Source organism: Streptomyces sp. NPDC101227, from assembly GCF_044767545.1.
Classification (GTDB): Bacteria; Actinomycetota; Actinomycetes; order Streptomycetales; family Streptomycetaceae; genus Streptomyces.
This window is the reverse complement of record NZ_JBIWOD010000031.1, coordinates 1-57,671: the sequence shown is the minus strand read 5'-3', so window position 1 is coordinate 57,671 and position 57,671 is coordinate 1. Positions and strand designations below refer to the sequence as shown.

The 57,671-nt window shown below is 66.5% G+C and carries 30 protein-coding genes and 7 pseudogenes (1 of these 37 running past the window's edge); 16 read left to right on the top strand and 21 right to left on the bottom strand.

Annotated elements, in window-relative coordinates; all coding sequences use genetic code 11:
- The 3 genes from ACIRPT_RS39525 to ACIRPT_RS39515 all read right to left on the bottom strand — a co-directional run.
- Nucleotides 1–530, bottom strand: the 5' end (the start) of a protein-coding gene (locus tag ACIRPT_RS39525; protein ID WP_403836509.1) for a MinD/ParA family protein. The gene continues 712 nt to the left of window position 1, outside the view; 530 of the gene's 1,242 nt are visible here — the first part of the coding sequence; its start codon is at nt 528–530; its stop codon lies off the left edge, out of view.
- Nucleotides 531–589: 59 nt separating this feature from the next.
- Nucleotides 590–1,945 (bottom strand): type VII secretion integral membrane protein EccD, encoded by a 1,356-nt coding sequence (gene eccD / locus ACIRPT_RS39520; RefSeq protein ID WP_403836507.1) that lies wholly within the window; start codon nt 1,943–1,945, stop codon nt 590–592.
- Between the two features lie 162 nt (nt 1,946–2,107).
- The gene (locus tag ACIRPT_RS39515) at nt 2,108–2,386 is read right to left on the bottom strand and encodes a hypothetical protein (RefSeq protein ID WP_381065768.1); all 279 of its coding nucleotides are present in this window, start codon (nt 2,384–2,386) and stop codon (nt 2,108–2,110) included.
- A 204-nt stretch (nt 2,387–2,590) separates the two neighbouring features.
- Here ACIRPT_RS39515 and ACIRPT_RS39510 point away from each other — a divergent pair, with 204 nt between their 5' ends.
- Nucleotides 2,591–2,713, top strand: coding sequence for a hypothetical protein (locus tag ACIRPT_RS39510; RefSeq protein ID WP_403836505.1), 123 nt, complete (start codon nt 2,591–2,593; stop codon nt 2,711–2,713).
- 365 nt (nt 2,714–3,078) lie between these two features.
- On the opposite strand, the gene ACIRPT_RS39505 is transcribed toward ACIRPT_RS39510, so the two are convergent.
- The 5 genes from ACIRPT_RS39505 to ACIRPT_RS39485 form a co-directional block, all read right to left on the bottom strand.
- A complete protein-coding gene (locus ACIRPT_RS39505; protein WP_403836503.1) occupies nt 3,079–6,063 on the bottom strand; it encodes an RNaseH domain-containing protein in 2,985 nt (994 codons plus the stop codon).
- Between the two features lie 92 nt (nt 6,064–6,155).
- Nucleotides 6,156–9,455, bottom strand: a complete 3,300-nt coding sequence (locus ACIRPT_RS39500) for a hypothetical protein (RefSeq protein WP_403836501.1) — start codon at nt 9,453–9,455, stop codon at nt 6,156–6,158.
- Nucleotides 9,452–10,702 carry a hypothetical protein gene (locus ACIRPT_RS39495; protein ID WP_403836521.1) on the bottom strand — a complete coding sequence of 417 codons (1,251 nt, stop codon included), beginning with the start codon at nt 10,700–10,702 and terminating at the stop codon, nt 9,452–9,454. The genes ACIRPT_RS39500 and ACIRPT_RS39495 overlap by 4 nt, the downstream gene beginning before the upstream one ends.
- 61 nt (nt 10,703–10,763) lie before the next feature.
- Nucleotides 10,764–11,936 carry a helix-turn-helix domain-containing protein gene (locus ACIRPT_RS39490; protein ID WP_403836499.1) on the bottom strand — a complete coding sequence of 391 codons (1,173 nt, stop codon included), beginning with the start codon at nt 11,934–11,936 and terminating at the stop codon, nt 10,764–10,766.
- A gap of 497 nt (nt 11,937–12,433) precedes the next feature.
- Nucleotides 12,434–13,516, bottom strand: coding sequence for a hypothetical protein (locus tag ACIRPT_RS39485; protein ID WP_403836497.1), 1,083 nt, complete (start codon nt 13,514–13,516; stop codon nt 12,434–12,436).
- A 549-nt stretch (nt 13,517–14,065) separates the two neighbouring features.
- Here ACIRPT_RS39485 and ACIRPT_RS39480 point away from each other — a divergent pair.
- Nucleotides 14,066–14,953, top strand: a complete 888-nt coding sequence (locus tag ACIRPT_RS39480; RefSeq protein ID WP_403836495.1) for a hypothetical protein — start codon at nt 14,066–14,068, stop codon at nt 14,951–14,953.
- A 791-nt stretch (nt 14,954–15,744) separates the two neighbouring features.
- On the opposite strand, the gene ACIRPT_RS39475 is transcribed toward ACIRPT_RS39480, so the two are convergent.
- Entirely contained in the window at nt 15,745–16,020 is a 276-nt protein-coding gene (locus ACIRPT_RS39475; RefSeq protein WP_403836519.1) for an endonuclease domain-containing protein, read from the bottom strand.
- 2,099 nt (nt 16,021–18,119) lie between these two features.
- Here ACIRPT_RS39475 and ACIRPT_RS39470 point away from each other — a divergent pair.
- The 5 genes and pseudogenes from ACIRPT_RS39470 to ACIRPT_RS39450 all read left to right on the top strand — a co-directional run.
- Nucleotides 18,120–21,332, top strand: a complete 3,213-nt coding sequence (locus ACIRPT_RS39470; RefSeq protein WP_403836493.1) for an ATP-binding protein — start codon at nt 18,120–18,122, stop codon at nt 21,330–21,332.
- Nucleotides 21,333–21,409: 77 nt separating this feature from the next.
- The gene (locus ACIRPT_RS39465) at nt 21,410–21,808 is read left to right on the top strand and encodes a hypothetical protein (protein WP_403836491.1); all 399 of its coding nucleotides are present in this window, start codon (nt 21,410–21,412) and stop codon (nt 21,806–21,808) included.
- A gap of 12 nt (nt 21,809–21,820) precedes the next feature.
- Complete coding sequence (locus tag ACIRPT_RS39460; RefSeq protein ID WP_403836489.1) at nt 21,821–24,730, top strand: DUF1156 domain-containing protein; 2,910 nt, start codon at nt 21,821–21,823, stop codon at nt 24,728–24,730.
- Between the two features lie 131 nt (nt 24,731–24,861).
- Nucleotides 24,862–28,038, top strand: coding sequence for a DEAD/DEAH box helicase (locus ACIRPT_RS39455; RefSeq protein ID WP_403836487.1), 3,177 nt, complete (start codon nt 24,862–24,864; stop codon nt 28,036–28,038).
- Between the two features lie 180 nt (nt 28,039–28,218).
- Nucleotides 28,219–28,464 (top strand): annotated as a pseudogene (locus tag ACIRPT_RS39450) (transposase); the annotation flags it as partial.
- 190 nt (nt 28,465–28,654) lie between these two features.
- Here the strand turns inward: ACIRPT_RS39450 and ACIRPT_RS39445 are convergent.
- On the bottom strand, nt 28,655–30,985 hold the full coding sequence (locus tag ACIRPT_RS39445) for an LPXTG cell wall anchor domain-containing protein (RefSeq protein ID WP_403836485.1): 2,331 nt from the start codon (nt 30,983–30,985) through the stop codon (nt 28,655–28,657).
- Nucleotides 30,986–31,179: 194 nt separating this feature from the next.
- On the opposite strand from ACIRPT_RS39445, the gene ACIRPT_RS39440 reads away from it, so the two are divergent.
- Entirely contained in the window at nt 31,180–31,767 is a 588-nt protein-coding gene (locus ACIRPT_RS39440) for a hypothetical protein (protein ID WP_403836483.1), read from the top strand.
- A gap of 49 nt (nt 31,768–31,816) precedes the next feature.
- Here the strand turns inward: ACIRPT_RS39440 and ACIRPT_RS39435 are convergent, their stop codons facing one another.
- Nucleotides 31,817–31,978: a DUF6333 family protein gene (locus ACIRPT_RS39435; RefSeq protein WP_403836481.1), complete on the bottom strand. Its 162-nt coding sequence runs from the start codon at nt 31,976–31,978 to the stop codon at nt 31,817–31,819.
- A gap of 344 nt (nt 31,979–32,322) precedes the next feature.
- Between ACIRPT_RS39435 and ACIRPT_RS39430 the strand changes: the two genes are divergently transcribed.
- Both ACIRPT_RS39430 and ACIRPT_RS39425 read left to right on the top strand, forming a co-directional pair.
- Nucleotides 32,323–33,612 (top strand): erythromycin esterase family protein, encoded by a 1,290-nt coding sequence (locus ACIRPT_RS39430; protein ID WP_403836479.1) that lies wholly within the window; start codon nt 32,323–32,325, stop codon nt 33,610–33,612.
- Between the two features lie 109 nt (nt 33,613–33,721).
- Nucleotides 33,722–34,613 (top strand): IS5 family transposase gene (locus ACIRPT_RS39425; RefSeq protein WP_403836477.1). Its coding sequence is split into 2 segments (ribosomal slippage): nt 33,722–33,918 and nt 33,917–34,613, totalling 894 coding nucleotides; the frame shifts between segments, so codons are not numbered across the junction.
- A 521-nt stretch (nt 34,614–35,134) separates the two neighbouring features.
- On the opposite strand, the gene ACIRPT_RS39420 is transcribed toward ACIRPT_RS39425, so the two are convergent.
- Nucleotides 35,135–35,320 carry a helix-turn-helix domain-containing protein gene (locus ACIRPT_RS39420; protein WP_403836475.1) on the bottom strand — a complete coding sequence of 62 codons (186 nt, stop codon included), beginning with the start codon at nt 35,318–35,320 and terminating at the stop codon, nt 35,135–35,137.
- Between the two features lie 145 nt (nt 35,321–35,465).
- Here ACIRPT_RS39420 and ACIRPT_RS39415 point away from each other — a divergent pair.
- The 4 genes and pseudogenes from ACIRPT_RS39415 to ACIRPT_RS39400 form a co-directional block, all read left to right on the top strand.
- Nucleotides 35,466–35,989, top strand: a pseudogene (locus tag ACIRPT_RS39415) (mobilization protein); the annotation flags it as partial.
- A 256-nt stretch (nt 35,990–36,245) separates the two neighbouring features.
- Nucleotides 36,246–37,785 (top strand): annotated as a pseudogene (locus ACIRPT_RS39410) (UvrD-helicase domain-containing protein).
- A gap of 98 nt (nt 37,786–37,883) precedes the next feature.
- A complete protein-coding gene (locus ACIRPT_RS39405) occupies nt 37,884–39,161 on the top strand; it encodes a competence protein CoiA (RefSeq protein WP_403836517.1) in 1,278 nt (425 codons plus the stop codon).
- A gap of 117 nt (nt 39,162–39,278) precedes the next feature.
- Nucleotides 39,279–39,615: pseudogene (locus tag ACIRPT_RS39400) on the top strand (hypothetical protein); the annotation flags it as partial.
- A gap of 124 nt (nt 39,616–39,739) precedes the next feature.
- Here ACIRPT_RS39400 and ACIRPT_RS39395 read toward each other — a convergent pair.
- The 4 genes and pseudogenes from ACIRPT_RS39395 to ACIRPT_RS39380 all read right to left on the bottom strand — a co-directional run.
- Nucleotides 39,740–40,192 (bottom strand): annotated as a pseudogene (locus ACIRPT_RS39395) (hypothetical protein); the annotation flags it as partial.
- Between the two features lie 209 nt (nt 40,193–40,401).
- Nucleotides 40,402–45,696, bottom strand: coding sequence for a sacsin N-terminal ATP-binding-like domain-containing protein (locus tag ACIRPT_RS39390; protein ID WP_403836473.1), 5,295 nt, complete (start codon nt 45,694–45,696; stop codon nt 40,402–40,404).
- Between the two features lie 311 nt (nt 45,697–46,007).
- The gene (locus ACIRPT_RS39385) at nt 46,008–46,325 is read right to left on the bottom strand and encodes a restriction endonuclease (RefSeq protein ID WP_403836515.1); all 318 of its coding nucleotides are present in this window, start codon (nt 46,323–46,325) and stop codon (nt 46,008–46,010) included.
- Entirely contained in the window at nt 46,210–46,509 is a 300-nt protein-coding gene (locus ACIRPT_RS39380; protein ID WP_403836523.1) for a hypothetical protein, read from the bottom strand. Before ACIRPT_RS39380 ends, ACIRPT_RS39385 begins: the two co-directional genes overlap by 116 nt.
- Nucleotides 46,510–46,702: 193 nt before the next feature.
- On the opposite strand from ACIRPT_RS39380, the gene ACIRPT_RS39375 reads away from it, so the two are divergent.
- Both ACIRPT_RS39375 and ACIRPT_RS39370 read left to right on the top strand, forming a co-directional pair.
- A complete protein-coding gene (locus tag ACIRPT_RS39375) occupies nt 46,703–51,754 on the top strand; it encodes a DUF3320 domain-containing protein (protein ID WP_403836471.1) in 5,052 nt (1,683 codons plus the stop codon).
- Nucleotides 51,755–52,387: 633 nt separating this feature from the next.
- Nucleotides 52,388–52,534, top strand: a pseudogene (locus tag ACIRPT_RS39370) (peptidase C39 family protein); the annotation flags it as partial.
- Here the strand turns inward: ACIRPT_RS39370 and ACIRPT_RS39365 are convergent.
- The 5 genes and pseudogenes from ACIRPT_RS39365 to ACIRPT_RS39345 all read right to left on the bottom strand — a co-directional run.
- The gene (locus tag ACIRPT_RS39365) at nt 52,494–52,742 is read right to left on the bottom strand and encodes a tyrosine-type recombinase/integrase (protein ID WP_403836513.1); all 249 of its coding nucleotides are present in this window, start codon (nt 52,740–52,742) and stop codon (nt 52,494–52,496) included. The pseudogene ACIRPT_RS39370 and the gene ACIRPT_RS39365 overlap by 41 nt on opposite strands.
- 154 nt (nt 52,743–52,896) lie before the next feature.
- The gene (locus ACIRPT_RS39360; RefSeq protein WP_403836469.1) at nt 52,897–53,175 is read right to left on the bottom strand and encodes a hypothetical protein; all 279 of its coding nucleotides are present in this window, start codon (nt 53,173–53,175) and stop codon (nt 52,897–52,899) included.
- 11 nt (nt 53,176–53,186) lie between these two features.
- A complete protein-coding gene (locus ACIRPT_RS39355; RefSeq protein ID WP_403836467.1) occupies nt 53,187–53,933 on the bottom strand; it encodes an immunity 49 family protein in 747 nt (248 codons plus the stop codon).
- Between the two features lie 1,228 nt (nt 53,934–55,161).
- Entirely contained in the window at nt 55,162–55,920 is a 759-nt protein-coding gene (locus tag ACIRPT_RS39350; protein WP_403836465.1) for a hypothetical protein, read from the bottom strand.
- Nucleotides 55,917–57,671 (bottom strand): annotated as a pseudogene (locus ACIRPT_RS39345) (hypothetical protein); the annotation flags it as partial. The gene ACIRPT_RS39350 and the pseudogene ACIRPT_RS39345, both read right to left, overlap by 4 nt.

Below are 57,671 nucleotides of genomic sequence, written 5' to 3'. Positions count from 1 at the left end.
CCCCGGATGGAGGTGACGGCGATCTGCCGGCCGGTTGTTACGGGCTGCTGCAGCACCGTAGCGGTGCGGGTGATCGCGGCGACCTCGCGCGCGGCCGACGAGGACAGCGTCCGCCGCAGGGCACGCGCAGCACGCGCTGCGAAAGGCTCGCCGTGCCGTGGCTTGCTGATTAGCGTGCTGGCCAGGTCCTCGTCCACCACGGGCCGTGAGCCGGGACCGCTCTGGGGCTGGGGGCTAGGGGCGTACGCGGCCGGGGCCTGCTGCTTCTGCTGTTGTTCCTGGTACTGGGCCGGCTGCGGCCGGCTTACCGGATGACCCGCGCGCTGCTCCGGCCCCTCGTACGGGTAGCCGTCTTGCCGTGGCGCACCACCGCCATGGGCGGCGTTTGCCGCCTGGATGCCCTGCGCGGGCTGGGCAGGGCCTGGAGCGGAAGCGCGGTACGCCTGCCCCCCGGGGCCTTGTGCACCCTGCTCGGCGCCGCCCCTCAGGTCGCGCAGCACATCACCCTGCCAGCCGTCTCCGCTCGGCATGCCTGTTCACCCCCACTCTGCTGCCCCGCCCCCAGCGCCGGCACATCGACTCAGAACTGTCAGAACTGGTTGAGCAATTGCCCATACACACCGAACACACCAAAGGCGAGTGGGAAGAGCCCCACCATGCCGATGGACTCGACCAGATCGCCCATCCGTCGCAGCCGCACCTGCACATGCTCGGGCACCTGCACCGCCAAAACGACCAACGGCAGCACCGCGGCCGCACACAGCGCAGCCAGCGGCCCGACACCCTCCGCATGCTCCATCCACCACGTCACCAGGCGTACCACCAGGCACGACGCAGCAGCCAAGAGCGCAACAACCTCAACGACCAGCGGGAACGCTCGCGCCCTCGACACCAGCACCACGACAACGAGCGCGGCCAGCACCACGGTCCATACGGTCGGCTTCTCGGCCAGCGTCAGCAGCCACCCGGCAGAGGCCGCCGAAATCGCAGTGACGATGGTCGAGAGGGCAAGGCCGCGATGCGTCGCCGCAAGCGCGGTGCCCACCTGGTGACGGCTGACAGAGACACCGCCCGAGCGGCGGTCATCGAGCGCCGTAAGCCCCGATGCCATCAGCGCAAGCCGCGGCAGCACACCGAGAGCCACCAAAGAGAAGACAGCCATCACGGCACCGAGCCGGGCCGGATCACCCTGAACAGCGGCCACCGCCTCCCACGCAACGGCGATCGCGGCAGTGGTCACCGCACCGACGAGCCCGCCCTTGCCCAGCGGAGAGAAGTATCCAAGGAACACAAGCGTCACGACCAGCGCACCCGCCACGGCAGCGAGTCGCGCGGTGCCCGGCCAGCCGAACGCATCGGCAGCCGTCCACGCCGTGAGAACACCGAGCCCGCCGGCGGCGAGCAGGAGCGCGGTCGCCAGTCCCCGGTTCCCCCGTCCGATCTTGGCGACGAGCGCACCGGCAGCCAGGAGCACAGGCGATACAGCTGACAGAGCACCGACCAGGGCGCCGAGCGGGAACTCACGGCGGGCGAGCAGCGCGGCGATCACGGCGAAGGCGACGGTCGCCACACCCGCACTGGCCCGGCGCGCAGCAGGACGCCAGCGCCAAGACCGCAGATCGAGGTCGTCAGCCACCTGATCGGTGACGTCGTGCACCACGGGAGCCGGCGGCGCAGAATGCGTCGTCACCAGCCGCAGCACGGCGCCGTCGGCTACCCCGGCCGACGCCAGCGTGCTGTCGTACGGCAGGACAGAGCCGTCGGACGCAGTCAACTGCCGAGCTACCGGCCGCGATCCGGGCCGATCGCCCAGCAACGGCAGGACTTCCGGAATCAGCTGCCCTATCGGTGTATCGGAGAGCAGGACGACATCGGCCCGGCGTCGCTCGCCGACCAATGTCACTCGGCTCAGTTGCGTCCGGGAACTCGCTGCTCTGCTCACCACTTACCGGAACCTATCATCGCGGGGTTGACGAACTCTCTGGCCAAACGGGGCATGCTTCCACTCTGGCTCTGCGTCAGCGAATCCTTCTCCCGGCACGGGAACTCTTCGCGCATTCGTCGGGAATGCCGCAAACTCTGTCCGGATACGATCTGTTGGCTATTTCTAGGGGTTGGCCGACCTTGTCGGCTGCCCGTACTGCTGCATCTGACGCTGCTGCTTCTCCTGCTCAGCCTTCTGCGTGGCCAGCGTGTGCTGAAGGAACGACCACCCCACGCACCCCGCGCACAGGACAGCCGTGATCGCGATCCCCGCGAAGACCTTCCCCAGCCGCTCGTCCGCCGTGCGCCGACCCCGCTGCGCACCGAACAACAAGGCATCGCGCATCCTGCGCCGACGTACGGCCACTGACTCCAGCAGCTGACTGTCGTAATCCCGTGCCATTTCGCCGTCCGTCGTCTCAGTCGTCCGTCGCTTCAGTCACGGTCTGGCCCCTCAGCCGTCGACGGTCACGCGCAGTCTGTCACCCCGAGGCGCTCCCGCGTCACTTCCTCATCTGCCGCCGCGCAATCGGCTCCTCGGACACCATCACTGCGTGGCGATATTAGATGCTAGGTAGGAACGGCAACGGCCTTTGGATCGGGCCCTTTGACGAGCAAGGACACCACCGGACTGATGACAGTGACCCAGCAGGAGATCGAGAGCCGGTTGCGGGATGCCGCCGACGAGCTGCGCGTGGCGATGCCCGAAGAGCAATACCTCGTTGACTGACGAATGCAGGGAGGCCCGGCAATCTGTGACGGTTGCCGGGACTCGTCGCGCTGCTCGGCGCCAGGGCCGATTCCCAAAACGACGGGCGTGCCGGTGAGCCGGTCCAGGGACCGGGCGTGCGCAGCGGACTCGAGGCCGTTCCGCAGCGGCATGAGGGCCAGGCTCGTGCTGAACGGCGCCTCAGTCCGGCGCCCGCGAGGCCTCCCTGTCGGTGACCGGGGGAACGGGACTCCACGCGGATTGCGGCTGACACTACGAGGTCGGGTTGGCCCGGTGCCGAGCACTCACTGTCGCCCTCCGTGGCAGCCTCGAAAGCGAGGCTGCCACGGAGGCCGGCTCGGAGCTACCGAGTGGCGTTCCTGTGCCTACAGGTCGGTACCGCTGGCTTCCTTCAAGATTTCCACGCTTTCTGCGTCCTTTGGGGCGGAGCGGCGGTACTGGGGATGCCCGAGGTCCATCTGGAGCGCGGCGTGCAGAGGGGCGGGGTACCGGGTTCGGTCGGACCAGGACAGAGCCTGGTGGCTGAGACGAGCCGCGGCAACCGCGAGAGTCTCTCGGTCGTAGCCGTCCCGTGTGTGCATGGGGGTGATTTCCCTCGTCGTCATGCTGTACCACGGCGAGTTGAGTTCGTTCTCCTTGCGTTCGTCGGCATTCTTCGATGCCTTTCCAGGGTCGGCACGCCAGCGGGTCTTCCACTGCCCGTGGCGCTTCTTGCCGTAGTTGCGGGGTTCGGTGAACAGGAACCACGGGTGGCCTTCGGGCTGGTCCTCCGGGAAGTACAGGTCGCTGGAGGTCTTGACCGTGATGGTCTTGCCGTTCTTCTGCTTCTCGGTCACGGCGACCAAGCGGGGCATCTCCGCCTGCGCGCAGTTCATGCGGATGACGCTGGCCGGGTTCCAGGACGGGGGCAGCCCGCTTGCGGGAAGCCAGAGGCGGGGGTCGTCCGGATCTTTTCCGAGGCCTTGCTTGTTGTTGTGGAGGCCGGGCCATACACGGCGGCTCGCGTGACCGTCGATCATCAACGCGTAGGGCAGGCCGTCGAGTTCGTCGTGGAGGTCTTGGAGGGCGGTGCGGACGTCGTGGCCGGCCTGTGCCCAGCGCTGGATTTCGCCGTCCCCGTTTTCAATGTGAAGAGGGTAGTTAGCTGCGTGGAAGTTACTCTGTGCGAGGGCATAGTGCTCCCACTGCGGGTGGATGTTGCTCCAGCCGATCATGCGCCATGGGCCGCCGGGTTCAGGCGAGGGGATGATCGCACTGGCGCAGATGATTCTTTTGGGTTGCCCCTTGTACTTGCGGTCCGTGGCCTGCTTGCGGATGTGGATGCCGCAGAACGCCATGCGGGGCAGCGGGTAGGCGTCGTCGTCGGGGTAGAGAGCACGTTCGAATCGGTCGTCCACGACGCCGCATGAACGGTAGAGGTCGAGTAGACCCATGTAGACGCGGTGGTCTTCGAAGGCTTTCGCGGGCTTCTTGACGACGGTGAAGGTCTTGGTGAACGGGTCGTACTCGCGGCCGACGAGGAATTGGGACGGCACTGCGGTCTTGGCGAGCTCCCGTACGACTTGGTGCTTGGCGTCGTTCTCCTCGAGGGCGGTCTTCACTTCAGCGGGCTTCATGCCCTCGTGTTCCTCGCCACGCACTGGGATCTCAGTTTCGCACCAGGCGGCGAGGAGAACGCCGGGTTCTGCGAACGTGCTGGTGATCCTTTGGGCGTCGGTGGCGCGCTGAGTGCCGGGGCCGTGCTCCAAAAGGGCTTCGGCGTTGCAGAAGACAGCTTCGATGCCGTCCGCGAGCGGGAAGGGCTCCTTTCCGCCGGGGTCAGGATCGATGCGATCCGGGTCGAGGCCGTAGGGGTGGGCGAGGCCGTGGATCATCCGTGTGAGGGTCGCGTCGCGGTACCACAGGCACAGGATGCGGAGCTTCGTGTATCCGGCAGCTTCGATGGAACTGCGGATACCGTCCGGGGAGGGTTTGCCGATGAGATCGACGTACTCGCCATCCTGCTTCTTCTGCTTCTTCTCTTTCTCCTGGGCGGCGGTGGCGGGCTCGTGGGAACGCTTGCCGAAGACATTCCCCTTCGACTTCAGGTCGAGCAGGGAGACCGCGTCGCCGAAGGCTCGCTGGACGTGTTCCCGCAGCAGCGAGAGATGGTAGATGCCGGCGCCGGTACCGACAGCGAAGGAGTCTGTCTTGGGCATGGTCGGCCTGATCGCACCAGGTGGAGGAGTCAGGATGTCGATCCTCTTGCCGTTTTCGTCCTTGGCGTTCAGGCGGCTGCGCTCATCGGCGACGCGTTCCTCGATGGCGTTGAGCGATGATCGGTCGGCGTCCATCTTCGCCAGGATTTCCAGCGCGTGCTTGTTCGTCTGCCGTAGACCGCGCCCGTCCAGGGACACAGACATGAGCGGCCTGTCCGTTCCCTGGTCCACGAGGACGGTGCTGGCGTGGATCACCGTGTTGTTGATGCGTCGAATGTGGGCGTCAAGATTCAGGACGGGGTTCGGCTCGGCAGTGTAGGTGGCCATCTTCACCGACAGGCGGGACAGCGCGTACTGGGCTTGGCTGCGGATGTGGATCTCGGGACGGGCCTTGGCCGCTTCGCCGAGGTCGACCGGGTGGGCGAGGTTGGCGAAGATCGGACCGATGGGCTGTTCCCAGGCGATCAGGTCACCGTTGCTGATGGGCCGGTACTGCACGGAAGCGACGTTGTCGGAGGGCTGCCAGCCGACGGTCCTGTGCTTCACCTGGCCGTCCGCCGCCTCATACGCCTCACGGACCGGTTCGACTTCCCGGTCGAGGAAGGGCTTTGCGGCCAGCTTCTTGGCGATGTGCCATTTCACCGCCTCATAGGCCCAGCTGTCCGGGCTGGCGGGCTTGCCGTCTTCCTCTTGGAGGATGTTCTTCGCAAGGCTGTGGCGCTGAGGAGCGGCGTCGGCGACCAGTCGGGCCAAGGTGGGCTGGTCCATGAACGGGATCTCGTCCAGAGGAACCCGTCGGACGATGCCTTCCAAGTAGGTGAAGACCGTCCTGAGGGTGTCAGGCTCCACGGGGTTGAGCGTCACCATGAAGGCCAGGTACTTGTCCAGGTAGACGTAGCCGTCGGTGATCTGCTGGAGCACGGTGACAGCGATGGAATAGGGGACCAGGAAGGGGTCGGCGTCCTGGACACCCTTGATCCATTTTCCATTCTGTGCGGCCGTGTTCCCCAATTCCCGCCAGGCCCTGCGGATCGGCGCGTGGTAGTCGCCGAAGTCCCAGACCAGCGCGGTCATGCCGTCCAGGAGCTCGGTGGTGCATCGGATCGATGTGGTGTGCGCGGTGAGATCCCGCTGCGTGCTGCTTCGCCCCATGAGCGGGGGTACCTCGTCTCTCGGTATCTCCGTTTGGGAGAGGGATGCGGGTCCGTCTCCGCCACGGCAAGGCGGTGACAGGCATGGGCAGTTCAGAGCGTCTCGCGGTCGAGCCCCGCATAGGTCAGGAATGCCTGAAGCGCTTGACCGTAGAGCTCATTCATGATCTCGCGCTGCTCCGGAGTCCAGTCGCGGTAGATCTGTTCGATGATCGTGGCCAGGTCGGAGCTGAACTTCTTGTCGTGGATGGAGTGGTCCACGATGTGGAGGGTCATGTCGGTCTCGCCCCGCCGGGCACGGCCGGCGAGCTGGATGAGCAGGACGAGCATGCCTGCCACGAGTTCCTTGCGCAGGTCGTGGTCCATGTTGGAGAACCGGGCCGGGGAGCGCAGGATCTTGGTGAGTTGCTTCCAGGAGGCTTCGCTTGCTGTGCGCAGGACGGCCAGGGGCTCGTCGCTGCCGTCGGCGGGAAGGGTGTTGAAGCCGGCGGCGTTGACGCTGGCGTGCAGCCAGTCGGTGTCCTCGATGCTCAGGACGGGCCGGACGCACAGATAGATGTCGCGGACCGCCGAGCGCGTTCCGACGACGATGTTCAGGCCCCGGCCGATGACGGCGAGGGGAGCGATCAGGATCTCTCCGCGGTCGGGGAATTCCTTGAGCTCTTCGCGGACCATTCGGTCCACATGGGCGGGCAGGTACTCCTCGTAGTTCTGTTTCTCCGGCTTCTTCACCAGCAGGCAGACCCGGTGGTTCAGCCCGTCGGCCTGTGCCACCCCGGAGGCGAGGTAGGCGGCTTGCTCGTAGGAGTTGACGGCAAGGATGACGCGGGCCCGTTCCGGTTCGTTCTTCTCCAGGCGAGCCAGGCGTTTGGCAAGCTGCTGCTCGTACAGGCCCCTGCCAAGATCGCGCAGTGCGTTGGGTTTCAGCTCCGGCGGGAGGCCCCCGATCCTCATGGCATCCCCGTTACTGCCCCGCACAGGTGTTGCGAGCGTGACGATGGACTCCGGACGGGTGTCGGGAAGCCACCAGCGGACCGGGGCGTGGATGTGTTCCTGTACGGCCTGCGGTAGGTAGGCGGTGGCGGACAGGCCCATGACTGGGCGCTGCACGCCGGCCGTCAGCAGGGCGGTGAGGCCGCCGAGTTCGCTGACGAAGGTGTGGGGGTCGCCGCCGAAGGAACGTGACAGGAGTTCCCCTTCCTGCTCCTTTTTGTCCAGGCCCTTGACCTGGTAGCCGTGGATGGAGCGGCCCAGCATGGCCAGGGGGTAGAGGGTGGCGACTGTGCGGCTGCGCATGGTTTCGAGGATCTTGCGGACCGATCCCAGGTCGAGATAGCGCAGGGTCTGGGCCTGCATGCGCAGCTCGTCCAGCGCACTGTCGAGTTCCCGTAGAACGGTTCGGGTGACCAACAGGTTCACCACAGCAGCTTGCTGATGCGCATCGGGCACGAGCTCGCGCAGGAGAGTGCGCATTGCGTCGCGGGTGTCGGTGAGGTGGTCCTGGCCGCGCTGTGCGGTGAGGATCGTCAGGGCCGTTTGGAGGGCCTCCCAGTCGGCTCCTTCGGGAAGCTCGGCCTCTTCATCCGGTTCGGCCGTGTACCAGCGGGCGGGCATGATCTGGTCGAGGAAGGCGAACAGCTCGGCCGGAACATCCTCGGCCGCGGTCTGGTCGGGGAACAGGAGCTGGAGGATTTCGCGGTCCCTGGAGCGGGCCAGGCGCCAGCCGGTGTTGTCGCGGCTGGCCCCGTCGGGGCTGTCGGCCTCGTTGCCCGGGTTCAGCTTGAGCCCGCTGCCTGAGCAGAGCCACAGCAGCAGCATCTCGGCCATGAGCCGGGCGTGGCTGACCGGCGCTGCGAGGGCCATCTCATGGGCGACGGGGAGCTTCCTGGCGTCGGAGTCGATCTCCCGCAGCGCGGTCGTCCGTTTCCGGGACGCCAGAGTGAGCTCCGAGGTGCAGCTGCTGATGGCGGCCGTCTGAAAGGCATCGATCTCATCGATCACCAGCGCATCGCAAGCTCGCAGCGTCATCTCCAGCACGCTCATGCCCCTGGTGCCGCGAGCCTTGCCGCGGAACTCCTGCCCGTCCAGGACGATGCCGATGCGCGTGCGGCCTTCAAGCAGATTGGCATGATTGGTGACGATCACGGCAGCGTCGGTGGCCCGGTAGAACTGCTGGAACTTGCCGCACACCGGAGCAAAGGAGCAGGTGAGCCGGGTGGAGCCGGTGGCTGCGGAGGTCAGCGAGGTGCAGTTCTCCTCCCCGTACGGATACAGGGCGGGCGGGTCCATCAATGCCCGCTGCGCGCAGCCGGCCGACAGGAGCCCGATGTCGGTCCTGGCGCGCTGGTCCCATTCGTCGATCTGGGTGGATGCGCCAAGGGCGGCGTAGTCCATGGCCCGCCGGTGCATGCTCGACGGGGACATCAGAGGGGCGCAGTGAGCGGGCTCGGCGAGGTGTTTGGTCCGGTGCAGATAGGCCAGGTCATTGTTGATGTCCCAGGCCATGTCCAGGGTGGCGCGGACGTCGGTGACGGCGAGGGCGATCCGCCGGTCGTTGAGCGCTGCCCAGGACGCCATGACCCGCACGAGTACTGTTTTGCCGCTTCCCGTGGGGGCATTGAGGACCTGCAGGTCTCCGGCTGTCAGGTCGAGTTCGGTCAGCTCGCCGTCGGTGGTCTTCATTGCCATGAAGAAGCGCTTGAGCACCTTGTGCAGGTAGGCGACGCTCTTGTCCTGCCCGCTGAGAATCTTGGCGACGTCCAGGAGTTGCTTCACCTTGGGCGCGACCCGGTCGCGCTGCGGGCGGGTGTGCACCTGCGGCAGCACCTCGTGGCCGGGCGCTTCAAAGAAGCCGGGAGTCGCCTGGATATGGATCTCCCTGCTGGTCGTGCCGTGCTCCTGGCCCAGGTAGGCCGTTCTCGTCTTGAAGGTTCCCGGGCCCGCGAACGCCTGCGCCTTGGGGCGCTTGCCGAAGGTGAAGAACGGGCCGGTGACGCGTTGCACGTAGCCGAGAAAGTCCCCTCCCACCCTGGGGATCACCGCCTTGGCCAGGTGTGGGTCCCCGACCGGCAGCCGCAGTGAACCTCCCGACCTGTCCGCGAGGTCGGGATCGGGGGCCAGGGTGCCCAGCAGCGCGAGTACCGCGGCCCTGAGCTTCTTCGCATCCGTCAATTCTGGAGCCATCAAAGTCATCACCTGACGGATCAGGTTGCGCTCGGCCACTGGCAAGCTCGCCCATTCCGACCATGCGTGCGGCTTGCGGTGAGCGAAAAACGTGGCCTCTTCGAAGCCGGCCAGGATGCGGCCCTCATCGTCCTTCCGGGGAAAGTAGTGCGCGGCCAGAACGAGTGCACCCGCCAGACCGGCTTCCTTCCCCGTCATCTCCCCGCTCACGCCCGGCCCTCCTTCATCTGCGCGATGACCATCTCCAGGTAGTCCGTCGCGGTCATCGCCGCCTTCATCCTGTACGTGCGGCACACCGCATCGAGCTGGGCCACCTGTTCCTGGCGGTGGTCGGGCACCACCAGATACTCCGCACCGCCCTTATCGCCGCCGTCCATATGGAGCTTGCTGACCAGATGGTTCGGCCAGGTGTAGTCCTTGAAATCAGCAGGAAACCAAGGCTGTTCACTGCCCTCGCGCGTGATCCACAGGTCACACTGGTCCCCATTGGGCCACAGATGTGATGTCCAGGCCGTTCCTTCCAGGGCCGCCGCGGTGGCCCGGTGCAGAGCCAGTTCAGGCAGGCCGGGGATGACGGTGTAGCGCCACACCGGCCGTACCAGCGCCATGTACTCAGCCGCCAGCTTGGCCTGCGGCACGTGCGGTACGGCCCCGGTCCACAGGCGCGCGAAACGATCGGATGGAACCCGGCATTCGAACGTCGGACTCAGGTCGGGGGCCGTCTTCTTCCGGGCGGTCACGACGAACTCGTACGACGCGCCCGTCTCCTCGTGCCAGGGGTACAGGCACCGCACCCTGCCCCTTGTACGCGCGCCCGTGCGGGCAGCCGTCACCTTCATCGGCCACTTGCAGGCAGGGCAAGGCCACCACCAGCCGTTGAACTGCGCGTACTGGGCGATCGGCTTGTAGAAGTCGTTCGCCCGGGACGGCAGCTTGAGCTCCGCGAGACCGCTCGCCGGCACCGTCGGGCTCTCCACCAGCGTGGTGCGGTGCCTCTCGTAGAAGGAGCCCTTGATCGCGCTGAAGACGGCTTCCTGGCTGTACTCGTCATCCAGCTTCGGTTTCGTCACCTGCCCGGTGAACTTGCCGACCTTCTGCGCGGCCCGCAGGACGCGCTGGGCTTCGTGCCGGAAGTCGAACCCGTCCTCGGTGGCGACGCCCTCGCTGTCCATGAGCCGCACGCCGGCGAGAGCCTCGCTGTCGATCCAGTCGGGCAGCAGCCCTTCCAAGGAACCAGCCCGGTCGCCAGTGAGCCTGCCCATCAGTTCGTCGAACAGGATCAGGTGCCCCGGGCCGCATGCCGCCATCAGGATGCCGTGGGCCTCCATGAGGCGGTCCAGGCGTCTCGGCCCGTCCAATTCCTTGCTGGCCATCGCGTGCTCGCACACGGCGAATGCCTTGACGATTTCCAGCAGCGCGTGAGTCTGCTGAATGTCCGTTGTGTCGTCAGCTTGCATCACGCGCCGGAGCCTACGGCAGGCCACTGACAATGCCTCCCGAGCAACCTGCACAGGGAGTTCAGCCAGAGATCTCGTCGAGGCCCTCGCTGTCGACACTGGGATACAGGTTGTGATAAGCGTCGAGGTGGTCGGTGATGTGACGCTGCCCGGAGTCAGTGAGGAACCACCGGTACGGTCCATGAGTCACCCCGTCGGGGTGCCGCAACACGATGAAGCCCCGGCTCGGGGTGCGCCCGTCAGGGCTTTGCCCCACCGCCAGGTAATGCGGCCCACGTCCGGCGAGACTGCCGTCCACTCCCCGAGTCCCGGCGAGCGCGACACGGACCACGATCTTCCATAGCCACAACGACAGCAGCGTTGCGGGTGGTCCTGCGTCGCGGAGAACACCGAGAGCCGCACGGGCCACCGCTCGGCCGAGCCGGGTCATCTCCACCCGGGTACGGGGCGTATCTCCGAGCCCGTCGACATACACCCGGTCCCGGTACACAACGATCAAGCCACGCCGCTCCAAAGCGGCCACCGAAGACCCGGCCCCGGGGTCATGCACTCCAGCTCCGCGCAGCCGCTCTTGAATGCGGGTGTAACCGACTACACCAGACGAGGCGGAGAGCGCTAACGTCAAACGTCGCCATTCGGCCGCCGGTCGTTGCTCTGCCCCCACAGGGCGGGCGTGCCTGTGTTCTTCCTCGACTTCCTGGTCCTGCTGGAAGATGCACGTTAGATAGGAACGCTGCCTGTCATTGAGAGCACTCCAGACAGCAATTGCCTCCCCGGACGGCTGACGTGCACGTCGGGCGGGAAGCACTGGGAGAGGGTCTTCTGGTCGGCTACGGCGCCAGGCATCCATCACCACTCGTTCGGGAACCCGATAGACTTGGGCGAGCATACGCGCCACCCGCCCCAAGGTCTCAGGAGCGCCCCATGCCCAGCCACGCACACGTCTTCCGCATTCCAGATCACGGATCTTCTCCGCGCTAATGTGCAGGTCGCGGGCGCCCCGCTTGCGTCGCAGGGCTGAGGCGGCCTCTTCCGTGCTCATGCCCGCGTCACGGCGCAAGTCGGCCAGGCTCTCGGTCCCTGGATCGCGTCCTGTCAGATCCTGCGCACTGCACCGCAGCACCTTCAGCAGCCGCCCGAAAGCCCGGTCGCCAACGTCCCGTGTGCCTGCCTCCCAGTGCCTTACAGCACGCGGCGTAACCCCTACGGCCTCGGCAAGCTTTTCCACGCTCATGTCTCCGAACTGTCGCTGGCGTTGTAGGGCCTGAGGACGGAGGGACTGTGCCATACCAGAAGCAAAACGCAGTGAACAGTTCACCGCAACTGTTCATGACAGGGCGACCGTGAGCCGAGTCAAGATCGCTACGGACATCTGCTGCCCAGTGCCTGGGACCGTGCCGGTCGAGGAGGGTGATGTCCGGCCGCTGGGCGGGGTTGCGGACGAGCAGCAGGGCGAGGGCCCCGGAGTGGACCGGTGGCGGGATCGGGTCGGCCACGTGCTGGAGCACGCTGGGGGGCCACAGGTCGGAGGCGATGAGACGCGCCTTACCCCTGGGGCGACCGCCCGTCAGCCGTCCTGGCGGTCGGAGCATCGAGCCCAGTGAGGCTCCGACCGCCCATCGTCGTAGTTGCGCCTCGCGCAGGTGTAACACGCGATTCCGAGAGACGTTCCGGTAAGGACACGCTGCGTGTAGAAGGTCGAGGAGCGTGTGACTCGTCGTCCGGGAGTCGTCAACGAGCTTTCCGCCGAAGGCGATCAAGCTCCTTCTTCCGGCTCTCGATCACCCGCTGCAGGTGCTCGACCGTGTCGTGAAGGCGGTGGCAGTTCGGGGCACAGCCTGCTGTCATGCCCGGCGGATTCCCCGTCACCCGTGTGATGTGGCTGTTCGGACTACCGGTGAAGGTGAGGGCCTGGTTGTATTCGGCGACCTCACAGTCCGGACCGGCCTCGACCATCTGCAAGTCGAGCCGCCCGGGAGCACGTTCGGGGCCGTCGAACCATAGACGACAGCCTTTCTCCCTGTAGGCGCAAGAGCAGGTGCGCATGTCCTCCTTGAGCGCGATTCCGCAGAGCGGATCGGTGAGGTGCTTGACGAGCACGTCGTGGTCCGTCCAGCGTGCTCCGGCGAAGGTCAGCCGAAACCCGTAAGTGTTGGTGTGCTTGGTGAAGCCGGCCATGTCGAGCCAGTCGGCTCCCGAACGGAAGATCAGCAGGCGACGTAGCAGGGCGCTGCCGAAAGCTGCTGTCTCCCTCCACCTTTGCACGACCCATCCGTGCTCGTGCGCGAAGGCCCGCTCGCCCGGCGTCAGACCAGGGTGTCTGCACGGCGACTGCTCGCTGTGCTCGGCCGCGGTCAGGTACCGGAACTCCTCCGCCTGCGCCCAGGATCGATCTGGTACGCCCTCAAGCCGAAGGCGTGCAGCGGTTCCATGCAGCCCGAGGTCGAGCCTGCCGTGGCCCGCTTTGGTCACACGTAGACCGCTGATCCCACCCAGGTCGTGCTTGCCTCCGGACGAGAAAAGTCCCCAGGCGATCATGTCGGCCAGTCCGTCGGGGTCGGAGTCGGCCGCGAAGCGGATGACGGGACGACACTCGTCGGGGATGACGCGCAGAATGCGCAGGGGGCGGGTGGTGTAGCTGGTGGGGTGGTCCAGCAGGGCCCGAAGCACCTGGCTTTCAAGGAACGCCTGCTCGCCTCTGGCGGCAGGGATGAGCGGGCTTCCTTCGGGCAACCGCTCGATGCGTTCTTTCGCGCCGGACCAGGTCTCCCCGGTGTAGCGGCGGCACAGGTCGATCAATTCGCTTTTGGGCACGACAGTTCCCTTCCGTCATGCGCTGCCGGATCCTCAGCGCGGAATGAGCACTGCCTGCGAGAACGAAGGTCCTACGAGGTAGAGCAGTACAGAGAGGGCACCTGGGGCTTTCGACACGCTGCGCGATCGATCCGGAGGCGCACGACGAGGGGTCCCTCAACCCGGACCGGACCGTAGTCGGGCTGTGGCGGCTACGGCAAGCACCTGCGGCCATCCGGGTGTAAGGACGCGTCTGGATTCGCGAAATAGGGAAAGGCGGGCATGAGTTCTGCTAAGTTTCCAGTGCGGTTAGCCACCGCTCCCCGGAGACACATCGGCCCCTTTGTCTCCAGGCTCGGGTGAACCGGTTTCCAGACACCTCCACGCATCCATTGGGATCTCGACTTCCGCACGTCCTGGGCCGAGGCGTTCAGGAGAGACCTATGAGCACGATGCGACAAGACGTCTCCTTGCTCCGGCGCTGCTACACAGGCGAGAGCGTCCAACAAGCCCGCCGCGCGATCGACCTGCTTGATCCTGAAGTGCCTACCATCCCCGCAGCCGCTACGGGTGATCAGCAGTTCCTGGAGGCGCGCGTGCTCGTCAGCCTCCTGGGAATGCCGGAACCACTACACCCGCTATCCCCTCGGCATCGCTGCGGTGTACCCGGAGCTGGACGGCATCGTCCTTCGAGTGGAGAGCGAAGAGCGGGCAGCCGAGATCCTCTTCAACCTGCTACCCACGTACGTCTCAGACCACGAGGTCCACGGTGTGCCCGGCTTGCGCATCACACGACGCGACCGTACGGCGGTGGAATTGCGCGTGCTCGGTGCGCCCACCCGGTTGCGTCTGACCGGCCTGCCAGCGACCCTCTGGCGCAACGCTGTCGCAAGGATTATCGGCAATTGGATCGACCCGAATCCCAGGCTCCTGTGCTGGCAGTCCTCGCCAAGTGCGTGGACTGACGCGGAGCGCGCACATCACGCCAGGTGGGAGGACGTGGATGATGAATTCACGCAGGTACAGAGACGTGGCGCGTGGCTTGGCAGCGGGCTGCTACGCAGAGTTGCCCTCCTGCACACCGTGTCCAACACCTTCTTCGCCGACGGCTACCACGGCGGCGGTGGAACGGCGTGCCTGGTCCTGCGCTCCTCTCACGCTCGTGGGCAGGGGCCCGGGCCGCTCAACATCGTCGCAGCGCTTGCCCACCGGGCGTTCGGTCTCCCCCTCCATCTCAAACGGTTCCGCGGCGACACCGATGAACGCCTTGGCGGGGACCAGCAGTTTGTTCTCGGAGACCACGGCAAGACAGCCGTCCTCGATCTCCGGGCCGAATCGGAGCAGCCTGGCCCCAGACTGGACCCAGAACTCTGGCAGGCGATCCTCCGACGCCTTCCCGAATCGGGATTCACGGAGGGCCTGTCTCTGAGCGTCCTCGCCGGCCTCGGCGCGGCGTAGGTGCGTCTCGCCGGTCCATGGCGATCACCATGGATCGGCAAGATGCCACCACTCGGCTTCGGCGGGACGACACCTGTGGAACCTGGCACGAGCCTGAGCCTGAGGAGCAGTCCGCGGCTGTCCTTGCCATCGCGAACTACAAGCAGGATCTTGAGCGCCCACGGCCTAGGGACGGCCATGACGGCCGTCCCAGAGCAGCGGCTACTGCTGACGCTTACTTACGTGCGATGCGGCGGTCATGCCGGCGCCGTAGGTGAAGGCAAGGACGGCGCCGCCAGAAGCTACGGCGGTGAGGGGGGTCTGGCCAAGAGCAACGGAGCTGATCCCCGCAACCAGCCCAGTGATGACAGATACCAGAGCGACGACGACAACGTGATACACGCGGTGGTCGCAGGTAGAAGTGGTGGCAGACAAGTAGGGCCCTCCATACTCCGTCGGAGCGCCGTCACCTGAATCAGGGCAGGGTGCAGCCTGCGCTGGATTCACGTCACAGCGTCGCCGCCCAGCGGGCGTCGCAACAGGAGAGCGCCGGCCAGGCGCGCCTATTGCCCCTCGACTGGAGCGCTGTAGCGGTTGGCAGTCATCACCGATGCACCATGCCTTTCAAGGATCTCGTCAACCACGTCCATAGTAGCCAACACCACTGACATCCAGACGAGTTGGTATGCGCTTCCTGGGAGCCCAAGTGCTAATCCGCAGCGACCCTCACCTACCTGAGTCTTCACGCACGAAGCCCCGTCGCAGGAACTGGAGCCCTCCAGCAAGGCGGAGACGACGGCCTGGCGAGTTGGTCAGGTAGTCGTCCATGCGGCCCCAGTCCCTACGATCAGGGAGAGAGCTTCGTGCCAGGCAACACCCCGAGCGTTGCACCCGCTGTGCAGCAAGCCTCGGACGCATCCTCCACAGATCGACCGTGCGAAGTCTGACGGAGCACGGCACCGGTGATCATGGTCGATGTGCCAGCATGAGGAGCTTGCGCCCTCCCTCTCCGGTTTCTCGCCGCACAAGGCGCAAACGCCACCCTGTAACTCCAGAATGGCCTCACATCGCCTGCTGTCAGGTTGTATCGGCGGCCTTGTCGAGCCATCTGACTACAGCTGAGGCAATGCCCCGAACGTCGACCCTCTCCCCTGTACCTGACGGTGATGCCGCACCCCTCGCAGTCCTGCAAGGTGTCGCGCGTCAAAGGGACTCCGTATGAAACTCGCATCCGCGACGGTAGCGGGAAGCACTGACATCGCTCCGGTCACGGGAATGCGGCCTCTCCCGGGACCGTGTCTGCTCTGCCTCACCATGTAGGACACGGTCTTGACCAGCCTCGAACGTCCGCCGGATCAGCGGGCCCGCCCTCTCCAAGTCAGCCGCCGAGGAGATGCGTACCTCCAGGTCACCGGTCCCGAGGTGACCGATACCACGCATGCCCCGGGTGAAGCCTTCCTCCAGCGTGACGGTGTCTGGGGCGAGTCTGAGGTAGACCAAGATCGCTTCGTGCTTCGGCCTGAAGATCACCGATGCCATGTTCATCAGCCATCAGTAGGCGATGTAGTGCCGGAGAGGCGCCACCTCGACCTCGCCCCATGCTGTGAGAGCTTCGTCGAGTTCCGTGTGCACGTCCCGCAAGCAATCCGGGGCGAGGCTGACACCCGCGAGCGGGGGGACCGCTGTAGCCGCCAGCGAGCTGCCGACCGCTGCGTCCCGCTTCCTGTTCCGTCGAGACGAAGCTACGTTCGGCGAACCGGGCGAGGAGTCAATGAGCAGCAGGCTCAGCAGGCTGCCCTCGAAGGCGCGGTAGCGCGCACCAAGTCGATGCGCTCGGGCAGCCGTTACACGGCCACACGGTCGTGGTGGGAGAAGCTGGCCGCGATGCAGATGGCAGTGCAGTTCTCACGTTTGGCGGCGTTGGGGCGTGGCTCAGCTGCGGAGCCAGGAACCCGGTGGCGGGTCATCCGGTGCGCGGATCCCGCCTCGGGTGCAGGCAACCGCGTAGGTCGCCCAGTCGCGTGTCTGCTCCGTCAGGGAACGGTCGCTGGTCATGTGGCGGAGGGCCGCCATGGTATCCGGACCGCACGTGAGGTCGACCATGAGGAGGACAGTGGCTGCCTTGTATCGGTGGCTGTCCGGTACCGTGGCGTCGAGGATCAGTTCCCTCAACACGCGCCGTGCCTCAAGCAAGCCCCTCGCGGCAGCGAGATCACGGGCCGTCTGCAGGGCCAGTCTGGGCGAGACTCGTCCCTCACGCACCAACTGGTGCAGAACCTCACCCGAGGTGCGAGACATGCCTGCGCCGTGGCGCAGCAGGGCATGGGCAGCCGCCACGCGGACTTGTGACTCTTCGGTCGCTGAGCGTGCGACGCGGGCTAGGAGGCGCGAGGACCGCGATTCGCTGGTCCACCCTCATTTATGCAGCTCGGCCGCCATGGCAACGCGCTCGATACCCGTTCGGCATTGTGTCAGGTTTTCCCAGATGCCCTGAGCTGAGCGATGGAGATCCGGCCCCGCTGAGAGACGTTCCAGAGGATCGCGAGCCGGTGAGCGTCCGAGTCGGTCGGGCGGGTGTACAACTTCTCAAGGTCAGCGACCAATTGGCGACGGACGACGGGCCCCATCGCCGCAAGAAGCGCAAGGGCGTGTAGACGGGCCCGGGACGGGAGCGTGACGTCGTCCAGAGCGGAGAGGACCAGAGCGGTTGCCGACCGACATCCCTGTGGGTCGATGCTGCTCAGTCTGGCGGCCAAAGCGACGCGTTCCGCTGGCGAGGCGCCGGCGGTCAATTCCGCCATCACCACGTGCGCCCGGCCAGCGCAGTCCTCATGGCCCTCGCCGCGAGGGAGCAGCTCGACAGCCTGGCGTCGCACTTCTGTCTCCGCCGAGGCGTCCTGTGGCAACTCCAGCAGCCCTGGGCCAGTGCCTTCGCCCCCATCGGTTGGCGAGGCGCGACGCTGACACCATGTGACGGGCAACGGCTTGGACGCGGACACCCCGCAGGAGCTTTGTCTGTACACCGCATTTTCACTTAAGCTGACGAGTCATCTGGCCTATCAGGCGGATCCCGCCTGAACAGCCGAGTGCCTGAGTGACCGTCAACTTCTGGGGTGGGGTGTTCGTGGCACGTTTGGTGTCGCTGCGTAGCGTCTGCGTGGCTCGTGATGATGTCCTTGTAGGTGGGTTGGCGGACAATCACTTCGCAGCACAGCTGGACAAGGTGGTCCGCGACGCGGACCACTATCCGGTGTACGGCGACGCGGAGGCGTTCTTCGCGCAGACCTACCCCACGAGTGGCCTGAAGACGCTGCTCACGAAGACCTTTGGCCGCCTGAGCGGAGCGAAGGGTGTCGCGGGGGAGAACGGCGTGCTTCGCCCGACGACCTCGTTCGGTGGCGGTAAGACGCACGGCCTGACCGCCGTCTACCACCTCGCCAAGGGTGCCCGGCCGTCCAACATCGCCGAGTTCCTCGACCCAGGCCTGCTTCCCGGCTGCCCGGTCCAGGTCGCGGCCCTGGTCGGTGACGCCCTCGACCCCACTGCGGGTATTGAGACCAACGGCCATCGTACCTACACGATGTGGGGTGAGATGGCCGCCCAGATCGGCGATGTGGCGTTCGCGGCGATGGAAGCGAACGACACCCAACGCACCGCTCCGGGCACCGCCACGATCAAGGCTGCCTTCCGTGGCAAGCCGACGGTGGTGATCGTCGACGAGATCGCCAAGTACCTGCGTGCGGTGGCCTCCTCCGGGAGCGAGGACGTACGCCGCATGGCCGGCGCGATCCCTGTCTTCCTCGGCAACCTCTTCGAGGTCGCCTCCGACCCGACCAACAAGGTCTCGGTCATCATCACCCTGGCCGCGACCACCAATGCGTTCGGCGCGGAGACCACCGAGATCAGCGAGCTGACCGGTGAAGAGAAAGAGAAGGCCGACGCCGCCAACGCCGTCTCGGTCAAGGCCGCCCAGGAGATCGGCGACGTGCTGACTCGCGCGGTGCAGCCGAGCGCGGTGATCAAGCCGGCCGATGACAATGAGATCGGAGAGATCCTCAAGAAGCGCATCTTCGCCTCCGTCGACGAGGATGCCGCCAGGGCCGCCGGGGACGCCTATCGGGACTTCTACGAGCAGCTCGCCAAGACCGAGCAGCTTGCCGGTGGCGCCGAGCGCCCTGCTTCCTACGGAGACTTGGTCACCAAGAGCTACCCGTTCCACCCCGAGTTGGTCCGTGTCCTCGATAAGCGTCTGGGCAACATATCCGAATTCCAGCGCGCCCGCGGTGCCCTGAAGCTCCTGGCTGAGGTCGTGGCCAACATCTACGCCACCAACGCCGATACGGCGATCATCAATGTCGGCGACATCGACTACTCCAACGAGCCGGTCCTCAACCACCTCACCGACGGCCTCGGCCGCGCCGAGTACGCGAGCGTGGCCAAGGGCGACTTCGCCTCCAAGGCGTCCCACGCGGCTGTCGTCGACGCTGAGGTCTTCCCCGGCAAGCCTGCCTACGCCGCCCGCGTGGCCCGCACCGTGTTCACCCACTCCCTGGAGATGGTCTCCACCGCAGGGGCGGGCCGCAACGACTGGCTGGTCGGCACCCTGCGTCCCGGCGAGGACGCCGCCATCTTCGAGAAGGCGCTGACCGAGTCGGAGAAGGTCTTCTGGCATCTGTCCTACGACGGTGCTCGCTGGCGCTTCAACATCGAACCCAACGTCAACGCCATCATCGAGACCGAGAAGCGCAACGTCGCCAACACCGCGGCCGCCGCGGAAGTCGACAGCCTGATACAGAAGGCGTTTGCCAACGACGGTGGCGTCGCCGCGATTCATTTCCCGTCAGGCCCTGCTGAGATCCCGGACAAGGACGCGCTGCGCGTGGTCGTGCTCGACCACGATGTCGTCACCGTCGACCCGGGCCACGCCGACCAGCCGCCGGCGCAGATCGTGGACATGCTCGACAAGGTCGGCTCGGTTGGCTCGCCGCGCAAGTACCGCAACTCCCTGGTTTTCGCCCTCGCCGACGCCGAGCAGGTCCATGTCCTCAAGGACCGAGCACGCGCCCTGATCGCCTCCAACAGCCTCGCGGCCGACACCCACCGGCTGGGTCAGTTCAGCGAGGAGGTCCGCAAGAAGGTCGATGCCTACGACAAGGAAGCCCGCCTCCAGGCACGCATCGCGGTCACCCGGTGCTTCAAGCACATCTACTACCCGGCCGACGAGAAGACCACCGGCTACCTGCGCCACCGCGAGCTTCCCGCCCAGGCCCAGGGCGACCCGAAGAATGCCACCTCCGCAGTCATCACCCTGCTGACTGACGAGGACAAGATCCGTACGAGCGCGTTCACCGCGTCCTTCCTGCGCACCCGCACCTGGGCCAACAAGGAGGCCACGAGCACAGCCGCAATCGCCGACTACTTCTGGTCCGACCACAAGGCCTCCATCGTCCGCAACACCTCCCTGCTGCGCGACGCGATCGTCAACGGCGTCAACCACGACAACTGGGTCTACTACGACTCGACCAGCGGCAAGGCCTACACGGCGAACACCCAGGCCGGCATGTCGATCACCTTCAGCGCTGACACCGAGGTCATGACCATGGCCGAGGCGCAGAAGCGGGGCCTGCTGGTCCGCAAACCCACCCAGAACGACCTCCGCTCGGTTCTCACTAACGACCAGCTCACCGGCGCCGACCTCCGCGCCCGACTCGAGGCAGCCTGCGGCGGCGAGCCCTCCAAGACCGACGTCCTCGACCTGCTGGCCACCGCCGTCCAATCCAGCGAGTACGGCTGGTTCGTCGTCACCGACACCGAGCCTGCCGCCGGCGTCCGGGCGCTCTCACCCTCGGCGATCAAGGACAAGGGCCTCGACACCCTCCACATCCTGCCCCGCAAGACCGCCGACGACATCGGCGTCCAGGTCCCCACCCGCACCGCCACCTCCAAGACTTTCACCGCGAACGGCCCCGGCGGCGCGGCCATGCAGACCCTGCTCGATGCCGTCTCCGACTACGCGATCCGCACCATCTCGACCCTCACCGTGAAGGTGAGCGCGGATGCCGCGTCCGGCACGAGCGACATCGATCTCGCCGTGGCCTCGCTCGGAATGCTGCAGAAGCAGACCATCACGGTCCGCTCCACCATCCGCGCCGAATACAAGGGGCTTACTGGAGGCGGCATCCAGTTCCAGGGCACCGCCGAGCGCGCCAATTTCCAGATGGCCTACGGCCACGCCAAGAAGGCGCTCACCGCCGCCACCAAGGTCGTCGGTGACGTCATCCTCACCTTCCGATTCGACCCGGCACTCGACGTCGACGACCCGCAGTTCGCGCAGATCCATGACGTCATCAAGAAGCTCGGCATGAAGAGCACCACGATGACTGCTGAGGTGACCAAGTGACCAGCCTTCAGCGTGCGATGACTGTCGCGAGCCGACGACTCGCTGCTGTCACAGGCGTCCGTGGTTTCCGTCTCGTCGTGCAGCCCGGCCGGGGCGAGACCTACGGCCTCACCATCGAGGAGACGTACGGGGAGGTCGGCTCCGCCCTTGCCACGGCCGTCGTCACCCTCACCCCGCAGCAGACGGGTCGCGTCATCGACGCCCTCTTCGCCGCCATAAGGCGATCGGGCCACCAACCCAGCGTGCTGACCTTCACCCGCAAGGCGCCCATCCGGCTCACCGAACCCGACGGCGTACGCCTGGCCCTGATCCTGATGGCCAGCCAGCCCATCGGCAAGCACGAGCGCGTCCGTGCACTCGTCGCCGGTATCAACGCCATGAGCACCGAGGAAACCTACTACTGGTATTCCAAGTGCATCGGCGTTGACGCCAACCGCGCTCGCAAGGCCCTCCGTACCCTCCTCTCTGACAACTGAAAGAGCCACTCCATGAGCACCAAACCACGTGTCCTCATCGAGGACTGGCTCCCCGTCGCTGAGCTCGGCATCGAGTCGCGCCGCGAACGCGGCGCCGCCTCCGCGCTCCCCCCGCTCTCCTTCCTCCACATCTGGTGGGCCCGCCGACCCCTCGTGGCCTCGGCCGCCGTCGCCCTCGCCGGCGTCCTGCCCGCCTGGTCCGAAGAGCTTGCCAGCGCGTTTCCCGACGCCGTCGAGCTCCAGGACGAGGCAGCCTACCGCCGCTGGCTCCTCCATCTCGTCGGCATCTGGGGTGACCCGATCACCGCCCGCCGCATGTATGACGTCGCTGTCGCGACAGGCCAGCGGATCCCCAACCCTTACACCTACAAGCAAGCCTTCCGGAACGCGATCCCGCGCACGGACATCGACCTGCTCCATGCGGTGCTGATCCACACCTGGGGCGAGCTGCCAGTGATCGCAGACCCGACCGCCGGTGGCGGTTCGATTCCGTGGGCCGCCAGCCGACTCGGGCTTCCGGTCGTTGCCAACGACCTCAACGGCGTGGCCGCGAGCGTGCTCAAAGCAGGTGTCGAGATTCCCGCGACCCGCGGGCTCGAACTTCTTCCAGAGCTCAAGAATTGGGGTGGCATCCTCGTCAAGCGCGTCGAGGAGCGCCTCAAGGAGTACTTCCCGAGCGGCAAGGCTGAGACAGTCGCGACTTACCTGTACGCCAACGCCATCCCATGCCCCCGAACAGGCCGCCTGGTGCCGCTCCTGACCGACAAGTGGCTCCGTAAGACCGCAGGCAAGGAAGCCGCCGTTCGGATGCTCACCGAGCACGACGGCGTTGAGCTCACCGAGCCGATCTTCGAGGTCTCCCTCGGCAGGGACGTCGACAAGACCGACGCGTCCACCGGCACCACCGCGCGGGGCAAAGCTATCTCGCCCTACGACAACCTCGTCATCGACGGCGACTGCATCAAGAAGGCCGCCCAAGCTGGCCAGATGAAGCAGGTCCTCTACGCCGTTGCCATCCGCAAGCCTTCTGGCGAGCGCACCTTCCGCGCCCCCACCCAGACCGACCTCGACGCCATTGCTACCGCTGAGGCGAAGCTTGAGGAGGTGAAGGCGCTGTGGCAGGCGACGGACGTTTTGCCGTCCGAAGAGATCCCGGTAGAGGCCAACTATGACCGCGGTCACCGTATGTACGGCATCAACACGTGGCTCGACTTCTTCCTGCCCAGGCAGGCACTCGTCCACGGCACATTCGGAGACGAGTTCGCGAAGCTCATTCCTGAGGTGGTGAGCTCACTCGGGAACCAGGCTGAGGCCGTCCTCTTCGAGCTGGCGCTGATGCAAGGAAAGGCTCTCAACTGGAACTCACGCTCAAGCTCGTGGAACATCTTCCGGCAGGGCATGCGCAGCGTCTTTGAAAAGCATAACTTCTCATTCAAGTGGACCTTCGCGGAGTTTGAAGGCGCGACAGCTCTCTACTCATGGTGTCTTGAGCAACTGCTCGATGCGTATGGCGGTATTGCACGCCTGCTCGATGAGACTGGTGCCTCGGAGACGGACCTAGAGGATCGACTTGAGCGCGATGTAACTGTGCTACAGGGAAGTGCAGCACGACTGGCACTTCCGGATGAATCGGTCAGCCACATTTGCATGGATCCGCCGTACTACGACAACGTCATGTATGCCGAGTTGGCCGACTACTTCTACGTCTGGGAGAAGCGGACCCTCGGCCGACTCGTCCCGGACTACTTCCGCGACGATCTGACCGACAAAGAGAACGAAGCGGTCGCGAATCCCGCGCGCTTCGCCCTGATGGGTAAACGTAAGCGTGAACTTGCGGATCTCGACTACGAAACGAAGATGACCAGCATCTTCGAGGAGTCCCAGCGAGTGCTTGCCGAGGACGGCGTTCTCTCGGTCATGTTCACCCACAAGAAGGCTGACGCCTGGGACACGCTTGGCATGGGACTCTTGCAGGCTGGATTCACCATCGAGACGTCGTGGCCGATCAATACGGAATTTGAGCACTCGCTACACGTTGCGAATGTGAACGCCGCAGAGTCCACGATCATGCTCGTCTGTCGTAAACGCGACGACCGTGACATCAGCGTCAAGGTATATCTCGATGACATTGAGCAGGACGTTCGTCGTGCAGCCCGTGACGCGGCGATGCGTTTCCAGCACGACGGGATTGAGGGCGTCGACCTGCTGCTGTCGACGTACGGCCCGACGCTCTCAGTGATCTCGCAAAGCTGGCCGGTCTACTCCTCGACCCCGGACGAGGAAGGGCGCGACAAGCTGCTGCGCCCCGAGGAAGCTCTCGCCCTGGCACGCGAGGAGATCGTGGACCTGCGCCGCTCCCGACTGGTCGGGAAGGCGGCGAAGGTCGACATACTCACCGACTTCGTGCTGTTGGCCTGGGACACCTTCGCTGCCCGCGAGTTCCCCTTCGACACCGCCCGTCTCTTGGCGCTCGCCGTCGGTGGGCTCGACGTCGACGCGCTCGAGCGGGCCAAGGTGGTCTCGAAGTCCGCTGGCAAGGTCACGCTACTCAGCCCGAGCGAGCGGGTGCGGCGCGGTGGCGACTCCAACGCCCCCGGCGTACGGCCCGAGGCTGCCTCGTTCGATTACATCATCGATGCGGTCGACACAACCCTGTACATCGCCGAGCACGATGGCATGCCGGCGGCGAAGAGATTCCTCGACAAGCACGGCTACATCAACGACGCTGGGTTCACCTCCACCCTGCAGGGTCTGGTGAACGCGATGCCGCGCAGCAAGGTCAAGGGAGAGTGGGTCGTGCCCGAGGCCGGGCGCCTTGACACCTTGTGCACGCTCTACTTCCCCGACGTGACCCTGTCGGACGCCACCGACGTGGCCACGCTGGTCGAGGACGAGCCCGACGCGCTCTTCGAGATGGAGTGAGGTTGGCCGAGCAATACGACGCCCTGTTTCCCGGTGCCGCCGCCAAGTCAGCGGCACCGGCGCAGGATGGTCTCTTCGACCATGAGCCTGCCACGGCCGAGGACTCGTTCCGCAGTGTGAAGCTGAGGGCAATGTACTCGCCCGATGATGCACCATTTGAGACGTTCTACGAGCCGCTGCTCTCACGCGCGGTTGCCTACGACCGCGCGGTCGGGTATTGGTCCGGGGCAGAGCTGCAGTTTGCCGCGCAGGGCACGGCGTACTTCATCGCCGGTGGTGGCGTGATGAGACTCATCGTCGGCGCCCAGCTCGGCAAGAAGGACGTCGACGCGGTGCTCTCCGGCATACCGCTCGACGATGTGGTCGCCGAGCGTTTACTGGCTGACCCTGGCCTGGAGGGCACGAAGATCGTGCAGAGCGAGCACCTCAGCGTGCTGGCCTGGATGGTTGCCAACGACCGGCTCCACATCCGGGTCGGCGTCCCGGTAGACAAGCACGGCCACTTGCTCACACACCAGGAGTCGGGCCGCTACTTCCACACCAAGTACGGCATCTTCACAGACAGCTACGGCCACAAGGTCGCATTCAGCGGCTCCAACAACGCCTCGGTCACCGCATGGGTGAAGAACCACGAGACCTTCGACGCCTACCGCTCCTGGCGTACTGAGTCCTGGGAGGACTACGGCGAGCCCAAGGAGCGAGCCTTCGAGCGGCACTGGCGTGCCAACCCTGACGAGGGGTGGGCGGTCATCGACCTGCCCACCGCCGTCCGGGAACACCTGATAGAGCACGCTTCCGACGCTCCGTTCCCCTTCGACACGCACGTGCCGCAGCCGAGGCGCGGCGAGGCCGATCACGAGGCACCGCCTGTCGATGTGGCCGTCGATATCCAGGTGGCCTGGGATGAGCTGGTCGCTCTCCGGGATGCGCCGAAGGCGTCCGCGTGGACTGGCGTGGGTACAGCGTGGGCTCAGCCGCTGCCACACCAGGCCGAGCTGATCCACCGGGTGGTGTCGACGTACCCGCGCGGCTATCTCTTCGCCGACGAGGTCGGTCTCGGGAAGACCGTCGAAGCAGGCATGGTGCTACGTGAGCTCTTCACCTCTGACCGGGCGAAGAAGGCGCTGCTGCTGGTGCCTGCCTCGGTGATGAAACAGTGGCAGGAAGAACTCCACGAGAAGATGAACCTCGATGTCGCCCGCTACGACAAGGGAGGCTTCATCGACCGGTTCGACCAGGCCATCCCGATCGATCCGAAGGCGAACCCGTGGTCGGCCTTCCCGATCGTGCTTGCCTCCTCCCACCTCGCTCGCCGCCGCAGCCGTCGTACCGAAATCCTTGAAGCCGGACCGTGGGATGTCGTCCTTGTCGATGAGGCCCATCACGCCCGCCGCCGCGGCTCCAAGGCGACCGACACTCCCAACTCCCTGCTTGCGCTGCTCCAGGAGATGAAGAAGCGCGACCTGTGGCGTGCGCTCTACCTCGCTTCGGCGACCCCGATGCAGATGCACCCCCACGAGGCCTGGGACCTCATCGAGCTCCTCGGGCTGCCGGGTAAGTGGGGTGAGCAAGCATTCTTCTTCACAAGATACTTCACCTACCTCGGCGACCCGCCCGAGAAGCGCGGCTGGAAACTCATCTGCGACATGCTGGAGGACTACTTCTCCGACCCGCTCGCCGAACACGACTACGAGCTGGAGCAGCAGGTCAACGACGCACTCGGATGGGCCGACGCGTTGACGGTGACCGGGATGGCCGGCAACCCGCCATCGCCTGACCTCAGGGCACAGTTCCCCAATGCCACCTCCGAGTGGATGGATAAGTGGGCTCGCCGCCACACCCCGATACGCGATCGAGTCTTCCGCAACACCCGCAAGACTATGCGGGCCTACCAGGCGGCCGGCATCATCCCGGCTTCGATCGTCATCCCGTACCGGCACGTCACCGATGAGTTCATCCCCCTAGCGCCGAATGAGCGCAAGCTGTATGACCGCATCGAGGAATACATCCGCCGCCACTACAACGCCTACAAGTCCGACAAGGCCACCAAGGCCCTCGGCTTCATCATGACCGTCTATCGGCGCCGGCTGACCTCCTCCTTCGAAGCGATCAAGCAGTCCCTGCAACGCCGCCTCGGCGTACTTGAGCAGGGCAAGAGTCTCGCTGATCTCCTCACCGACGACGACGGCGTCGACCTGGAGAACTCCCTCTTCGACCCCGAGGCCTTCGACGTCCGCGCCGACCGCCTCAAGGAGGAGATTGGCGAGCTCCGCTCCTTCCTCAACGACCTCGGCGATATCACCGGCGAGGACACCAAGGCCCAGCAACTCGTCAGGGACCTGGCCGACTCGTTCAAAACGTACGACTCCGCAGTGGTCTTCACTCAGTACGCCGACACCATGGACTACGTTCGCGAGCGCCTCCTGGCCGCCGGCTACTACAGGCTCGGCTGCTACTCCGGCCGCGGCGGCGAGCTCTACGATCCCGTAGCAGGGAAGTGGAACCCGGTCACCAAGGCCGAGATCAAGACCCGATTCCGTAACGGCGATATCGAGGTCTTGATCGGCACCGACTCGATGAGCGAGGGCCTCAACCTGCAGACGTCGGGCCGCCTCATTAACTACGACATGCCCTGGAACTTGATGCGCGTCGAGCAGCGCATCGGCCGTATCGACCGCATCGGCGCCACCTACGAGCGCCTCCAGATCAGCAACTATTTCTACAAAGACACCGTCGAGGAGCAGGTCTACAAGGGCATCAAGGAGGACTACGACGACTTCACCAACATCCTCGGCGGCGCCGCCCCCGTCCTCGGCACCGTCGAGAAGGTCATCGAAGACCTTGTCCTCGCCGCGAACCTCAGCGACGAAGTCATCGCCAGTGAGATCGCCGGCATCCGAACCCAGATCGACGACATCAACAACCAGCCCGTCAGCACCGACGAGCTCGGCACCCCCGACGACGACATCACCATCAAGACCCCGCCGAACCTGGTCGGAGACATCACTCAGTCAGACCTTGCCACCAAGCTCACAAACAACCTCCTCTCAGGCCGCTGGCTGACCCCAGACCACGGACGCCCCGGTATCTACCGCCTCTTCCTTCCGCGTGACGACGCCCGTGTGTCCTTCGGACGTACCGACGGCCCGACGTCGGTCGAGAGTTACTTGGGTCCGCCGTCCACGGCCTCAGTCCCCGTGACATTCGACCGCGGCATCTGGGACACCAGCAGCGACAGTGACCTCGTCTTCCTGACCTACGGGTCCCCCGAGCTGGGCTCCCTCCTACCCGCCGAACCCGGTGAGTGATCGACAGTGAGGTGACCCGCTTGGCACCGAGCCCCGGATGACGGGCGCGGCCTGCTGTCCGTGCGGCACGGTCGCCGCGGAGTGGGGTGGTCCCTCGTCGGTCGGGCAGCTTTGCCGCACTCGGGTTCTTCCAGGACACAAGACCGTGTCCTATGTGGCGAGGCGGTCATTGGGCTTGTTATGGGACGGGGTACGTGGAGTTGGATTGTTCCGGACGGGCTGTGGGAGATCGCGAAGCCGCTGATCCCACCCTCGAAGGTACGGCCGCAGGGCGGTGGGACGCAGGACACGCCTGATGAGACAGTGTTCGCGGCGATCATCTACGTGCCGGTCAGCGGCTGTGCCTGGCGGGCGTTGCCGCCGTGCTTCGGGATATCGAAGTCGACCGCGGATCGCCGGTTCGTGATCTGGTCCAGGGCCGGGGTGTGAGGTCGGCTCCACGAAACGGTCCTGCACCGGCTCGACCCTAGGGTCTCACCGTTCCCGCCGGGCGGGGATGACGAAAGACCCGCACCCGAAGGCGAGGGGCCGCGGCCAGTAATGGATTAAAGGGAGAAGGGCTCCACCCGGATCACAGGTGGAGCCCTTCAATCTGAAGCGATTGGGCCTGGTCAGGTTACTCCTGGACGCTGTTGCGTCGGCGCATCCACCACACCAGGGCCCCGCCGGCTGCCGCTAGGGCGGCGGCGATCCCGGAGATAAGGCCGATGGGGGTCTCGGAGCCGGTTTCGGCGAGGTCACCGCTGGGGTCTTTCGCCGGAGGTGTCGGCTTGCCGGTGTCACCGGGTCCGGGGGTGGTGGGGTCCGGGTCCGGGGTGGACGGCGGATCCGTCGGGTCGGGCTTGCCGGTGCCGCTCGGCGTCGGCTGCGGGTTGGGGGTGTCGGTGCCGCCGTCGTTCTTGCCGTTGGAGTTGCCGCCGAGCAGCAGCAGGCCGTCCCGCTCGATGTCATCGGTGACGGCCCTGACCGAGGTGTCGGTCTGCCGCGGCAGGTAGCGGTTTTGGGCGCGGAAGCGGAGACGGGTGATGTTGCGCTTGGGGGCCTTGGAGAAGTCGACGCCGCCGACGATCATCACCTGGACGCCCTGGGCGGTGTTCACGTTGTACTTGAACTCGCCGTTGATGAAGATGTTCCGGTACTTGCGGAACAGGACGTCCTTGTCCCAGTTCTTGTTCGGGGCCCGCAGCGGCCACGCCTTCACGTTGTTGCTGTTGATGATGTTGTGGTAGTCGGTGGGCTTGGCGGTGTCCTGCCGGCGGATGTACTCGGCTGCGACGCGGGAGTTGTAGACGCGACGCAGGTCGGCGTACTGGCCGGCGGTGTTGATGGTTTTCTCGACCGCGGGGACGATCATCCGGTTGATGACCCGCTGGGCCTGGTCCCGCTGCGCTTTGGTCGGGTGGCAGATGCCTTCGCCGCCGCCGGGCTGGGTGGTGGTGTCCTGCTCGACGGACTTCAGGCCGAGGGGCGCGTCGAGGATGTAGATGCCGCCGTCCTGCTCACGGACCTTCGCGGGCTTGGGCTCGATCCAGTTGCGGATGCCGGTGAAGCACGGACGCCCATCCACCTGCGGGAGCGCCGCCCAGAAGCGGCGGCCGAGATCGGTCTTGGGGTCCATCGTCTTGAAGAAGTCGTGCTTCATCTGAAGGTCGGCCTCCAGTAGCACGCGGCCGGCGTCGGTGGAGGCGAATTTGGTGTCCATGACCCGGTCGGGCTGGTCCGGGTTCAGGTTCACCCAGAACTTGTCAGGGGTCAGCGCAAGCCAGGTGAAGAACGCGTCCGAAGCCATCTGGGCCTTCGCTTTGCCTCCCCAGCCGAACCTCTCGTCTTCGCCGCGGTCCTTCGCGGAGAACGAGTAGTTCAGGCCCTTGCCCTTGACCGGCTGGCCGACGTACTGGATTTCCAAGGTGGAGAAGTCGATGCCGCCCGGTCCCTTGGGCATCTGCGAGGCCGCAGGGTCCTTCTTCATGCGGGCCAGGCGGTCGGCGAGTTCCTTGGGGGTCTCCGGCGACTTCTGGATCATGTCGTTGCCGGCGCCCCGAGATCCGGTCTTGGCGCCCGGCTTGGGGTTCATGTAGGGGTCGACGCGGCGGTCAGGGCCGTTCGCGGCCTTCGCGGGCGCCTTCTCGACAGCGTCGGCGTGGTAGGTGATCTGCTTGACCCGGCCGGGGGCGATCTCTTTCAGCTCGTTGATGTGCTTGGTGGCCGAGCCCTTCGGATCGCGCCCGTACGCGTAGGTGATCTTCTTGTCCGCGTGGTTGGGGTCCTTCAGCATCGCCTTGTCCTTGGGGCGCTGCTTGCCGTCGGGCTCGTCACCGGACTTGCCTTCGACGATCTCCCCGGTGGGCTTGTGGTAGGCGTCCGCGCGACGTACGTAGCGTTCCTTGGTCTCCGGGTCGAAGATCTCGAACTCTTTCTCGCAGATCCAGTCCGGACCGACCAGGCCGTAGTCGTAGACGAGCTTGGCCATGTATGCCTTGCCGCGGGGGTCGTTGCCGCCCTTGGGGATGTAGAAGTCATCCCGGTAGGTCTCGAACGGGACACCTTTCCAGCGCTTGGTGTCCTGTGCCTTCTTGTAGTAGGCCCAGACCCGCTGGTGGTCGCCCTTCTTGTAGTCACTGGGCGTGTCGGAGAGGTCCGCCAGTTCCTTCGCGGTCGGTGCGCGAAGGCCGTCCCACTGCTTCTGGCCGTTGACGTAGTCGTACTCGTCGCGGTCGGCGGCCGGGCGGACGAATCCGTCGGCGGGCATGCCTCCCACGGGCACGTTGGAGAAGTCGTAGTAGTCCTTGTACTCCTCGTCGCAGCGCTTGCCCTGCTTCAGCGTCTGCTTTGGCTTCGCCTCGGCCTGCCCGGCTCCGGGAAGCCCGGTTAACGATATGGCGCAGGCCAGCGCCATTGCTGCTGCTGCCCACCAGCGGCGCCGGCCAGATCGTATGTGCTGGGTCACAAAGCCCCCTGGAGGCCCCAGGTCAGTCAGATTGCCCGTCGCGGCGCCATGGGCCCCCGTGGTCGTTCGGCGCGCTCGGGCATCAGCCCACCCTAGAGCCTCAACTCCCCGCACACGCAAAGAAATTGCCTACGACATCACTGCAACTAGCCTTCCGCGCAGGATCGTTATCGGCCACGACCTATCCTCGGGGCATGACTTACCGGGACCCCAGCGAGATGGACGACGAGGAATATGAGGAGTACCTGCGCGAGGAGAAGACGAACGACCACGTATCGGCCCACAACTCGGTCCTCGAGGACTGGCTGACCCGGCAGAAGGAGGCGTTCCCAGCCTGGGCCGAGCAGCACAAGGACCGCGGACCGTGGGACTTCACCCTCGACTCCCTGCCGTGCCTTGAAGCTCTCATCCGGGACGCCTTCCCCACCAACGATGACGCCCGCGCGCACCGGGATGACCCGTTCGTGGCGGTGGCGGCCTGGTGCCTCGGCGAGGTCCACAACCGCACTTTCGGCACCCAGTGGCAGTTCCACCCGTCCTTCGCGGACAGCAACCCCTACGATCACCGCCCCCACGTCACCCTCCCGTGGTCCCGCCGCGACGACTTCTACCGCACCGATCCCGAGCACATCGAAGACGACGCTCGCCCCATCTACTCGCCCACCGACGTCCTGTGCCGCCTGCCCAACACGCCCCAGGAGCAGGGGCTGCTGTGGCGCATCGACGAGAAGTGGGAGCCCGGCACCTGCGACGACGAGTACTGCCGCTACCACTCGAACTGACGCAGAACTCCGCTCGACAGAGCTTTTCGACACGGCAACTCAGGGCCGGTCAGCCTTCGATGAAATACAGGTATTCCATGTGGCTGGTCGCGTCCTCACTGTGCCGCAGCCGCAGTACCGAGGAGTCCAGATCCGAGCTTCCCCATGGATCGGCCTCCCCCAGGCACGCCGTGGCGAGCGCGCCCCAGTCGGACGCCTTCTGCCAGGTCACCTACCGGACGTGGTCCATCCGACGGGGCCCGCTGGGAATTCCTCTCCTACTGAACCACCTTGACCGGGACATCCCCGATGCCATGGGACCAATCATCAGGGACGTCCTCGCACTAGACCGTGTCTCGAAACTCGCTGACTCGCACGTTCACGTGCCCGTTCTGCGGCTGCCCTGGCTCCGGTGCGGTAACTTTGCGATATGTACACCGCGTTCCTCTCGCTCTGAACCTGGCTGGTTCAAACAGGCCACCCGGCGCCCTTTGAGGTTGCTGGAAGTCCGGCCTGTTGTTTGTGCTGCCCACGGGCAGCGGCATCTGATACCAGCCTGCAGAGAAGAGAACTGCCGTGAGCGCCACCTCTACCACCGTGCCGACCGCCTGGACCCGTCGGCACACCCACGCCCTGACCAGCCTGGACGCCTACGCCGTCCTGGATGAACTCGAACCTCTGCGCCAGATCGTGGGCAATGCCCGCGTTGTGGCGATCGGCGAGGGCGCGCACTTCGTGCAGGAGTTCTCCCAGGTACGCCAGCGGGTGTTGCGCTTCCTGGCGGAGCGGTGCGGCTTCACCATCTTCGCTTTCGAGTACTCCTTCGCCGCCGCCGACGATCTTGACGCCTGGCTCCGCGGCCACGACAACCGCCCGCTGGAGCAGGTGGCCCCGGCCGCAGCCGGGTGGGGAGCGGCCGACCTGATGGCCGGGTTGCGCGAGCACAACACCACCAGCCTCGCTCCGTTGCGGTTCGTGGGCGTGGACGTGCCCGAGGCCGGCGGCGCGCTGCGGCCGGTTCTGGAGCCGCTTGCAGACATCTTGGCCGTGACCGACCCGGAGTCCGAGGCTCTGGCTCTCCGGGCCATTACGATCAGCGACGAGTTCCTGGCCGGACTCGGCTCGGGAGCCGCGGCGGCCCCGGCCTGGGCGGAGCTGCCGACCGCGTCCCAGAACGAGCTGACCGCACTCCTGGCACGCCTGGAGCTGCGTCTGGGCGCGGTGGGCCCGCTGATGACCGATCGTGCCCAGGCCGGTCTGGTCCGCCGCGCCGAGCGGCTGCTGGCCGGAGCACGGGCCACGGACCACATATTCGGCGCGATGAACGACCTGTACGCCGGCAAGGGCAAGACCGCGGACTTGTCGGTTCGCGACCGCTACATGGCCGAGACTCTGGCCTGGCATCTGCGCGAGGCCGGTCCCGAGGCGAAGGCCGTGATCGCGGCGCACAACAACCACATCCAGAAGACTGCCAACATCTTCGACGGACAGGTCACCGCGCTGCCGATGGGCCAGCACCTGGCGGGCATGCTCGGGACCGACTACGTCTCGGTGGCCGTCACCCACACCGACCAGTCCGTGCCCGAGATGATCCCGGACCCCTCGGCCCCGGTGGGCTTCCGGCTGCAGGACACCCCTGCGGCAGAGCCTGTGCCGGGCAGCATCGAGCACGCCCTGGAACAGGCCGAACTCGCCGACCAGACCACGCTTACCGATGTGCGCCAGACCCCGCGCGATACTCAGGGCGGGAGCCTGCTGAGCAGCATCCGCACTCAGTCATCGACGATGCTCACGGACCTGACGGCTGCGTTCGACGCGGTGGTCTCGGTGCCCACCGTCACCCGGGACCTGACGGTCTCCTTCTGACCCGACCCGCACCACCGAGTCGGGCGAACACCTGCAGCGTCACGCCAGTCCCGGTGTGCTGTCCTCACCCCGCCGCGCGGGGTGAGGACACGGTCGTGCCCTTCACACCTTGTCCTCGCGCCACCAGTACCTGACCGACCAGCAGTGGGAGCAGATCCGCCAGCACCTTCCCACAACGGCCGGTCGGCCCGGCCGCCCATTCGCAGACCACCGGCGCGTGCTGGAGGCGATCATCTTCCGCTACCGCACCGGCACCCCCTGGAGAGACCTGCCCCGAGAGGTCTTCGGGCCCTGGCAGACAGCCTGCGCGCCACCGCCGCTGGGCGGCAGACGGCACCTGGGACAGGGCGCTCGCCCTGCTGCTGGCCGAAGCGGACCAGGCCGGGCGCATCGACTGGACCGTCTCGGTCGACTCCACGATCAACCGTGCCCACCAGCACGCCACGAACACCACCCGCCCCGAAAAGGACACCACCGCGACGAGCGCAAAGCAGGACCAGGAACCCGCCGGGCACGGCGTAAGCAGGAGCCGCGGAGGACTGACCACCAAGATCCATCACGCAGTCGACGGGGCCGGGCGCCCGCTGGCCGTGGTCGTCACCGCCGGACAAGCCCACGACGGCAGCACCCTGCCCGTCGTGCTCGCAGACATCCGGGTCCCCCGGCCTGCCGCAGGCAGGCCTAGGACCACGCCAGATGCGGCCCTAGCGGATAAGGCCTACTCCTCCCACCAGATCCGTGCGGTCCTCGCAGCCCGGGGCATCCGGGCCGTGATCCCGGAGCGGGCTGACCAGCAGGCCAACCGGACCCGTAAGGGCAGCAGAGGTGGGCGTCCCCGGCGCCTGGACACCGAGACGTATAAGCGACGCAACGTGGTCGAACGCTCCTTCAACCTCCTCAAGCAGTGGCGAGGGCTGGCGACCCGTTACGACAAGCTCGCCGTCGTCTACCGAGGGGCAGCGGCCCTGGCCGCGATCGTGACCTGGCTACGACGGAGTTAAGAGACACGGCCTAGACCCACCGCGCAGCTGGGCGCCCCGGAATCCCCAAGAAGAGGATGGCTGGGCGGTAGCGGCCACGGATCCCCAGCCGCCCGAGCACTGGCTTCCCCAACTCGAACGGCGGCGCAGGAACGTCCGCCGAGACCGGTCCTGAGCACCGTGCGGTACAGGAGCCAGCTCGACGTGTCTATTTCCAGCGCCAGGACTGAACCCCCAGCCAGATCGCAAGCAGGCCCAGCAAGATCTTTTGCCAACCAGCCCGGTCGGCGCGGGGCAGCGCGACTCGCTGTCCAAGCACAGCAGGGGCCGCGAGGAGGTAGGAGGCGACCCCGAGGAGGCTCTGCTCACACACCTTGGAAGCATCGCCGATCCGCGGACATCCCGGGGACTTTCCGCCGCGTAAGCAGGGAAGGCCCTGACCAGCGCTGAAAGAAGCGAATGCGCTGGTCAGGGCCTGTTTCCTTAGCACTCGATGATGTTCACCGCGAGTCCGCCCCATGCCGTCTCCTTGTACTTGACGTTCATGCAGCCTCCCGTTCACGGCAGTTGTTCTCCAGCCAATGCTTTATCTCGCTTGGCCAGAAGCGCAGCTGTTGTCCCACCCGGAAGCTGGGTATGGCCTGCTTCTCGTGATTGTCATAGACCCATGAGGTGGGCTTTCCAAGAAAGCCCGCCAGGGCCGACACGGTCCACATCGGTTGGTCCATCGCTAACCACTTCCGTAGGTTGGGGATGCGGCACGATAGGCGCGAATCGCGGCCTCACCAAACGGTCGTGTGAGAACCCTATGGAGTTGCACGCAGCCACGGCTGACTCCGTGAGGGGGAGGCGATGGAGCTTCGGTGATGGGGGGCGACCATCCTCGCCCGACGCTGGCACGAGGCCAAGGGGCATGCTCACCTGGCCGACGCCGCCCATCAGGCCCCTCAGCACCCTCAGGCCGCCACCGACCACGCCCTCGCCCCGGAACTCGTAGACCTCGCGCAATGCCAGCCGAAGGTGGAAGCCAGCCGCACCCTGGCCAGCGACGTACGCGCCGCCGTCCCCGAGCACGCCGAGCGGATCCTCAGCGACTCGGGCTGGCCTGCTCTCGCCACCGTTCTCGCCGACGCCGCAGCCCTCGGCCGCAAACCCCACCAACTCCTCAAGGAGGCCCAGCAGCCCAACGTGAACTGACCACTGCCCACCAGCCCACACGCGTCCCGATCACCCGCACTCAGCACACCGGCCGCAGCCCCATCCTCAACCGCCGAGCCGGAGCAGCCCGCCGACGCTCGACCACCCCGGGCTCGGTCCCCACCCAGCCGGCCGGGAATCCCCACCCCTCTGCAACGCCGGCGCAGCCTGGCTGCCAGCAGTCGCGCCAGCACCACTGATAGGTCTCACACCCCAACCGCAGGCCCGCTCAGCCTCGAATGGCCTTTCGGTTGGAGGCGGACGATCCGGGCGACGAGCTCATGCCCCATGTCAGGTAAGAGCGTTGGCCGTGCTGCGGCGGTCCTGCCGGGCCGTGGTGTCGTGGGGCTGGGCGTGCAGGCGATGCAGAGATTTCGTGATCCGCAGACGCGCATCCTCTCCGCATGTCACCGTTCGATTGCGCTATGAAGCCGCATCCACCCTTTGAGGAGCGCGATGCCCGCACCTACCCCTGAGCAGAGCACGGCCGTAGATACCTTCCGGCGTGGGGACCATCTGGTCCTCCAGGCCGGAGCTGGCACCGGGAAGACGACGACGCTGGCGATGCTCGCGGCCAGCACGACCAAACCCGGCCGGTACATAGCGTTCAACAAGTCGATCGCGAATGATGCTGCGCGCAAGTTCCCCGGCAATGTGCGGTGCAGGACGGCCCACTCGCTTGCTTTCGCAGCCGTGGGCCGTAGATACGGATCTCGTCTGAACGCGCCCCGGGTGCCTGGCTGGAAGACCGGTGCCTCGCTTGGCATCGCCATCAACATGAGGGTGCGGATCGGCGAACGAATCGTCACCAACAAGGCGCTGTCCTACACCGTGCTGCGGACCGTCACCCGCTTTTGCCAGTCCGCGGACCGCACCATCAAGCGCCACCACGTTCCCCGCCTGCGAGGCGTCGAGGCTGAGGACCTGCACGCCCAGCTCGTGGACATCGTCTTACCGTACGCCGCCAAGGCATGGGACGACCTCCAGAACCCACAGGAAGGCGTTGTCCGCTTTGATCACGACCATTACCTGAAGATCTGGGCACTGACTGAGCCGAGGATCGAAGCGGATTTTCTGCTGCTGGACGAGGCCCAGGACACCAACCCGGTGGTTGAGCAGATCTTCAACGCCCAGCGGGATCATTAGCCAGTTGGTGATGGTCGGTGACTCCGCCCAGGCAATCTACGGCTGGCGCGGGGCGCGGGACGTGATGAGCGATTTCGACGGCAGCCAGCTGGCTCTGTCCCAGTCGTTTCGCTTCGGTGCTGCGCTGGCTGAGGAAGCCAACCGGTGGCTGCATATCGTCGACTCCCCGATTCGCCTGACCGGTACCCCGGCCATCAACACCCGGCTCGAACGCCTGGAGGAGCCGGATGCGATCTTGTGCCGGTCCAATGTCGGCGCGATGCTCGAAGTCATGCGCCAGCTGGAAGCCGGCCGCCGCGTCGCACTTGTCGGCGGCGGCGACGCACTACGGGCCCTGGCCCGGGCAGCCCGCGACCTAAAGGCCGGCAAACGCACGACCCACCCCGAACTCATTCTCTTCGACACCTGGGGTGAACTGCAGGAATACGCCGAATACGACCCGTCCGGACGCGACTTGCTGCCTCTGGTCGACCTGGTCGACGAGCACGGGGTAGACGTCATTCTGCAAGCGGTGGACCAGCTCGCGACCGAGCAAGGAGCCGAGATCGTCGTCTCCACCGCCCACAAGGCCAAGGGCCGCGAATGGGCATCCGTACGGATCGGAGAGGACTTCGAGGAACCGATCGACCCGGAAGAGACCGACGAGAACGGCGACCCGTTGCCTGGCGACATCGATAGCGCCGAGGCCCGCCTCGCCTACGTCGCCGTCACCCGGGCCCGGCACAGCCTCGACTTGGGCGGCCTGTCATGGATCAACCAACACCCTGACGGCAACCCCGGCGGCAAACGCCCGCCCCAGGACCTCAAACCGTCCTCCGGATGGGACGCGCTGGGGCCTACGTCGCAGTGAACTGGGATGGGAGGCGGGCCCGGTGGCGTTGTCAGTGTCCTCTGCCACCGTGGTAGCCAGCACGAAGGATCTGCCTGGAGAGGGGCTGCTACGTGCCGATGACGGCGATGCATCCAGAGCACGGCCGGATCGATGCCACGGCCGAGGACCTTGGCTGCAACTGGTCTTGGCCTGCCGTGCACCGCGTACGGCCCCGGGCCCCGCTGACCTGCCCGGAATGCGACCATGGGCTGCGGGCCAAGGTCTCCCGCCGAGGTCTGCGGTTCTTCGCCCACGATCCCGGCTCGCCCACGTGCGGCCTGGCTGGGGAGTCGATGGAACACCGCCTGCTCAAGCTGGAACTCGTCCTCGCCGCGCGGGACGCTGGCTGGCACGCGGAGCTGGAGGTGCCCGCGACCAGCGGGCGATGGCGGGCCGATGTCCTGGCCACCGCGCCGGACGGCTCCCGGCGGATGGCGTGGGAAGCGCAGCTGTCCCCGATAACCACAGACGACATCAGGCAGCGCACCGAACGCTTCGTCGCCGACGGCGTTGCGGTGTGCTGGGTGGCCACCCGCCGACACCCGTGGCTTGGCGAAGTCCCCTCCGTCCGCACCCGGCCGCCGAGCGATGAACCGGGCTCGCAGTGGCAGGTCACCGAAGGTCTCGCACGCTTCGCAGTCGAAGCGTGTGATGACGAACGCGTGTGCCCTGGTGATGGGCACGGCATATGGAGTGAAGTCCGGGCATCCTTAGGGGAGTTTGTGGCTTGGTCATTGTCCCAGCGCGTTGTTCCGTATCGCCTGTCCCGCCAGGCGTACCTCGCCGGCCACCCCTGGGCCCAGGTGTGGACGGCTTCGCAGTACGCGGCCGCGGCCGCGGAGTTCTCCCGTGCCGCAGAGCGTGACCAGGCGCTGAGCTTTCCCCACGGGACGGTCCGTGTCATGGTTCCGCAGCGAGGAGACGCCGGGAACTTCGCACGGCAGGCTGCCCGCCTGCTGACTGGCACCCAGCCCGTCACACACCGCCATCCTAGGCGGCGGGCACCGAAATCAGCGGCCCGACGCCGTACACCGGCAATCTCGCTCCCGGAGACCGTCCCTGATGAGAGTCGTCCTCACCTACACGATGCCGTAAGCGTCTGGGTGCAGGCCAAGACTGGAACTACACCTCAGATACGCCATGGCTCGCACATCGCCGGCGGGTCACCGGTCTACCTGGGCGGCAAGCCCTACGGAGTCCTGTGTCCGGACCCCGAGCAGATGGATTGGCGGCGGTGGCCGGGCTTGAAGGATCTCGTGGTCTTCACCACAACCTGCGACGAGCGCAACCGCATCGCCGCCACGGCCCCTAACGGCGTCCTCATCGTCGTCCTCGAACAGGCAGGCGGCACGTGACCGACGACCGTCGCCTACCACGGCAAGGAAGCCAGCCGCCCTAGCGGGCAAGTGAGCCGGCTGGCCGGTTTCTTGCCAGTTTCGGTCTGTCGCCAAGGAGGTCAAGAGTCGTCTTCCCTGGCTGCCAGCGTTCCAGCCGATCTGCGAGTTGCCGGCTGATGGTGTGCTCGACGAGGCTGAGCGTGCGCTTCAAACGCAGTTGCATCGGGGGATGCTGGTGCGCAAACGACGGTCGCTCGGTGCGTGTACAGACCGGGGCACGTGGGTGCGGATCGAACGGCGCGGCTTCGACAAGATCGGCAGTCAAGGCTGGAACGGCACCGAACGCGCCGCTCTGCTGGAAGGAGTGGCCAAGCCGCAGTGACACCGAGGTGCCGCTTGGAGACAGCCTGGGGACGCTGTGATGTGGCGGGCCGACGAGACGGATCTCTTACCCGGAGCGCCGATCGGCAGTTGTTGGCCGGCAGAGCTTGGTAGCACTGGGCGAACCAATGCTTGACCCACGGCTGCCCGGTGGTGTCCCTGGCGGGGAAGGCCCGAATCAGCTCCAGCAGGTCGATGTCGGACGCCACCGCGTGCTCCGTCAGAAAGCCCCGAAGCTGAACGTAGTTGTCCTGCACCTCGTGCTCGGCCTGGCCGTTCCGGTCCGCCACGGTGATCACGAGCTCGTAGCACCGGTTCTCGATCAGTTCCGCTTCGGGATCCTTGGAGAAGATGAGCCGCGCGGCCTGCTCCGCGAAGGCAGACGGTCGGTCGTGCTCGATCAGGAGCAGCTCGGTATCGCTTTGGGCGATACGCAGAGCTATGGGCCAGCTCTTCAGTGGCACTCGGCACCAGCGGAAGACATCTGCATGCGAGGTCACCTCATGGCAGCCGTCCTCAAGTGCCCTCCACAGCAGGCGCTTCACACCAGAAACCCAGGCCGCAGGAAGCCCTACGGGGTCGGCCGAGGGTTGAGGGGAGCTCCAGAGGGCCTTCTGCTGGTTGACCGGGATCCCGGCTAGTCCTGCCGCCAAGAGTTCGAGCGTCATGTTGTCGTCGGCCAGATCCGGCGATACCTGTTGCAAGCGTGATAGCTGCGCAGGGTTTAAATGCCTCCACCTGGTCGACCTCCACGGCCAGCAACGCCGCGATCTCGGTCACACACGACCGTAGAAGTTGACGCAACGGCAAGGTCACCCCAGAACCCGTGCCGGGCACAGCCGTTGCGGGCGCGGCGCAACTGCATCATGCGAATCGGTCACGGCATTTTGGCGCCCTTCGTCCTTCCGAGGGGCGAGCACTGATAGCGCAGTCCTCTGCCTACGATCCTGAAGCGATCGCGTCCCTGCGTGGACAACGGATTCGGCAGCTCGAACACGCGACGCTGTTCCGGATCGAGGGCGGAGGTGATCAGCAGGATGCGGTAGCGGCTGCCCTGCGCGTGGCGGCGCGCGGCGTCCACCTCGGACGGCCCGAGTTCGAATTCGATCCGGTCGGCACTGGGGTCGCTCAGCGCCTTCACCTCGAACAGCCGTGTGGTGTCGCGCCAAGCGACCTCGAAGTCGTAGCCGAGACCGTCGGACGCCTCGCGGTCTTCGTTCAGGAGGGCGGCATAGCCCGACCTCCATCTCACTTCGGTGTAACGCCTCTGGAGCCAGGCCAGCGCGGCCACCTCTCCGACGAGGCCGATGGCCGACCGCTGGTCCTCGCTTGTCTGCTTCATGGTCGCGACGACGAAGCGCGCCTTGCCGGAGGCACCTCCACGCCGTGGTGAGGGCACACCGGCAATCGCATCGAGACGGACCCTGCCGGACTGGGCGAGGAAGGACTCGTCGATGGTTCTCGACGCGACGTCCGCAATGGTGGAGAGTTGATCACGTCCCACCGTGACCTCCTTGTCCCCGATCGTGATCGTGCGCGGCGCCGCGCCACGCAAGCCGCCGAGCCCCGTGGACCACCCCGGCTCCCGCGCGAGATCCCTGCCGGTCAGGCCCAGTTGCACCGGGTCGGCGGCGTGTGGCATACCGGCGGGCCATCCCACGGCGCGTGCCACCGCGTCCAGGAGCTGGTCCTCACCCAGCTGCAGTAGGTCGTTCAGTCCGGTTCCCTCCAGGAGACTCCTGGTCTCCAGAAGTACGGCACCGTGCCAGCCGACGGGTACCGGGACTCCATGGCCGCGGCACCATGCGGCCACCAGAGGGCCCACTGCCGACACGAATGCGTCGAGCGAGGCGGCGTTGTGTGCGCGAAGCCGGTCCACGGGCGGGAGTTGGGCGGGGCGTTCCAGGTCGTCGTCGGCGCCGTGCCCACGAAGCCACTCCTGCACCCTGGCCCGCATGACGTCCTCGGGCGGGGCGACGAACCGGGTCAGCCAGCCGGGGTCGGGTTGGAGGCCCTGGAGGCTTCGGGCCGCCACGTAGTCGGAGGTGTCGTGGCCCTCGCGCGCAGCCGCCGCGTACCGCTCACGCAGCCGGTCCACGAGAACCTCGGAGCGTGCGTGCACGAAGTCGCCGAAGACCTGCTCGTGGAGCTCGGGATAGGAGTACGGGGTGTATCCGGGGCCGAGCGAGGCCAGCGCCGCGTTGAACTGCTGGAAGCCGAGCCCCAGTTCGTCGCGCAGCTCGGCCGGCGTCGTGGACGACCGGGCGAGGGCCACCAGGTCGGCCGCCGGAATCGGAAGGTGCGGGGCGTAGTGGCCGACGGTCTCGACGAGCTCGGGCTCGCCCGCCGCCCGGCCGAGGACGTGTGAGGCGTCGTCGTCCCAGGCGTCACCGGCCAGGCAGGCCAGTACGGGACGCAGCAGTCGCACCGTGTCCTGAACGTCTCCCGTCAGGTTGCGCCTGATCTCTGCGACCTTGGCCTCGGTCGTGTCCAGCGCCGTCGCGAGGGTGGCGTCGTCGATGCGCGGCGGGTTGTGGCTGCCGAAGTGCCGCTCCAGCTTGACCAGGATCAGTTCGAGTGCGTCCTGCAACCAGGGACTGCCCAGCAGCTGCGCAAGGGCCGGGGTTGCCGCCTGAAGTTCGTCCCACCCCGCGTCGCATCTCCAGACGACCACCGTGGGGTGCGCGTCGTCGGGCAGCGGCAGCGCACGAGTCGTCGGCGGAGGCTCCGTCGGCACTCCCGAGACGGCGATCTCCACATCGTCGGCATGGACCACGCGGACGGTGCGCAGTCGTTCTAGCAGGGCCCGGACACCGCGTTCGCTGCGGCGCAGGAACGCTCCGGATTTCAGCTCGACGGCGAGCGCCACCACGACAACCAGCCACTCGCGGCCGTCGACGAGGGGCGCCGCGTGTCCGGCGGGCGTGATCGGGCCACCTGCGCGATGACGTGCCTGGACCTGCGTGACCGACGTGCGTGCCATCCTCAGCCCGTGGACGTCGGCCATACGGGCGATGGCTTCACCGTTCTCCGGCGGGGCGACGAGGACCGGATGACCCGCCAGCTCGACGAGTGCCTCCTTCAGCGGGTCCGCCTCGTCACAGACGTGGACCGTGACCTCGTCGGCCGCCGGCACCGTGGTGGCGAGTGCCTGGCTGCGGCTGACGACGATCCGCGCCTTCTCCCCGGGGCTCCACGGCCAGCACCCGGTCTGCGCGACATTCGACCATGCCCGCCCGTAGTGCTTCTTGAAGGAGACCCTGAGGTATTCCGGCACGTCCCCCTTGTCGAGCAGGTCAGCGAGTTGCTTCACGGCCGCTCCCGCGTACTGCGGGTCGTCCCAACCGCGGAGCCCCAGCCGGCGGAGCCGCGTGGCCACTGTCGTGTCGCTGAGCAGACGGCGGGTCGACAGAGGCAGCGCGGGGACGAACGCCGGGAGTTCACCGTCGGTGCTGATCCACGCCCGGTCCGGGGTGACGAAGTTCGGGCCGCCCGCGTCCGCGTCCTCCACCGGAAGCCACGGTAAGCGGCGCAGGTAGGAGGCCAACGGCGTCGGCCAGGTGTGGGCGTCCTTGAAGGTGTAGGCGGGTCTGTGCACGGTGACGGCGAACGTGTCGTCGCCCCAGGTGCGCAGTCCGTGCATCAGCAGTTCGGCGAACTCGCGCCGTGCGACGGAGCCCAGCCCGGCGACGTCGGTGGCTCCCGGCAGGTGAGCCGGCGGGCGTTCGAACGCGTAGGGCGTCCAGGGGTGCGCGAATCTGGTCCATCCCGTCCGGACGTCCGCGGCCCATGCGGCGCCGAGTTCGTCCCCTAGCTCGAAGCGCGCGGCGAGGTGCGCAGGGCGCAGGTCCTTGCCGTTGAGGGCCCCGAGACGCTCGCCGACCGTGGCCGGCCTGAGGCCGTCGCACACGCCGATGGCCTCCAGGAATTCGATGTACGCGGCCCGGTCGGACACCGCTGCGGGCCAGTCGTCGGGGCCACTGATCCACTGCTCCCGCTGGGCGGCGAGCGCCGGGATCCGGGACCCGCCCGCATCGAGGAACCGCTCCAGCCGCCGCGCGCCCTCTGTGCCCCACCCGGGCGAGAAGGAGCAGCGCGTCGCCCTGCCCCAGCCGCCCGTCGCCAACGGGAGCCGGAAGGCAATGCGGGAGAGCCGTCTGCGCTGCGCCTGAGTCAGCAGGTGGAACTGCCGGAACGCGAAGGTGAGGGCATCCCGGCTCAGGGCGTCCGAAGGACGGCCGGAGAGCAGGTCGTGCAGTGCGTCGAAGACCCGGTCCAACTGGTAGGGCCGCACCAGCTCGTTCCGCTCGAGGAACTCCCGCCCGCCGCCGTCCCAGGGGATCGCCGGATGGGTGAAGGAGATGCGACGCCGCAGCGCCTTGAGGTCGCCGGGTACCCGGGTGACGGCGTCACCGCTCTCGACGTCGGGATGGAAGAAGACGGTCTCGTCCTTCCGTCCGGGCTCCCTCGAGCCTCCGAGCGCATGTCGCAGCCGCCCGTCCTGGTCCAGGATGATGCTTCGGCCGCGCAGGACGCCCGGGTCTCGGCCGAACGCCCAGGCCACATCGCTGTAGAAGTCCGCCCACCGCGGGCTGGCCGTCGCCTGCGCACCGTCCAGCAGCGTCCGGGCCACCTTCTCGACCCACTCGGCCGTCACGAGCGCCGGAGGGCGCAGCGGCTTCGCGAGCACGGCCCGGCACAGTCTGTCGAGACGTGCGTGCCGGACAGGACCGACGGACGGAGCGAGCAGGTCCGCCCCCGCGCGGGTGAGCGCCTCGGTGGTGAGGACCCGCCAGGAGCGCTTGCCGTCCGGCCAGGCGTACGCGTCCTGCAGCGAGCCCCACGCCTTCCCGCCGTCCAGTGGCACGATCGGTTCGGCGGCAAGCCCCTCGTTCAGGGCCGCGTCGAGCCGGGCCGGCGGGTCCCAGCACATGAGGTCCAGGACGAGGTCCGCTGCCGTGCCGTGCGGTGCCTCCGCGCGCACCCGACGGCCCAGTTCCACTGCCAGCCGGGCGAGTTGGTGGAGCAGGAAGTCGTTCAGGCCCACGGCCTCGCTGATGTCGAGCCGGGCCAGTTTCGTGAAGAACGGGGCGTGCGCATGTCCCGGGAACGGGGCAGGAGCCGCGGCGGACATCGGCAGGAAGGTGTACATCCGCCCCTGGGTGAGCGGTTTGTCCAGCCGCAGCGCCACACCCACCCACGCCTCGGTGTCCCAGTGCTCCCATGCGCCGTCGATCTCGCGTGCCCGGACACTGCGCCTGATCGCGTCACGCAGCGCACCCGGGTCGAGCGTCCGGCGCGCCAGCAGATAGCGGCCCGCTTCTGCCAGATCGACCTCCTGAACCCAGTCCTTCTCCCGCGCCTCGAACAACTCCGAGGGCTGTTCAGCACGCGAGAGCACCCGGCGGCTACCGGCCGGTGAATCGTCACGCACCTCGACGAGGAGCTCGGCGACGCGGTCGAGAAAGAGCAGGAGGGGCACCTCGCCCTGCACCATGTCCGCCGCCTGGGCGACGGCGAGTTCCCAGGCGTGGGCGTCCCGCAACGGAAGCCTGATGACGGTGGAGTACCCGTCCTCGGCCAGTTCCTTGAGCACCGGATCCGTCGCCTGCGCCGGTACCGGCAGCGCGAGAGGAGAGACGTCCTCGATCACACGGGCCGCGAGCGCCGGATCCTGCACGAGTGCGTGCACGTCCTCGGGCCTGGCGAACCGGAAGCAGTAGCCGTCCAAGTACGGGGAGGTGCGCGAGGACTTCGAGTAGATCTCGGGCCAGTCCGTCAGCTGCAGCACACTGCGGAAGCCGAGCCCCTTGTTGCCGATGCCCTCACCCGCCGCCTTGCTCGACAGGGCCAGCTCGGTGATGGCGCGAAAGTTCTCCTCGGTGAACCCGGCCCCTTCATTGGCGACGTACAGGACACCGCCGCCGCTCTCCTCGGACACCGCGAGGACCGCGATTCTTCCAGGGCCTTCGGCGGTCAGGGCGTCGTGCCCGTTCTGGACGAGTTCGAGGAGCGTGCGGCCCTCGTACTCCTGGGCCGTGTCCTCACTGACGGACTTCAGGCTCTCGGCGAACCGCCACACCTCACCCGCGTCCCGGTAGATCTCGATCCGCCGACGGGTCAGGGCGATCACGGCCTCCCGGAAGCCGTTGCCGTCCGCGGCATCCCACATCGATGTGATGGCTGCTCCCCCCGCTCCGCACACACCACGGCGTACACCTGCCGGGATCGACCCGGCAGAGCCATCAAACCGGTTCAGGGCTCATATTTTCTGGCGAATCCCGATCCTGCTGACGAGCGCGGGAGACGGTGGCGCTGAACCAGGAGCTGGCCCAGGGCTGGCGGCGGTCCTCCGCAGCGCGGTGTTCGGACTCGTAAGGGGCGCCACGGACGGGACCTCGGTGTCCGCTGCGCGCCTTCGCTCCCGAGCTATCCGTTGGGGAGCCGTGTGTCCAGTCACGTCGAAGGCTGCGGATTGAATCTTTAGGCAGTGTGTGACGAGTCTGGTGACTGGTCGGCGTCCATGTCGTTCCGCCCGTCGTGAGGCGGGGTGATCTCTCCGACGCAAGTGGGCTCGGCTGAAGCCGCACCTACCGAAGAGCATTGGCGCAGAGGGTGGTCGAGTTCGGGGTTGGCGCGTTGGGCGGCTGGGGTGAAGGAGCTGGTGGTGATGATGGGGGCCTGTTCACAGCGGTGGTAGGCGCGGGTGGTGCCGTCCACGGCGTAGATGACGAGTTCTCGTACGCGGTTCGATGGCGCGTAGCGCTTGCCCTGGACGTCGATGCGGCGTCCGTCGGCCAAGGTGGAGCAGGACGTCGAGGGCGCGTTCATTGGCGCCGCCGGAGACGGTGGCGGCGCGGACCGAGGGGTCGCGGCGGGCGAGGTCGGCGATGGTGTGCTCGACCTGGGTGCCAGTCATGTGCTGGTAGGCGGCGATGTTGTGGAGGCACTCCAGGTCGTACGGGTTTGTCTGAGCCCCGAGCATCCGTGGTATCGGACGCTGCCAGCTCGCCACCTCGCCACCTCGCCAGCGGCTTCGGGTCATGCGCTTCCAGGTACTTGGCCGTAGGGGGAGCGCTGCGCTGGGACTGGTGTGTCGGGGTGTCAGCAGAGAATAATTACCGCATTGGGGGCGAGGGTTGTTGCCTCCTGCGCATTCCCTTCGGAGGTACGTCTGTATGCCCAGTTCGCGAACGACCGGAGCCGCGCAGCGCGGCAGCGGTGGCGCTGCAGGGGGCAGTGACCCCGCGCTCGACCGGTTGAAGGTCGTTCTGGACAGTTGGCGCAGTTCCCTGGTCGACCTTGGCGGCCGCAACCGCCTGCTGAACTTTCGCCATACGAGGACCGCCACGCTGGAGATCACGGCTCCTGACCCCACTGAGGTGTTAGCCGGGCTTGCTCGCGGTTGGTCTTTCGCTCCAGTCAAGGACGATGAACCCGTCGAAGGCAGCGTGGTCGGAGAGCCGGTGGCTCCGGGCGGCGGGAAGGCGTGCGACACCACCTCCACGGCCGGCGGCCGCGAACGCATCTCCGGCCTGGTGACACAAAAGAACACGCAGGCGGGGCTGGGCGCGTCGCTCTATCAACTGCGACAGAAGTCCGGCCAGATGTACAACGACTACGGCCTGTGGGTGCTCTGGCTTGGCGTTGGCATGCTGGACTGGCGGGAGGAGGGCGCTGAGGAGACCAGTTCCGCTCCGCTGGTGCTCGTGCCCGTGGAGCTTCGCCGGGACGGCCGACGGCAGACGCGTTTGCACCTGGCGGAGGACCAGGATCGGATTCTCAACCCCGCGCTCGCGGTCAAGCTGGACCGGATGGGCGTCGACTGGAGCTCGGTCGCCGATTGTGACGTGGCCGATCCAGGTGGGGTTCTTGCCGCCGCCCGGGAAGTCGCGCGAGGACAGGACGGCTGGTCGGTTGACGAGCGCGTGGTAATCGGCCTCTTCGCCTCGTACAAGGAGGCGATGTACCAGGACCTCCAGCAGAACCAGGAGCGCATCCTCGCTCATCCGCTGGTCCGGGCTGTCGGCCTCGGACCCGACGCGGGGTTGCCCGACGATCTGATCGGCTTCGAGCCTACCGAGCTCGACCGCATCGATGAGATCCAGCTGCCTGAGCGGACCCCACTCGTGCTGGACGCGGACTCCTCGCAGCGGCAGTGCATCGCGGCCGCGCTGGACGGCCGTTCCTTCGTGATGAGCGGTCCGCCCGGTACGGGCAAGAGCCAGACGATCACCAACATGATCGCAGCACTCATGCACGCCGGCCGTTCCGTCCTCTTCGTCAGCGAGAAGGCCGCGGCGCTCGACGTGGTCCGCAACCGGCTGCGAGGTGTCGGGCTCGGGGACTTCGTGATGGCCCTGCACAGCGGCGACACCAGCAAGAAGGCCGTGGCGACGGAGCTCGAACGGGTGCTGACCACCGAGGTGCGGATCACCGGCGCGGCCGAGCACGAACTCGACCGGGCCCGTCGGCTGCGCGAGGAACTGTCCGCCTACGCGGCGGCCATGAACCAGACCCGTGAACCGCTCGGCCGTTCCCTCCACGACGTCCTGGGCCGCCTGGCTCTCCTGGAGCGGGCCGATACTCCGCAGCTCACCCTCGGCGCACGGAGCACCGACACGGTCCGGCGGCTCGGCGCCGGGGAGCTGCAGGCGCTCATGGAAGCCGCCGGCGCCGTCAGCCGGTCCTGGCGCCCGGCAGCGGAGGGCGAGGCGTTCGTCTGGCGCGGGTTGAAGGGGGCCGCCGCCCCCACCACGGTCCTCGCCGAGGCCGCCGATGCGCTCGCGGACCTGCGCACGGCTGCCGAGCGTCGCCCATTAGCGGTCACGACTCCCGAACCGTGTACCGTGCACGACGTACGGCAGACCGTGCTGACTCTGCAAGCGGGCCTGCCTGAGCGGGACCCAGCCACGGCCGACACGGTTGGCGGCGAACTGTCGTACGACGTCTCCGGAAGCCTCGCCCAGCTGGCCGAGTTGTTCGGACTGCCCAAGCCGGAAACCGCCCAAGCCGCATTCGGCCTACTGGAACTCGCCGATCTGGCCTCCGCGGCGAAGCGGCCGCCTGCGCGATGGTTTGATGAGGAAGGGCTACGCGAGGCACATCGAGCTGCTCTGGAGCTGCGGGACGCGCTCGCCGTCCGTGCGGCCGCCCGCGCGGCAGCGGGAGACGTTTTTGGTGAGCAGGTGCTGGAGGTCGAAGAGTTGCCCGCCCTGGTCGAGAGGTTCACCGAACAGCACCGGGGTGTGTTCGCGCGTCTGTCCGGCCAGTATCGGGAGGATCGCGCGGCGGTGGCCGCACTCACGTGCGACGGCGCCTGGAACAAGACGCTACCTCAGCGTCTCGACGACGCCCTGGCCTGGCAGAACACTGCGGCCGAGGTAACACGGCTGGTGGCACGCCACGAGAAGGTGCTGGGCGGCTACGTTTCCAGCGACGAGAACGAACTGCCCGCCCTGGAAGCGGTGCTGGCAGCTGCGGACCGCATCGCGGAACTCACCCGCGGGATGGCTCACCGAGACCTCCTTATTGCCTGCCTGGCAGACGGCACCGAGCCCGACCCGTTGCCGGGGCTGCTGGCCCGTGGCATTCGCGGCGCGCTGGCCGGCTGGTGCGACGCGGCGACGCGTCGTTCCGCTCGCTGGTCGGAGTCCTCGACCGCGCTGAATGACCTCTTCGAGAATTCCCGCCAGGTTCAGTTGTCCTTCTCCCTGTTCGGTACCTTCGATCAGGCCCAGCGGGCCGTCGACGAACTCCGGGCCGACCCGCGCGGCCCAGAGGAATGGCAGGCATACCGCGCCGGACTGGCCGTCCTGGCGCGTCACGGTGCCGATGCAGTCGTCCCGCGTGCCGTCGAACGAGGCATCCTGCCTGATCGGTTGCCTGCGGTCGTCGAGCAGTCGGTGCTCAAGTGCTGGGCCGACGACCTCCTGGCCACGGATACCCGGCTCGCCACCACCCGCTCCGCGGACCTGGACGCCCGGGTAGCCTCCTTCCAGGAGGCAGACCGCCGACTGGTCGCTGCCGCGAGCGGTGCCGTGATCGAAGCGTGCAACAAGCGCCGACCACGTCGGTTCAGCGGCGGGGCGGCCTTGGTGATCAAGAAGCAGGCGGAGCTGAAGCGACGCCACATGCCAGTGCGGGAACTGCTCGGCCAGACCCGTGAAGTCGTCCGACTGATCAAGCCGTGCTTCATGATGAGTCCTCTGACAGTAAGCCAGTTACTGCCTGCGGGCTTCCACTTCGACGTGGTGATCTTCGACGAGGCGTCACAGGTCCGCCCAGCGGATGCCGTCAACTGTATATATCGGGCAGGCTCTCTGATCGTGGCCGGCGACGAGAAGCAGCTGCCGCCCACATCCTTCTTCGACTCGGCCGTCGACGACGACTCCGACCAATATGACGAGGACATTCCGGACAGTTTCGAGTCGCTGCTGCACGCCTGCAAGGCGGGCGCCCTGCGCGAGCTGTCCCTGCGCTGGCACTACCGCAGCCGTCACGAGGGCCTGATTACGTTCAGTAACAAGTCCTTCTACGGCAACTCCATGGTGACCTTCCCAGGAGCACTGGACCACGGCAACGACATCGGCGTCGAGTTCTTCCACACACAGGGCGTGTACGACCGCGGTGGCCGACGCGACAACCGTGTGGAGGCGGATTCCGTCGCCCAGCGGGTCATCCATCACTTCGACACGCGACCCAACCGCACCCTAGGCGTCGTCACCCTCTCCCAGGCGCAGGCAGCGGCCATCGACCAAGCCGTCCAGCAGGCCCGACTGCTCCGCCCCGACTTGGACCACTGCTTCACCGAGGACCGGCTAGACGGGTTCTTCGTCAAGAACCTTGAATCCGTCCAGGGCGACGAGCGGGACGTCGTGATCATGTCGATTGGATACGGCCCCGACGAGCACGGCAAGCTCGGGACGAACTTCGGTCCCATTAACAAGGGGGGCGGCTGGCGGCGCCTCAACGTCGCCGTCACCCGGGCGCGTTTCCGCATGGAGGTCGTTGCGTCTTTCCGGGGCAGCAGCCTGACCGACAGCGCGAATGAAAGCGTTCAGCACCTCAAGCGGTATCTGGAGTACGCCGAGAACGGTCCCGCAGTCCTCGCGCAGGACGTGACGCAGGGTGACGCCGAGCCGGACAGCCCCTTCGAGGAGTCGGTCCTGCAGGTGCTGCGCGAATGGGGCTACCGCGTTCAGCCGCAGGTCGGTGTCGCGGGATACCGCATCGACATCGGAGTGCGCCATCCGGAGTTCCCTGGTGCCTACGCGCTCGGTATTGAGTGCGACGGTGCGATGTACCACTCGTCCAGAACGGCTCGCGACCGCGACCGTCTACGGGAGGAGGTGCTTGCCGGGCTGGGCTGGCGGCTGCACCGCATCTGGGGCACCGATTGGTATCGTGGCCGGACTGCCGCCGAGCTGAGGCTGCGTGAGGCGATCGCGTTGGCGGTCGAACGGGGACTGATGTCGGATTCCGCCTCGGCGGATCCTGCGATGAACAGGGCGGTCGCCACCGAGGACGGGGCGGGGAACACCACCGACACGAGGCCGGCCGCTCCGCTCTCTGCTACGTCGGCCTGGCCCGGTTCTCCGGGACCAGGGAACGGGACGCTGCAGACGGCCCTGGCGCCCGCGGAGCATGAGCGCGTTCCTGTCGACACCGAGCCCGACCGGCCGTGGAGCTCCCTGTACGAGACGTGCGAGATGACCGTGTCCTCACCGTACGAACTGCACACCCATGAGGCCCGGCCCGCGCTGAGCAAACTCCTGGCCAAGGTCATCGGTATCGAGGGACCCATTCACGAGGAGCTCTTGGTGCAGCGCGCCCGGGAGGCTTGGGGCGTCGCCCGGGCGGGCAACCGGATCCGCGACAACGTGAGGGAAGCGGTGCGCGGTCTCGTCCGTTCAGGGCAGATCACCGTCGACGGACAGTTCCTGGACGTGGCAGGCCGGGAGGAGCTGGACGCCCGAGTTCCGGGGGAGGGCCACACCCCCCGCAAGGCCGCGCACATCGCTTCGGCCGAGAGGCAGCTGGCGTTGTACGAACTTGCCGCGGAGTGCCCAGGCATGTCGCGGGACGAATTGGTCCGGCACGCGGGCGAGTTCTTTGGCTGGCGTCGCATGGGCCGGGACATTCGCAGCTTCCTGGACTCCGACATCGACGAACTGCACCGCGGGGGCAGGCTGAGGGATGCGGACGGACACATCACGGTGGTCGGGTGACGGCACCGTGGTGGACCGGATGCGCCATCACGCGTTCGGCGTGCGGGGGAGCGGCGTGCAGGGGCTCCTTGCACGCCTGGTTCATGCAGCCTCCCGTTCGCGGCAGTTGTTCTCCAGCCACTGCTTTATCTCGTTAGGCCAGAACCGCAGTTGTTGCCCCACGCGGAAACTTGGGATGGCCTGCTTCTCGTGATTGTCGTAAACCCATGAGACGGGCTTCTGGAGAAAGTCAGCCAAGGCTGGCACTGTCCACATGGATTGGTTCATAGCTGTCCACTTCCGTAGGCGGGAGTGCGACACATTAAGGACGGATCGCGGCCGTACCAAACGGCCCCGTAGATCACCGTCCGGAGCCGTCGTGGTCCCCTCCAGAGAGGAAGCCCACGTGGGGCCGGTGACTCGCTGTGGGGATCGAACGTGCCTGGCCCCGGTGCGTCGGGAACGTCCGCGTCCGTCAATACCAAGACTCAGCACCGATCCAGCACAACGCCGCCGACCGGCCCGGAATGGACGGCAGCGGAAGTCAGCACGAAGTCAGCACGCCCTGGCTTGGGCTCGTTCGGAGTGAACGAGCCCAAGCCGTTGACCTGCATGTTTGCCATCGTGTCCGGCGTCTGCTAATCGTCCGCATCCCAGTTCGAAAACATCTGGCTGCGCACCAAGCGCAAGAACGCCGACGGCAAGGTGGTGGGCGGCTCGGGGGGCGTCTGCTACCTGTACTACCCGGCGCGGCCGGCGGCTAGGCAGCGGCGGGTGCTGTGGCAGCTGGGAATCCGCTGAGCATCTGCACCCCGAAGGTCGCCCCGATGAGCTCGATGACCTGACGGCAGCGCTCGCTGCCGCCGAGGGTGGGGTGGCCGTACCGGTCCACCGTGATCTTGAGGGAGCTGTGGCCCATCCAGCGGGGGACCTCGTGGATGGGCACGCCGTTGCTCAGGGGCGCGGTGGACCATTTGTGCCGGAGGTCGTGCGGGTTGTAATCGGGCAGCCCGAGGCGTTTGAGCTCGCGCGAACCCAGGACTTACGGAAAAGGTCCGGGTAGATCATGCCTCCGGCCTGATTCCGAATGGGCAGCCTTTCGGCAATCGGCTCCAGGGTGGCGGGCGCCGGTATATCGCGCCATTCGCCCTCTTTTCGATACTTCAAGGGAGCGTAAAGGTACCGTACTTACCTGAGGAATTCTTGATACGCACAACCTGCCGCCGGCAACGCAACGTGCCGTCGACGATGTCCTCCGGAAAGACTCCCAACGACTCTCCGATACGCAATCCACAGCACACCATGAGCCACACAGCAGGCTCCAGACGTGGACCCAGACGGGTGGAGCGTTCCTCCAGCCCGTCGATCAGCTCCTGTGCGTTCTCCTGGAGCACGGCGAGGCCTTCCACAGCTTTTCCCATGGGGAAGGGATGGCGGGCCACGTTCGTATGTCTCACGTGGGGAACTCGCCGAGCCAACCGCCCTGCAGAAGATGCTTGGGCAGGTACTCCGACTCGACCTCGATCGGGATTTCCCCGTCGTAGGCGAGGCAGGCAACGGCGAGCGGGCCCAGAGCGATACGACCGTCGGGGTCCGTCGCCCGGTCCTCGTCGGCGGTCCAGTACGCCTTGTGTAGCTCCAGCGCCTCCACCAGAGCCTGGTTGAAGCCCTGCTCATCTTTGGTGACGAAGCGGTGGAAGAGGTTGATCGGTGGGTAGAGCACGGCCTGAAGCAGAGGCCGGGGAGTGGCCGAAGCCGCTTCTGGGTGCGACGTCTCGATCGCGGCGATGAGCTTGTCCACCAGACCCGGCCGCTGCAACCAGTACGTCTGCAGGACGTCCACCCAGTGGTAGATGTACTCGTCGTACGCCCCCTCTGGCGAACGGAGACGGTCAAGCGGGATCTCGCACAGTTCCGTCATCCGCTTCTGGTCCCGGCACACAACCGCCAACCAGAACGACGTCAGCCAGTTACCCGCGTCAGCGAAAGAACTCGGACCGAGCGCTGGGATATTGCGTAGCTCCCGGTCGATTCGGCACTGGACAGTGCCCTCGCTCACGCCTGCCGCGGCGAACATTGCAGAGCCCAGCTGCATCGCGTTGACGACCGCTTCCCACGTCTCCAGCTCCGCGGATCGCGGATCGATCGTGCAGCGGGCTTGCAGGTACAGAAGAGCGGTATTGAACGTAGAGTCGATCATCTCCGAGGACTACTCAAGTTCGTCGATATCCTCCAGCAGGTCCTGGCTCAGCTCCTGCGCCCACTCCGCAGCATTGGGGCCTGGCGCACGATGCCGGGTGACAGTAACGGTCACAGAAGATCCCTCTTGGTGATGTCGAATCATCGATGCTGGTGGCCAGTGTATTATCCCGGAATTACTCTCGTCCTTGACGACGACATACTCTAGCTTGTCCTCTCTGGGTGCCTTTTCGAGATGCCGCACGAGACGCTTTTCCACGATGTTGTGCTCGCCGCGCTTATTCGTTTCCGAATGATGTCGAGGAAATATTCCCAGGAGACCTGAGACACGCTCCTTCCGTTGGGCAGGTTGCGAGCACTCAGCCTGGTTTCGACACTACTTTTTGCCTTGACGGCGGCATACCCGCCATCTTTCCGCTTCCAGACTTGATCGAACGCGGCCTGCGTCTGGTCCAGAGCATCGAGGTGCTCGGCCGGATTGCCGAAGGGCTGGACATCCCACTCCCTCACCTCGCGTTCGCTCCCGCTCAGGACGAAGTCAGCTCACCCGACACGATTGAGCACATGGGCAAGCTTCAACTGGGTTGGCCCCATAAAGTGTCGACAGCACCCGAGCACGAGGACGCTGTGCGACACCGCGAATTGCTGGCCAGCGGAGGTGGTCCGTGTTCATTGCCTGCTCGCGCCGGCTGGCAGTTGCTCGCCAGCACAGTGCAAAAGGTTGCGCTCGACCTGGCTGACTCCCCGTCCGTGATGACCAGGACTCGGATCGCCAGGGACGCCGGCTCCTGCCTCTGGGAGGAAGGAGACCCTACGGGCTGCCGCAGACATGGCACCTCCGTGTTCGACCGGCTCCCAGGCAGCTACCCCCAGGGGCGGTCCGATCCCGCGCAGAGGCCCTGCTCCACCAGCTCAGCGGACGTCCTTACGAGCATCTCCGCGACACGCCGGCCCAAGGACACCCTCTAGCCAGCAGGGGGAAGCTTCGGCTCACCGCCGCCAGTTGGGGTTGGGCAGGCAGTCGGTCATCACCATGATGCTGAGGATCGGCGCATCCTTGCCCGATCTGAGTGTGAAACGTTTTGCGGTGACGTCAGCTGTTCCCGCGACGCCTGCCTTGGATAGCGTGATTGCCACGTCGTCAGCGCCGCGCTTGCTCGGCCTCGCCGCTGATCGGATCTGACGGCGCTGTCGGCGGGCCCTGCCGCGTAGCGTCGGCGCTCACCCCACTAGCGACAGTAAGACGCGTTGTCCACGATCACTCCGATGAGCTCGGCCGCCGCGATTTCGTCGAGCTCGACCAAGCCTGCTTCCTTCGCCTGCGCTTCGGAGTCGGAGATCTGATCCGTCGGCTCCCATCGGAGGCTCTGGCTGAACAGTTCGTCATGCTGCTCGCCTCGCAGCTCGCGACGCCTCAGAAGAAGCCCCTGGTCGTCGGTCGCGGTGTAGTACGAGATGCGCCCCTTGGCATCGACGGCGTTGAGGACGGTGTCGCTGAGCTTGCTGAGGGGCGGGCTGTCGAGGTGGCCTTGCAGGGTTCCGGGCCGGAACAGCACGCCTGTCAGGTCGAGGAAACCGGCGTTGTCACGAACGAACTCCCCACCCCGTTCGTAGAAGAGAACCAGCGGCTCGTAGAGATCGGGGAGGTCGGGAATCGCGGCCGGGTTTTGTGCCCGGAGCTCCGCCATACGCACCGCACCCGCACAGGTGCGCCTAACGGCTCCGCTGGGCACATGACCCAGGTAGTCGTCAAGCTCTGCAGTAAATTCCAAGGGAAGCTGAAATTCCGGGTCCACATACTGTGTGGCATCAAAGAAAGGCCACTCACTCTCGACTGAGTAAAACTGGGCCCACGTGGCCGCTCGCCGCATATATTCACGCAATAGAATGCGGCGGGAAACTGCATGCCCGAACGCGTAATCCCAGTCCCCTATCCATTCCACCGCCCGAAGACGATTCAGTACGGGGGGTGATGTACGGTCGGTCACTTTAGCTCAATTCCCTTCGAGCGCAGCTCATCGAACAGGGCTACAATCACTTCGTCGATATTTGCGAGATTGGGTGATAATTCCACCGTTGGAACGTCGAGGTCGAATCCAGCCCAGTGACTGAAGCCGCCACGGCGCTCACTCAAAGACAGGTCATGGGCACCAGCGTCCGCCGCCCTTTCGGGCCACACGTGAGAATATCCGGATTCGCGCGGGTTTTGGAAGAACTCCCAGAGGTGCGGTTCATCACGCAGATACGGCACGCCCGCCTCGATCAGATGGCTCTCCACGTATTCATGAGCAATATAGCGCTCGAACTTGATCGTTTCCTCAGGGGTCAGGGTGCGCTTACTGGCCGCCTGCCAAATCTCGGCGATGTCACTGCGAGGTGTGAAATACGCCAGCCGTGCGTCACGAGGTGCCTGGGCCACCACGTGCTGGGTGAGGAAGAAGTGAGTGCGGACGCGGTCCAGCACCGGAGTGCTGATACCGGTATTTTCGGAAATATTTCTGATATCCAAGGCGCCCGGGTTGGTCCGGATCTCATCGTAAAACCGTGCCGCCTGCGCATCTTCGGCAGGGGGCTCGACGACGTAGCGAGCGCCGTCCGGCCTGGCCTCGGACCCACCGGGGAGGATCGGGCTCTCGGGCTCGTGCGGAACCGGCCCGTTGCCGACTGCCTCGTCGCCGGCGTGGCCAAGGTCGTCCACGCCGTCGGCGCCGGGTAGGTCGTGTCCGCCGCCGGTACCGATGGGGCCGTGGCCCTGGTGCGGGACGGCCTGGCCGTCGCTGGGGCTGCGGCCGCCGCTGCCCGTGTCGCTTGTTTCGATGGTGCGGCCGGCACCGCTGGTGGAGTTGTCCGGCCCGCCGGAGCCCGGGGTGTGGGCGGTGCTCCCGCTGCCGCTCGGGGCGTGATTGTTTGTGGGCATGTGGTTGTCAGTGGTGCCCCCTGGCGCGCTCTGGCCGCCGGCGCGGCCCACGGGGACGTTGTCGCCAGGACGGGTGCTGCGGTGGAGCGCGTTGTCTCTCACGTGGGCTGGTTCGGGCACGTCCGAGCCGACGCGTGCGAAGTCGTCGCCACGTCCGCCGACACCGGCCGGGACCCGCTGCTCCTGGCGGGCCGGGGCCTCGATTCGCGGGTTGTCCGCGCCCGTGGTGGGCGGGGTGGGCTTCTCCTTGTAGGCGTCTTCGGCGCGTTGGAGGAGCCTGCCGTCCTTGCCATAGAGGTCGCCCTTGATATCCGTGTAGTTCCCGTTGAATGGGTCCTTCACTGTGTTCGGCGGGAGGGTGACCGTGTCCTTGGGCAGCTCGATTCTGTCGCCCGGGAGCTTGGTTGCCCCTTCTGGAATGGCGGCGCCCTTGGGCAGCTGGATCGTGCCGTCTGGTAGCTTTTCGGCGCCTTCGGGCAGGCTGAAGGCGCCCTCGGAGATCTTCGGGACCTCGACGTGGCCGAGGTCCTTGAGGCGGGCCATCACGTCGCTGACCTTTGACAGGCTCGCGCCCGCGCCCTTGATGGCGTAGGTCATCGGGTCGACGGCGCTGCCGACCTTGCTGACGGCGGACAGTCCCTTGGCGAGCGCGCCGGCCTTGCCCGCGCCCTCCACGGCGGCGCCGCCGCCGCGGGTGAAGACGGCGGTCACGACGTTGAAGGAGACCGCGCCGGCGGCCCGGGAGCCGTTCGTTTCCCATTGGTCCCAGGCCACAAAGGCCTTGCCGGTATCGAGCACCGCGGTTCGCGAGTCCCGCAGCCA

Excerpts from the sequence above, each read along its gene's own strand:
- ACIRPT_RS39505 (WP_403836503.1), bottom strand. The coding sequence starts at position 6,063 with ATGGGGCGAAGCAGCACGCAGCGGGATCTCACCGCGCACACCACATCG.
- ACIRPT_RS39495 (WP_403836521.1), bottom strand. The coding sequence starts at position 10,702 with ATGCAAGCTGACGACACAACGGACATTCAGCAGACTCACGCGCTGCTG.
- ACIRPT_RS39440 (WP_403836483.1), top strand. The coding sequence starts at position 31,180 with ATGACTTACCGGGACCCCAGCGAGATGGACGACGAGGAATATGAGGAG.
- ACIRPT_RS39490 (WP_403836499.1), bottom strand. The coding sequence starts at position 11,936 with ATGAGCGTGGAAAAGCTTGCCGAGGCCGTAGGGGTTACGCCGCGTGCT.
- ACIRPT_RS39390 (WP_403836473.1), bottom strand. The coding sequence starts at position 45,696 with ATGTGGGATGCCGCGGACGGCAACGGCTTCCGGGAGGCCGTGATCGCC.
- ACIRPT_RS39460 (WP_403836489.1), top strand. The coding sequence starts at position 21,821 with ATGAGCACCAAACCACGTGTCCTCATCGAGGACTGGCTCCCCGTCGCT.
- ACIRPT_RS39405 (WP_403836517.1), top strand. The coding sequence starts at position 37,884 with ATGACGGCGATGCATCCAGAGCACGGCCGGATCGATGCCACGGCCGAG.
- ACIRPT_RS39455 (WP_403836487.1), top strand. The coding sequence starts at position 24,862 with ATGTACTCGCCCGATGATGCACCATTTGAGACGTTCTACGAGCCGCTG.
- ACIRPT_RS39380 (WP_403836523.1), bottom strand. The coding sequence starts at position 46,509 with ATGCTCGGGGCTCAGACAAACCCGTACGACCTGGAGTGCCTCCACAAC.
- ACIRPT_RS39355 (WP_403836467.1), bottom strand. The coding sequence starts at position 53,933 with ATGATCGACTCTACGTTCAATACCGCTCTTCTGTACCTGCAAGCCCGC.
- ACIRPT_RS39375 (WP_403836471.1), top strand. The coding sequence starts at position 46,703 with ATGCCCAGTTCGCGAACGACCGGAGCCGCGCAGCGCGGCAGCGGTGGC.
- ACIRPT_RS39515 (WP_381065768.1), bottom strand. The coding sequence starts at position 2,386 with ATGGCACGGGATTACGACAGTCAGCTGCTGGAGTCAGTGGCCGTACGT.
- ACIRPT_RS39420 (WP_403836475.1), bottom strand. The coding sequence starts at position 35,320 with ATGGACCAACCGATGTGGACCGTGTCGGCCCTGGCGGGCTTTCTTGGA.